General features: G+C 71.2%; 37 protein-coding genes. 9 read left to right on the top strand and 28 right to left on the bottom strand.

The genetic code is table 11. From position 1 onward, the window contains the following. Positions 1 to 131: 131 nt before the first annotated feature. Complete coding sequence (locus ACFVYA_RS19375; protein ID WP_285986097.1) at positions 132 to 707, bottom strand: papain-like cysteine protease family protein; 576 nt, start codon at positions 705 to 707, stop codon at positions 132 to 134. Between the two features lie 247 nt (positions 708 to 954). Here ACFVYA_RS19375 and ACFVYA_RS19370 point away from each other — a divergent pair, with 247 nt between their 5' ends. Then, positions 955 to 1,953, top strand: a complete 999-nt coding sequence (locus ACFVYA_RS19370) for a hypothetical protein (RefSeq protein WP_003085563.1) — start codon at positions 955 to 957, stop codon at positions 1,951 to 1,953. A 145-nt stretch (positions 1,954 to 2,098) separates the two neighbouring features. Here ACFVYA_RS19370 and ACFVYA_RS19365 read toward each other — a convergent pair whose 3' ends face one another. From ACFVYA_RS19365 to ahcY, 4 genes are all read right to left on the bottom strand, one after another. Further along, entirely contained in the window at positions 2,099 to 2,524 is a 426-nt protein-coding gene (locus ACFVYA_RS19365) for a YjdF family protein (RefSeq protein WP_387046617.1), read from the bottom strand. A gap of 222 nt (positions 2,525 to 2,746) precedes the next feature. Next, positions 2,747 to 3,193, bottom strand: coding sequence for a type II toxin-antitoxin system VapC family toxin (locus ACFVYA_RS19360; RefSeq protein WP_387046615.1), 447 nt, complete (start codon positions 3,191 to 3,193; stop codon positions 2,747 to 2,749). Continuing rightward, positions 3,190 to 3,477: a toxin-antitoxin system HicB family antitoxin gene (locus ACFVYA_RS19355; RefSeq protein ID WP_387046613.1), complete on the bottom strand. Its 288-nt coding sequence runs from the start codon at positions 3,475 to 3,477 to the stop codon at positions 3,190 to 3,192. The genes ACFVYA_RS19360 and ACFVYA_RS19355 overlap by 4 nt, the downstream gene beginning before the upstream one ends. A gap of 110 nt (positions 3,478 to 3,587) precedes the next feature. Then, positions 3,588 to 5,060, bottom strand: coding sequence for an adenosylhomocysteinase (ahcY, locus tag ACFVYA_RS19350; protein ID WP_285986101.1), 1,473 nt, complete (start codon positions 5,058 to 5,060; stop codon positions 3,588 to 3,590). A gap of 92 nt (positions 5,061 to 5,152) precedes the next feature. Between ahcY and ACFVYA_RS19345 the strand changes: the two genes are divergently transcribed. Further along, positions 5,153 to 7,423: a hypothetical protein gene (locus ACFVYA_RS19345; RefSeq protein WP_387046611.1), complete on the top strand. Its 2,271-nt coding sequence runs from the start codon at positions 5,153 to 5,155 to the stop codon at positions 7,421 to 7,423. Positions 7,424 to 7,474: 51 nt separating this feature from the next. Here ACFVYA_RS19345 and ACFVYA_RS19340 read toward each other — a convergent pair whose 3' ends face one another. The 3 genes from ACFVYA_RS19340 to ACFVYA_RS19330 form a co-directional block, all read right to left on the bottom strand. Continuing rightward, the gene (locus ACFVYA_RS19340) at positions 7,475 to 8,161 is read right to left on the bottom strand and encodes an LPXTG cell wall anchor domain-containing protein (RefSeq protein WP_387046609.1); all 687 of its coding nucleotides are present in this window, start codon (positions 8,159 to 8,161) and stop codon (positions 7,475 to 7,477) included. 268 nt (positions 8,162 to 8,429) lie between these two features. After that, positions 8,430 to 9,956, bottom strand: coding sequence for an amino acid permease (locus tag ACFVYA_RS19335; RefSeq protein WP_387046608.1), 1,527 nt, complete (start codon positions 9,954 to 9,956; stop codon positions 8,430 to 8,432). 92 nt (positions 9,957 to 10,048) lie between these two features. Beyond that, entirely contained in the window at positions 10,049 to 10,966 is a 918-nt protein-coding gene (locus tag ACFVYA_RS19330) for a cation diffusion facilitator family transporter (RefSeq protein WP_387046606.1), read from the bottom strand. Between the two features lie 153 nt (positions 10,967 to 11,119). Between ACFVYA_RS19330 and ACFVYA_RS19325 the strand changes: the two genes are divergently transcribed. Further along, positions 11,120 to 14,047, top strand: coding sequence for a BTAD domain-containing putative transcriptional regulator (locus ACFVYA_RS19325; RefSeq protein WP_387046604.1), 2,928 nt, complete (start codon positions 11,120 to 11,122; stop codon positions 14,045 to 14,047). An 824-nt stretch (positions 14,048 to 14,871) separates the two neighbouring features. On the opposite strand, the gene manA is transcribed toward ACFVYA_RS19325, so the two are convergent. The 5 genes from manA to ACFVYA_RS19300 form a co-directional block, all read right to left on the bottom strand. Next, positions 14,872 to 16,101, bottom strand: coding sequence for a mannose-6-phosphate isomerase, class I (manA, locus tag ACFVYA_RS19320; protein ID WP_387046621.1), 1,230 nt, complete (start codon positions 16,099 to 16,101; stop codon positions 14,872 to 14,874). Between the two features lie 54 nt (positions 16,102 to 16,155). Further along, positions 16,156 to 17,250: a hypothetical protein gene (locus ACFVYA_RS19315; RefSeq protein WP_387046602.1), complete on the bottom strand. Its 1,095-nt coding sequence runs from the start codon at positions 17,248 to 17,250 to the stop codon at positions 16,156 to 16,158. Next, positions 17,234 to 17,455, bottom strand: a complete 222-nt coding sequence (locus ACFVYA_RS19310; protein ID WP_387046601.1) for a Trm112 family protein — start codon at positions 17,453 to 17,455, stop codon at positions 17,234 to 17,236. The genes ACFVYA_RS19315 and ACFVYA_RS19310 overlap by 17 nt, the downstream gene beginning before the upstream one ends. Positions 17,456 to 17,538: 83 nt before the next feature. Then, entirely contained in the window at positions 17,539 to 18,894 is a 1,356-nt protein-coding gene (locus ACFVYA_RS19305) for a phosphomannomutase/phosphoglucomutase (protein ID WP_387046599.1), read from the bottom strand. 81 nt (positions 18,895 to 18,975) lie between these two features. Next, positions 18,976 to 19,332, bottom strand: coding sequence for a DUF3499 domain-containing protein (locus ACFVYA_RS19300; protein WP_285986112.1), 357 nt, complete (start codon positions 19,330 to 19,332; stop codon positions 18,976 to 18,978). A 77-nt stretch (positions 19,333 to 19,409) separates the two neighbouring features. Between ACFVYA_RS19300 and ACFVYA_RS19295 the strand changes: the two genes are divergently transcribed. Further along, positions 19,410 to 19,874, top strand: a complete 465-nt coding sequence (locus ACFVYA_RS19295) for a metallopeptidase family protein (protein ID WP_004559274.1) — start codon at positions 19,410 to 19,412, stop codon at positions 19,872 to 19,874. A gap of 415 nt (positions 19,875 to 20,289) precedes the next feature. Here ACFVYA_RS19295 and ACFVYA_RS19290 read toward each other — a convergent pair whose 3' ends face one another. Then, positions 20,290 to 23,577: a glycosyltransferase gene (locus tag ACFVYA_RS19290; protein WP_387046597.1), complete on the bottom strand. Its 3,288-nt coding sequence runs from the start codon at positions 23,575 to 23,577 to the stop codon at positions 20,290 to 20,292. A 132-nt stretch (positions 23,578 to 23,709) separates the two neighbouring features. Further along, on the bottom strand, positions 23,710 to 23,997 hold the full coding sequence (locus tag ACFVYA_RS19285) for a WhiB family transcriptional regulator (protein ID WP_161790928.1): 288 nt from the start codon (positions 23,995 to 23,997) through the stop codon (positions 23,710 to 23,712). A gap of 264 nt (positions 23,998 to 24,261) precedes the next feature. On the opposite strand from ACFVYA_RS19285, the gene ACFVYA_RS19280 reads away from it, so the two are divergent. Next, positions 24,262 to 25,023: a site-2 protease family protein gene (locus tag ACFVYA_RS19280; RefSeq protein ID WP_285993946.1), complete on the top strand. Its 762-nt coding sequence runs from the start codon at positions 24,262 to 24,264 to the stop codon at positions 25,021 to 25,023. 28 nt (positions 25,024 to 25,051) lie between these two features. Here ACFVYA_RS19280 and ACFVYA_RS19275 read toward each other — a convergent pair whose 3' ends face one another. Genes ACFVYA_RS19275 through mshB form a run of 3 tightly spaced genes read right to left on the bottom strand, consistent with a single transcriptional unit; the run spans position 25,052 to position 27,055 of the window. Further along, entirely contained in the window at positions 25,052 to 25,831 is a 780-nt protein-coding gene (locus ACFVYA_RS19275; RefSeq protein WP_387046594.1) for a hypothetical protein, read from the bottom strand. Next, the gene (locus ACFVYA_RS19270) at positions 25,824 to 26,216 is read right to left on the bottom strand and encodes a hypothetical protein (RefSeq protein ID WP_387046592.1); all 393 of its coding nucleotides are present in this window, start codon (positions 26,214 to 26,216) and stop codon (positions 25,824 to 25,826) included. The genes ACFVYA_RS19275 and ACFVYA_RS19270 overlap by 8 nt, the downstream gene beginning before the upstream one ends. Continuing rightward, complete coding sequence (gene mshB / locus ACFVYA_RS19265; protein WP_387046590.1) at positions 26,213 to 27,055, bottom strand: N-acetyl-1-D-myo-inositol-2-amino-2-deoxy-alpha-D-glucopyranoside deacetylase; 843 nt, start codon at positions 27,053 to 27,055, stop codon at positions 26,213 to 26,215. The genes ACFVYA_RS19270 and mshB overlap by 4 nt, the downstream gene beginning before the upstream one ends. Before the next feature lie 113 nt (positions 27,056 to 27,168). Between mshB and ACFVYA_RS19260 the strand changes: the two genes are divergently transcribed. Beyond that, complete coding sequence (locus ACFVYA_RS19260; RefSeq protein ID WP_387046587.1) at positions 27,169 to 28,950, top strand: ABC transporter ATP-binding protein; 1,782 nt, start codon at positions 27,169 to 27,171, stop codon at positions 28,948 to 28,950. 82 nt (positions 28,951 to 29,032) lie between these two features. Here the strand turns inward: ACFVYA_RS19260 and ACFVYA_RS19255 are convergent, their stop codons facing one another. From ACFVYA_RS19255 to typA, 6 genes are all read right to left on the bottom strand, one after another. Beyond that, positions 29,033 to 30,049: an ABC transporter permease gene (locus ACFVYA_RS19255; protein WP_387046585.1), complete on the bottom strand. Its 1,017-nt coding sequence runs from the start codon at positions 30,047 to 30,049 to the stop codon at positions 29,033 to 29,035. 80 nt (positions 30,050 to 30,129) lie between these two features. Continuing rightward, positions 30,130 to 31,059, bottom strand: coding sequence for an ABC transporter permease (locus ACFVYA_RS19250; protein ID WP_285986119.1), 930 nt, complete (start codon positions 31,057 to 31,059; stop codon positions 30,130 to 30,132). Next, positions 31,052 to 32,068 carry an ABC transporter permease gene (locus ACFVYA_RS19245; RefSeq protein ID WP_387046582.1) on the bottom strand — a complete coding sequence of 339 codons (1,017 nt, stop codon included), beginning with the start codon at positions 32,066 to 32,068 and terminating at the stop codon, positions 31,052 to 31,054. Before ACFVYA_RS19245 ends, ACFVYA_RS19250 begins: the two co-directional genes overlap by 8 nt. Before the next feature lie 186 nt (positions 32,069 to 32,254). Beyond that, positions 32,255 to 34,066: an ABC transporter family substrate-binding protein gene (locus ACFVYA_RS19240; protein ID WP_387046581.1), complete on the bottom strand. Its 1,812-nt coding sequence runs from the start codon at positions 34,064 to 34,066 to the stop codon at positions 32,255 to 32,257. 290 nt (positions 34,067 to 34,356) lie between these two features. After that, positions 34,357 to 36,093, bottom strand: a complete 1,737-nt coding sequence (locus ACFVYA_RS19235) for an ABC transporter family substrate-binding protein (RefSeq protein WP_387046580.1) — start codon at positions 36,091 to 36,093, stop codon at positions 34,357 to 34,359. Between the two features lie 380 nt (positions 36,094 to 36,473). Then, positions 36,474 to 38,399 (bottom strand): translational GTPase TypA, encoded by a 1,926-nt coding sequence (typA, locus tag ACFVYA_RS19230; RefSeq protein ID WP_387046579.1) that lies wholly within the window; start codon positions 38,397 to 38,399, stop codon positions 36,474 to 36,476. A 193-nt stretch (positions 38,400 to 38,592) separates the two neighbouring features. On the opposite strand from typA, the gene ACFVYA_RS19225 reads away from it, so the two are divergent. Continuing rightward, positions 38,593 to 38,742, top strand: coding sequence for a hypothetical protein (locus ACFVYA_RS19225; protein WP_167455137.1), 150 nt, complete (start codon positions 38,593 to 38,595; stop codon positions 38,740 to 38,742). Positions 38,743 to 38,745: 3 nt separating this feature from the next. Here the strand turns inward: ACFVYA_RS19225 and ACFVYA_RS19220 are convergent, their stop codons facing one another. Continuing rightward, positions 38,746 to 39,045 carry a YciI family protein gene (locus tag ACFVYA_RS19220; protein WP_086677642.1) on the bottom strand — a complete coding sequence of 100 codons (300 nt, stop codon included), beginning with the start codon at positions 39,043 to 39,045 and terminating at the stop codon, positions 38,746 to 38,748. 218 nt (positions 39,046 to 39,263) lie between these two features. On the opposite strand from ACFVYA_RS19220, the gene trpS reads away from it, so the two are divergent. Then, positions 39,264 to 40,331 carry a tryptophan--tRNA ligase gene (gene trpS, locus ACFVYA_RS19215; RefSeq protein ID WP_387046577.1) on the top strand — a complete coding sequence of 356 codons (1,068 nt, stop codon included), beginning with the start codon at positions 39,264 to 39,266 and terminating at the stop codon, positions 40,329 to 40,331. Positions 40,332 to 40,360: 29 nt separating this feature from the next. Here the strand turns inward: trpS and ACFVYA_RS19210 are convergent, their stop codons facing one another. Genes ACFVYA_RS19210 through ACFVYA_RS19200 form a run of 3 tightly spaced genes read right to left on the bottom strand, consistent with a single transcriptional unit; the run spans position 40,361 to position 42,815 of the window. After that, positions 40,361 to 40,768 (bottom strand): NUDIX domain-containing protein, encoded by a 408-nt coding sequence (locus tag ACFVYA_RS19210; protein WP_364012329.1) that lies wholly within the window; start codon positions 40,766 to 40,768, stop codon positions 40,361 to 40,363. Between the two features lie 11 nt (positions 40,769 to 40,779). After that, positions 40,780 to 42,102, bottom strand: a complete 1,323-nt coding sequence (locus tag ACFVYA_RS19205) for a sensor histidine kinase (RefSeq protein WP_387046574.1) — start codon at positions 42,100 to 42,102, stop codon at positions 40,780 to 40,782. Continuing rightward, on the bottom strand, positions 42,099 to 42,815 hold the full coding sequence (locus tag ACFVYA_RS19200; RefSeq protein WP_285986127.1) for a response regulator transcription factor: 717 nt from the start codon (positions 42,813 to 42,815) through the stop codon (positions 42,099 to 42,101). Before ACFVYA_RS19200 ends, ACFVYA_RS19205 begins: the two co-directional genes overlap by 4 nt. A gap of 148 nt (positions 42,816 to 42,963) precedes the next feature. On the opposite strand from ACFVYA_RS19200, the gene ACFVYA_RS19195 reads away from it, so the two are divergent. Further along, complete coding sequence (locus ACFVYA_RS19195; protein WP_285986128.1) at positions 42,964 to 44,061, top strand: sigma-E factor regulatory protein RseB domain-containing protein; 1,098 nt, start codon at positions 42,964 to 42,966, stop codon at positions 44,059 to 44,061. The last annotated feature ends 138 nt before the right edge of the window (positions 44,062 to 44,199 follow it).

The following is a 44,199-nucleotide window of genomic DNA, read 5'->3' as shown; positions in this document are numbered from 1 at the left end:
CCCGGCGGCCGCGTGGGGCGCGGGGGCGGCGGGGCGGCGGTCTTGGGGGGCGGGGGGCCCCGCGCCAGACACGGTGCCGTTCCACCCCCCCCCCGCGCCGGTCAGCACGGCGAGCACGAGCGCCCGCCTGCTCATCGGGCGATCCCCGTGAGCGTGTGCGTCCAGGTGAAGGACGAATTCTGCGTGTAGTAGCCGTAGGTCGACCAGTTGTAGCGCTTGGCGGGGCCGGGGTCGCCCCAGAAGACCCAGTCGCCGCGGGTGTCGTAGCCGTAGAGGACGTGCACGTGGCCGCCGCCCGAGTTCCAGCCGACCCGGGTCTCGACGGGCTGGTTGGCGGCGGTCTGCGTCCGGACGTCGGCGTAGGAGATGCGGCGGTCGAGGTAGCGGCCCGGCGAGCTGAAGCCGAGCCGGGCGAACGCGCGCTGCGGGTCGGCGAGGGTGCCGGGGAGGTTGGCGCAGTCCACGCCGGTTTCACCGTGGGCCAGCTGGCAGAACCGCGTCTGGCTGACGACCGCGCCGTGGTAGGCGGCGATGGTGTTGCCCGCGCCGGCCCAGCACCACTGGTTCTTCTGCTGGAGCTGCAGGACGATCCCGGTCCGGTAGGTCGACGGCACTCCGGGCGCGGCTCCGGCGGTGACCGGCGCGACCAGGCACAACAGCAGGCTCACGGCCAGTACGGCGTGGACCCGGCTCGACTTCACCAGCACAGACGGCCTCCTGCGGAGGAGTGGGCGAACCAGCGGTGGTCACAACGGTGAACAACGCGGTCACAAGGAGCAAGAACGCCATCCGGAGGAACGGACCGTTCCGGGGCACAGCCGGAACGCGGAACAGTCACCATAACGAGGCCAACCACCCTGAACGGGGGTCGGCGGGGGCACTCTACGCTGCTACCGTGAACGTTCCGCGGTGTTCACGCCCAGCGCACACACTGGTCGGGTGAAGGGACGAGCGGTGGCACAAGACGGGAACCTCCCACTGATCATCGATGGCGCCCGCACGACCCGGGCATCGGTCGCCGAACTGCCGAAAGAGCTGACCGAGGCACTCCGCACCGGCGAGTTCCACCACGCCCTCCGGCTGGCGATCGCCTACCGAGGCCTCTCGCTCGCCCGGTTGCGGGCCCACCTCGCGCTGCGCGGGGTCCAAATCGGACAGTCGACGCTGAGTTACTGGCAACGCGGGCTGCGTCAGCCCGAGGTGCCGAAGGCGCTGCCGGCGGTCCGGGCCCTGGAATCGGTCCTCCAGCTGCCGGCGGACGCCCTGGTGGTGCTGATCGGGCCGCGTCTGGTCCGCCGCGGCCACCAGCCGGCGGCGTCGTTCCACGACCTGCGTTCCGGCGACATGGGCTCGATCGTCGAAGACCTGCTGGCCGAGCTGGGCGCGTACCCGTCGTCGAACCACTACAACGCGGACCTGGAGCTGCTGTCGGTCCACGACACGATCACGTTCGACGCGGAGCACCGCCAGGTCAGCCTGCGCACGCGGCTGGTGACCAGGGCACGCCGCCACGGCCCGGACCGGTATTTGACGGTGTACAACGGCGACCCGGGCTGCCGCATCGACGACGTCGAGCTGATCACGGACGAGGGCTGCCGGGTGGGCCGGATGCGCCGCAACCCGGACGCGGACACGATGGCCACGGAGCTGCTGTTCGACCGCAAGCTGGCCGAGGGCGACATCCACGTGTTCTGCTTCGAGGTCCGCGACGACTCCGGATCGGCGTCACCGGGGTACTACCGGATGCTGCGCGACCGCTGCGCGAGTTATCTGGTCCAGCTGCGCTTCGACCGCAACGCGCTGCCGGCGCGGTGCACCCGCCAGGTCCGCGCACGGGACGACGCCCTGCCGGTGGTGGCGGAGGAACTGGCCTGCGACATGGGCGGGGTGAGCAGCGCGTTCTTCAGCGACGCGGGACCCGGGCTGGCCGGGGTCGCGGTGGAGTGGAACTGAACGCCGTGTCGACCGCCTGATCACGCGTGTCGACCCTGCGATCACGCGTGCCGACCGTCTGATCACGACCGACCGTGCGGGAACGGACGACACGCGTGACGGGGAGGTCGACACGCGTGATCGAAGGGTCGACACGGCTGCGTCGCTAGTGGCCGCGGTGTTTGGCGCGGGACTTTGCTTTCGCCAGGGAGCGACGGCGGGCGGCCTCGGTGGCCGCCCGGCGCTTGCGGGCCGCTTTGTTCTCCGCCGCTCGCTGGGTGACCGCGTCGCGCAGGGCGCGCTGGGCGGCCGTGCCGATGCCTTCGTCCTCCTGGGTCTTCTTCGCCAGCTTCGCGAGGCGCTTGGCGTTGAGCCGGGCGGTCGGCCGCTGCTCGGCGGGGGTGGGCGGGGCCGCGCGGGCTTCGTCGGCCAAGCGGGCGAAGTCGCGGCCGGCCGCGAACGCCGCCAGCTCGGCGTTGGTGGGCTCAGTGCCGAAGACGTGGCGCGCCGCCCGGACCAGGCCGGCTTCGTGGATTTCGTAGACGCCGACCCAGAACCGGCCGTCGTGGTACAGCGTGAACACCCCGTGCATCGGGAAACCTCCAGGCGTGACGGATCAGCCTGGCGTCACCGGTTTCCCATGACGGGACAACGAGCCCTGCGCGGACCGCCCGGACTACCTACCGGGCCGTGAGGTTCGTGAAGCCAAGAACGGCACCAGACTACGCGGGAGGGCCGCCGACGCCGATCTCGTTTCCCTCGGGGTCGCGGTAGATGATCTCGCGCACGCCGTTGCCGGCGAAGAGGTCGACGCTCACAACACTTCGAACCCGTTGGCCTTGGCGGCATCGGCCTGCCGCTCGTCGCGGGTGACGAAGGTGACCGGCCCACCGTCGGTCAGCTCGGCCGTGGAATGCATCGCGACCGCGATGTGGATCGCGTCGAGCGTGCGCACCGGGTAGTTCTCGGTGACCAGTCGGCGCGCGGCGGGAATCACCCGGCCCGGGTTGAACGGGATCAGCACCAGGTCCCCGTCCGGCGAGGCGAGGTGATCGAAGTGCGCCAGCACCGCCGCGGGATCGGGGATGCGGCCGATCCGCTTGGCGGCCGTCATCGCGCCCGCGAATTCGATGCGGGTGAAGTCGCTGCTCATGATCGGGTCAGCACCTTCGAGGAGCAGCTCGCGGAACTTGCCGTGCTCCGGCTCGTCCTGCAGATAAGCGGTGACCAGCGCACTGGTGTCGACGTACAGCACGGTCACCACTCCCCTCGGGTCCAGTCGAGCGCTTCGCTCACGGCAGTGCCCCACCCTCGGGACAGTTCTTCGATTTCATCGAGCGTCGGCACGTGAGCCGGTGGCTCCACGTGCACGATCTTGCCTTCGGCGATCAAGCGCCGCTTCCACTCCGCTCGGGTTTCCGTCTTTGCCACTACGCCCCTCAACGCTTCCGTGACCAGGTCGTTCATGCTGCGCCCCTCGGCTTCGGCCAGTGCCTTCAGCCGGGCGTGCAGCTCGTCGTCGATCCTCGTGATCAACTGTTTCACGACTCCATGATAACACGTCACCCATTCGTGCTATCATCGTCACCAGCGCAGAACAAAGGGCCGCCCCGAACACTTTCGGGGCGGCCCTGACCAGCTAAAACGCGAAAACCTCAGTACCGGTAGTGCTCCGGCTTGAACGGGCCTTCGACGTCCACGTCGATGTATTCCGCCTGCTCCTTGGTCAGCTTCGTCAGCTCACCGCCGAGCGCGTCGAGGTGGATCTTCGCGACCTTCTCGTCCAGCTTCTTCGGGAGGCGGAACACCTCGTTGTCGTACTCCTCGTGCTTGGTGAACAGCTCGATCTGCGCGATCACCTGGTTCGAGAAGCTGTTCGACATCACGAACGACGGGTGGCCGGTCGCGTTGCCCAGGTTGAGCAGCCGGCCCTCGGACAGCACGATGATCGTGTTGCCGTTCGGGAAGATCCACTCGTCGACCTGCGGCTTGATGTTGATCCGGCGGATGCCCGGGTAGCGCGCCAGGCCCGCCATGTCGAGCTCGTTGTCGAAGTGGCCGATGTTGCCCAGGATGGCCTGGTGCTTCATCTGCGCCATGTGCTCCACCAGCACGACGTCCTTGTTGCCGGTGGTGGTGATGATGATGTCGGCCTCGGGCAGCACGCTCTCGAGCTTGCGCACCGCGTAGCCGTCCATCGCCGCCTGCAGCGCGCAGATCGGGTCGATCTCGGTGACGATCACCCGCGCACCCTGGCCGCGCAGGGACTCCGCCGCGCCCTTGCCGACGTCGCCGTAGCCGCAGACCACCGCGACCTTGCCGCCGATCAGCACGTCGGTGCCGCGGTTGATGCCGTCGATCAGGGAGTGGCGGATGCCGTAGCGGTTGTCGAACTTCGACTTCGTCACCGCGTCGTTGACGTTGATCGCCGGGAACAGCAGCTCGCCCGCCGCCGCCAGCTGGTAGAGGCGCAGGACGCCGGTCGTGGTCTCCTCGGTGACGCCGCGGATGCCCGCGCCGATCTTCGTCCACTTGTCCTTGTCCGAAGCGACCGAGGCGCGCAACAGCTCGAGGAACACGCGGAACTCGTCCGAGGTGTTCTCGTCCGGGGTCGGCACGACGCCCGACTTCTCGTACTCGGTGCCCTTGTGCACCAGCATGGTGGCGTCACCGCCGTCGTCGAGGATCATGTTCGGGCCCTCGCCGTCCCAGGTGAGCATCCGCTCGGTGCACCACCAGTACTCCTCGAGCGACTCGCCCTTCCACGCGAAGACCGGGACACCCTGGGGCTCCTCGGGCGTGCCGTGCGGGCCGACGACGATCGCCGCGGCCGCGTGGTCCTGCGTCGAGAAGATGTTGCAGGACGCCCAGCGCACCTCGGCGCCCAGCGCCACCAGCGTCTCGATCAGCACCGCGGTCTGCACGGTCATGTGCAGCGAGCCGGAGACCCGCGCGCCGCGCAGCGGGTAGACCTCCGCGTATTCGCGCCGCAGCGCCATCAGTCCGGGCATCTCGTGCTCGGCGAGGCGGATCTCCTTGCGGCCGAACTCGGCGGCATCGAGATCGGCGACGGCGAACTCGATGCCGTTGCGGGTCTCGTGCCGCTTGGCAACGCTTTCGGGGGTCATAGTGGCGATTCCTCCAAGACTCGATGACACCCGAACACTACCGTTGTCCGCTCGAGTGTCCCTACTGCTGTTAGGAGGCCCTTACCGTGCCCATGCCCGGTCCGGACACCCGTGTCGTGGAAATCCGCGTCGCCGGGCTCGTGGGCACCAGCGGGGAAACGCTGCTCGACGCGGTTTCGACCGTCGACGTCGCCGGCGACGGGCTGGGCCGCGTGATCCGCCCGGCGGACCGGCTGCGCCGCCCGGCGCCCGGCCCGGTGCTGCCGGCGCTGGGCCGGTCGATCCCCCGGACGCTCGAGGGCTACCTCTGGCACGGCATGACCTCGGGCGGCGCCGCGAAGGCCACCTGGGCGCTGCTGTTCCCGTTCTCCCTGGCCAACGTCGCGTTCTGGATGCTGCCGCCGGTGCCGCCGGGCCGCCGCCTCGCGCGCGTCCTCGGCACCGTGTGCCGCGGGCTGCTGCGCGTCGGCGCCCTGCTGCTGACGATGCTGCTGATCGGCCAGCTCGCGGCGATCGCGCTCGACCTCTTCGCCGCGCAGTGCCTCGCGCCCGGCTCGGGCTGCCTGCCGGTGGTCCCCGACGTGCTGCGCACGGCGGGCGCCCGGATCGCCGTCGGCGTGCTGCCGCTGCTCGTCGTGATCTTCGTCCTGCACCGGATTTCCAGCGCGACCTGGGCGGTGCACGCCGACGGCGACCTCACCGGCGGCCCGCTGCGGATGCGCGCCGACCCGGAGACGCCGGCCCTGCGCTGCCTGCACACCGTCGCGGCGCTGGCCACGGTCGCGCTGCTGCTGCTCGGCGGGCCGTTCCGCGTACCGGGCGACAGCGTCGATCTCGTTGTCTGGATCATCACACTGGCCGTGGTGCTCGCCACCGTCGTCGCCGCCGCGATCGGCGTCGACACCGGCCGGTTCGCCCGGCCCGGCGTGCTCGCCTTCGCGACCCTGCTGGTCGTCGTGGCCGCGGTACGGCTCGGGCTTGCGAACGGGCCGGGCACCGGTCCGCTGCCCGGCACGAACGGCGTCGTCGAAGGCCTCGGCGCGGCCCTGGTCGCCGTCACGGTGCTGTTCGCCCTGTTCCTCGCCCCGGCGGCGCTGCTGGCCCGGCCCGGCTGGAAGCACAAGCCGCAGCGGCTGCGGCCGTGGATGGGCGGCTGGGCGGCCGCGCCGGTGCTCGCGCTGGGCGGCCTGCTCGGCGGCGGGTTCGGGGCCGGGCTCGCCGAAGCGCTCCGCCGGCTTTCCGGGGCGGAACACCTGAAGGTGCCCGACACGTACCTGCTGGTCACCGTCCTGTGGGGCGCGGGCCTGGCGCTGGCCGCGGTGCTCGGCGTGCTGGGTTTCGCGGTCGCCGTCCCGCTGCGGCGGCTGCGGCGGGGCATCCCCGAGATCGTCGAGCTGATGGAGCACGACGAACGGCAGGAGGCCAAGGCCGCGGCGGCCTGGGCGCGCTCGGCGTGGGAACGGCGGCACCTGCACCACCTGGCACTGGCGGTCGCGAGCGCGATGTCCGCCGGCGGCGCGGCCCTGCTGGTCCTGCGGTTCGGGTTCGGGCTGGTCCCCGGCTGGTTCGGCCCGCTGTCCGCGATCGGCGTGGTCGCGCTCGGCGCGCTGGCCGCGGGCCTGCTGCGCGTGGTCTACACGGCCGCGCGCACCCCGCAGCGCAGCCGCCACCTCGGGGCGCTGGCCGACCTGGTCTGCTTCTGGCCGCGGGCCGCGCACCCGACGGTCCCGCCCTGCTACGCGCTGAAGGTCGTCCCGGAACTGGCCGCGCGGGCCCGCGAGCACCTCACCGAACCCGGCACGCGCGTGGTGCTCTCCGGCTACAACCTCGGCAGCCTGCTGACGCTCATGGCCGCCGCCCGGCTGGCGGCCGAACTGCCGGAAGCGGACCTCGAGCGCGTCGGCGTGCTGACCGCCGGGTCGCCGTTGCAGTGGGGCTACCAGCGCGCTTTCCCGGCGCTGCTGCCGCAGGAAGCGCTGGAACGGCTGTTCACCGACCTGGACGGCCGCTGGCGGGCGCTGTGCCGCGGCACCGACATCTTCGGCGGCGGCGTGACGACCTGGCGGCACTCGGTCGCCGACCGGCGGCTGCACGGCGTCGGGTTCCTCCCGGACGGCGGCTGCGGCCCGGTGTCGGCGGCGGCCGACGCCAACGGCGTCCTGATCCTCGGCGGCGACCACTGGCTGCCGGACCCGCTGCGCGGCCCGACCGGGCGGCACCGCTGGGCGCCGGGGGTGCTCAAGCACCAGGACTACGTGGTCGACGCCGAGTGGGACCACGCCGTCGCGATGGCGGCCGGCCTCGGCAAGCCGTCCTGGGGCGAGCAGGGCTCGCTGTTCGGGGACTTTCCCCCGAAACGGTGAAGGCCCCTCGCGCGCGGAGCGAGGGGCCTTCGACCGTGGACTAGCTCAGCTTCACTCGGAAGCCTTGCGGCGGAACTTCAGCAGCGCGAGCAGACCGCCACCGGCGGCCAGCAGCAGCGCGCCGACCCAGATCAGCCAGCTGTTGTCGAAACCGGTGTTGGCCAGGCCGCCACCGGTGCCCGACTCGTTGCCCGCCGGGACGACGGCCGCGGCGGTCGAGCTGGTCGGCGAAACGGAGGTCTCCGAAGTCGCCGGGGTGCTCGGCTTGGTGGTGGCCGTCGTGGTGGGCGGCGTCGACGTCTTGGTGGCCGGCGTCGTGGCGGGCGCGGTCGGCTTGGTGGTCTTCGAGCCGCACAGGAACCACTTGTCGATCTTCGGCTGGCTGCCGTTGAAGTTGAACGGCGCGCGCAGGTCGTTCCACGGCGCGTTCTTGTCGAGCTTCTTGCCCGGCGTGTAGTCGTTGAAGCCGTCGTCGCCGCCGACGACGACGATGCGGGTGACCGTGACACCCTCGTTGACCGACTTGATGTTCAGCCGGGTGTTGTTCTTGGTCAGCTCGGAGACGACGTCCTTCTGGTCGAGGACCTGGCCGTCGGCACAGGGTGTCGGCTTGCCCGGCGTCGGGTGGGGACGGTTGTCGTCGCTGTAGCAGGCCAGGGCGGAACCGGCGGTCCCGATCAGGGCAGCAGTGGTGAGCGCCATGACCGCCACGGCGCCGCGGAAGGAACGTCTGCGCATGAGTTCTCCAGTACCGAACGGGGATGAACGGCAAAATCGGGGGACGCGGCACCACTGAACGTGGGAATCACGCGGCTGTAATTCACCCGTCAGTGGCACACGAAGGATCGAAAGGTATCGCACGTCACCCAGCCGCTTACAGGGGGTCCCCCTTTGCGCACGAATCGCAAGATCCTCTTGATCAAGCCGTAACCTCCCATTGCGCAACCAAATGCAAAAAGCCCCGCCGACCTGGGCGTCCAGGCGGGCGGGGCTTCTATTGCGCAAGTCAGGCTTCGGGCGCCTTCACGGGTTCGTCGATCCCGTCGGCCTGCCGCTTGCCGAGCAGCGAATGCCGGCGGCTGTACCCGAAGTAGAGCACCACGCCCAGCACCATCCAGGCGAAGAACCGCAGCCAGGTCAGCACGGTCAGGTTCAGCATCAGCCACAGGCAGGCGAGGATGGCCAGGATCGGGATGAGCGGCACCAGGGGCACCTTGAACGCGCGGGGCAGGTCCGGCCGCGTCCGGCGCAGGATCAGCACGCCCGCCGACACGAGCACGAACGCGAAGAGCGTGCCGACGTTGACCATTTCTTCGAGCTTGTCGGCCGGGAAGAACCCGGCCGCCAGCGCGACCAGGCCGCCGACGATGAGCGTCGCGCGCTTCGGCGTGCCGTGCTCGCCGGTCTTGGCCAGCCCGCGCGGCATCAGGCCGTCGCGGGACATCGCGAAGATGATCCGGACCTGGCCCAGCATGAGCACCATGACGACGGTGGTCAGGCCGGCCAGCGCGCCGAAGGAAATGATGTTGGCCGCCCAGTCGACGCCGTTGGCGGAGAACGCCGTGGCGAGGGTCTTGTGGCTGCCGTCGCCCGCCTTGGTGGCCAGGTCCTTGTAGGACGTCATGCCGACGACCACCAGCGACACCGCGACGTAGAGCACCGTGACGATGGCCAGCGAACCCATGATCCCGCGCGGCACGGCCTTCTGCGGGTTCTTCGTCTCCTCGGCGGTGGTCGCGACGATGTCGAAGCCGATGAACGCGAAGAACACCAGCGAGGCGCCGGCCAGCAGGCCGAAGACGCCGAACGAGCTGCTCGCGCCGCCCGCGATCAGCGAGAACAGCGACTGGTCGACGCCCGTCTGACCGGCTCCGCCCGTCTCGCCCGGCGGGATGTACGGCGTGTAGTTGGCGCCCTTGATGTAGAAGAACCCGAGGATGATCACGAACAGCACGACGGCGACCTTGATCCCGGTGATCACCATGGACACCCGCGACGACAGCTTGGTGCCGACGGCCAGCAGCGTCGTCAGGACCGCCACGACGAGCAGCGCGCCCCAGTCGACGGTCACGCTGCCGACGTCGAACGTCGTCTTGGTGCCTTTGCCGAAGAGGTAGCCGAGCACCGTCTCGAGGTACACCGACCAGCCCTTGGACACCGCCGCCGCACCGACGGCGAGCTCGAGGATCAGGTCCCAGCCGATGATCCACGCCATGAATTCGCCGAAGGTGGCGTAGGAGAACGTGTACGCGCTGCCCGCGACCGGCACGGTCGAGGCGAACTCCGCGTAGCACAGCGCCGCCAGCGCGCAGGCGATCGCCGCGAACACGAAGGCCAGCGACACCGACGGCCCGGCGTAGTCACCCGCGGTGCGCGCGGTCAGCGTGAAGATGCCGGCACCGATGACGACGGCGACACCGAAGACCGTGAGGTCCCAGGCGCTCAGGTTCCGCCGGAGCTTGGTGTCCGGCTCGTCGGTGTCCGCAATGGACTGTTCGATCGATTTAGTGCGCCACAATCCCGTTCCGGGCACCGTTGACCTCCTGCGGCTGGCCTGCATGTATCGCAGTAAGTCACCCTATCGGGTCAGGCCGGTGACGGCTCACCGAAAAGGCCGATCTTCGGCTAACGCGTGAGGCTGCGGTCCAGGTCCGGTTCGAGGTAGATGAGCTTGGCCACGGGCACCTTGGCGCGGACGCGGGCCTCGGCGTCGTCGATGGCCCTGGCCAGCTCGGCGGTGTCGAGGCCCGGCACCAGCGCCAGCTTCGCCGCGACGAGCAGCTCGTCCGGGCCCAGGTACTGGGTGCGGATGTGGATGACGCGCTCGACCTTCCCCGCGGCGAGCTCGTCGACGATCGTCGCGAGGACGCCCTCGTTGGCGCCTTCGCCGATGAGCAGGCTCTTCATCTCGATGATGAGGATGATCGCGATGACACCGAGCAGCGCGCCGATCGCGAGGGTGCCGACGCCGTCCCAGACCGGGTTGCCCGTGACGACCGACAGCCCGACGCCCAGCAGGGCGAAGACGAGACCGAGCAGCGCGCCGGCGTCCTCGAGCAGCACCACCGGCAGCTCGGGTTCCTTGGCCTGGCGGATGAAGCCCCACCAGGTCGCGTTGCCCTTGATCTTCTTCGACTCGCCGATGGCGGTGTAGAAGCTGTAGCCCTCCAGGGCGACCGCGACGACCAGGATGATCACGGCGACGATCGGCGATTCGAGCGGCTCCGGGTGGCCGATCTTGTGGATGCCTTCGTAGATCGCGAAAGCCGAGCCGAGCGTGAAGAGCATCAGCGCGACGATGAAGGAGTAGAAGTACCGGTCGCGGCCGTAGCCGAAGGGGTGCTCCTTGTCGGCTTCCCGCTTCGACGTCTTCTGGCCGAGCAGCAGCAGGCCCTGGTTGGTGGTGTCGGCCAGCGAGTGCACGGACTCGGCCAGCATCGACGACGACCCGGTGACGAGGAAGCCGACGAACTTCGCGGCCGCGATCCCGGCGTTGGCCCCGAGTGCCGCGAGGATCGCCTTGGTTCCGCCTCCAGCTGACACGACCGCTCCCCTGGTAGGTCCTGAAATGTCCGGGTGGAGCCTAATGGGAACGCGCGGCGGCGACCGTCCCGACCGGGTGAACCGCGGCCGCCGGTTCTGTCGTACCCCTTCGCTACCGTGGTTTTTCCTGCCGACCACACCCGGGAAGGTGACATGGCGCACTTCGCCGTGCTCGGTCCGCTCGCCGTCGAGAGCCCGCCGGGCCGGTGGGCGGTCCTGCGCGGTGAGCGGCAGCGCACGCTGCTGGCCGTGCTGCTGCTCAACGCCGGCCAGCACGTCCCCGTCGACGTGCTGGTCGAGGCGCTGTGGCCGGACGGGCCGCCCAAGTCGGCCACGTCCAACCTGCACACCTACCTCTCGCGGCTGCGCGAGCGGATCGAGGGCCTGCGGGTCGAGCACGGCCCGCCCGGCTACCGGCTGCACGTCGAACCGGAGGAGCTCGACCTGCTCGTCTTCCGGTCCGCCGTCGCCGAAGGGCGGCGGACCGGGGATCCGGTGGCCGCCGCGGGGCACTACCGGCGGGCGCTCGCGCTGTGGCGGGGGCCGGTGCTGGCCGGGCTGCACGTGCCGCGGCTCGACGCCGACGTCGCCCGGCTGGAGTCCGAACGCCTCGCCGTGTTCGAGGACTGCGTCGACGCGGAGCTGACCGCCGGGCGGCACGGCGAGCTGACCGGCGAGCTGCAGGCCGTGATCACCGAGCACCCGCTGCGTGAACGGCCGGCCGCGCAGCTGATGATCGCGCTGCACCGGGCCGGGCAGCAGGGCGGCGCGCTGGAGGTCTACCGGCGGCTGCGGACCACCCTGATCGAGGAGCTCGGCGTCGAGCCCGGCGCGGAGGCCCGGCGGGTGCACGCGGCCGTCCTGCGCGGCGAAGACCCGGTGCCGGGGCTGCCACCGGCGGTGTGGCCGGTCTGCCAGCTCCCGCCGGACATCGGGGACTTCACCGGCCGCGACGCCGAGCTGGCGGAGCTGACCGGCGTGCTCGGGGCAGGCAGCGGCGTCCCGGTCGCGGTGCTCAGCGGCGAGCCGGGCGCGGGCAAGAGCACCCTCGCCGTGCGCGCCGCGCACCGGCTGCGCCCGCGGTTCCCGGACGGCCAGCTGTACGTGCCGCTGGCGGGCCGTGAAATCGGGGAGGTGCTGGCCGACCTGCTGCGGGCGCTGGGTGTCCCCGGCCCGGCCGTGCCGGACGACGTGCGAGCGCGCGCGGCGGTGTTCCGCGGCCGGCTCACCGATCGGCGGGTGCTGGTGGTGCTCGACGACGCCGTCGACCCCGAGCACGTCCGCACGCTGCTGCCGGGCACACCGGGCTGCGCGGTGCTCGTGACGAGCCGCCGCCGGCTGAGCGGGCTCGCCGGCGCGCACCGGCTGGCCGTCGGTCCCCTGTCCGGCGCCGACGCCGCCGAACTGCTGCACCGGCTCGCGGGGGCGCGGGTGGCCCGGGAGCGCGCCGACGCCGAGCGGATCATCACCGCGTGCGCGCGGCTGCCGCTGGCGCTGCGGATCGCGGGCAGCCGGCTGGCCATCCGCCCGCACCTGCGGCTCGGCGAGCTGGCCGGCCGGCTGGAGGACGAGGTCCGGCGGCTCGACGAGCTGACGGTGAGCGATCTCGCCGTCCGGAGCAGCATCGCGCTGAGCTACGAAGGCCTGCGGCCGCCCGCGCGGCGCGCGTTCCGGCTGCTCGGCCGGTGCCGCCTCGCCGACCTGCCGGCCTGGGCGGTCGCCACCCTGGTGGACGACCCGGACGAAGCCGTCGAAGAGCTCGTCGAGGCGAGCCTGCTGGAGGCGCGCGGAGCGGACGGGACGGGCGAAGGCCGCTACCGGATGCACGACCTCGTCCGGCTGTACGCGGCGGAGCTCACCGATCCGGCGCCCGGCGAAGGCCTCCGGACGGTGCTGGCGGCCACGCTCGCGCTCGCCGACGCGGCGGCGGCCCGGCTGCCGCGCACGGTGCCGATGCCGTCCCCGGCCCACGAGCCGCCCGCGCAGCCGTTGCCGGACGAGCTGGTGGAGCGGCTGCTGGCACGTCCGGACGACTGGTTCGCCGCCGAGCGCGCGAACCTCCTGGCGCTCATCGGCACGCTGGGCGCGCGGGACGCCCTGCTGCTGCTCGACCGGCTCGGCGTCTACCTGTACCTGCACGGGCAGTACGCCGACATGCGCGCGGCGTACGAGACGGTCTTGGACGCGGGCCCGCCGCTGGCGACGGTCGCCGAGGCCACGCTGACGCTGTTGCGGCATGCGCGTGGCGAGTACGAGGAGGCCGCCGTCCGCTACCGCGCGTGCGCCAAGGAACTGGAGGCCCACGGCGACCGCCGCACCCACGCGTGGGTGTCGGCGAACCTGGCGCACTGCTTGATCGGCCTCGGCCGCGCGGAAGAGGCCCTGCAGACGGCGGCCCACGCCCGCGAACTGTTCACGGTGGACGGTGCGCCGGCCGAGCTCGGGTGGGTCCGGGCCGCGGAGTCGGCGGCCCTGGTGCGGCTCGGCCGCATCGACGACGCCCGGGACGTCGACCGGACGGCACTGGCGGCGGCCCGCTCGACGGGCGACGCCCGGGTGATCGGCGAGGCGTTGCACGGGTTCGCGTGGTCGTCGCTGCTGACGGGCGACGACGCGGGCGCGGTGGCGGCGATCGCGGAGTCGGTGGACCTGCTGCGCGGCACGATGGCACGCTCGGCACTGGCGAAGTCGTTGCGCACCCGCGGCGCGATCTCGGCGGCAACGGGCGCGCGTGCGGAGGCGACGGCGGCGTTCGGCGAGGCCCGCGAGCTGGCGCGGGAGCTGCACGAGCGGCCACGCGAGCTGTCATGCACCCGGGCCTTGGCGGCGGCGTGGATCGGCGAAGGCCGGGCGGCCCAGGCGATCCCGGTGCTCCGAGCCTGCCTCGAGGAGTGCCGCGAGATGGGCGGCAGAGCGGCAACGGGTTTGACGTGGCTGGTGCTGAAGCGCGCGTACGAAGCCACGGGAGAGTGGGCAGCGGCGGAGGCGGCGGAGGCCGAGGCCGCGGAGCTGCTCGACCCGCGCGACGCCAGCGCGGCTGTGCTTCGCCGGGCGCTGCTCGCCCTCACCGAGCCGGCTTGACGGGCCCCTGGGGCCCACCTGGCCTCCCCGGGTCACTACGCACCGACCGCCCGGCGCCCACCTGGCCTGCTGAGCCACTACGCCGCACCGAACCGGCCTGCCGCGTTGCTCCCTCACCCGGCCTGATCTGCCAGGCGCCAACCTCGCCGAGTTGACCTGCCGGGCAAGACGGGAGTGCTGCCCCTCACCGCACCACCCGCCTCGCCTCGGCCGGCGGGGTTGGCCCCCCGAGGTGGTGCCGCCCCCTCGCGGCACCACCTCACGCCCACGGACGCCGGGCGGATCCGACCGGCGCCACCCCCAGCGGACCCGGCGGCGCGCATCAGCGCACCAGGGTCCCCCTTGGTGTCGATCGTGGCGGATGCCGCCACACGGAACGCACACAGAAACCCGCGCCCGCGCGCACCCGGACAGTCGGCTCGCGCACCCGAACGGTCGGCCCACGTGCTCAGACGGTCGGCCTGCGGACCCAGGCAGTCGGTTCGCGCACCCAGACGGTCGGTTCGCGCACCTGGGCGCCGGTTTCCGGGCCACCCCACCAGGCACGCGGGCCGACCCGGCGGGCACGCAGGCCGCCCCTCCAAGCACCCGAGGCGACCCCGCGGGCACGCAGGCCGACCCTCGATGTACGCGAGCCGACCTGCTGGGTCCGTGGGCCGACCCTCGATGTACGCGAACCGACCTGCTGGGTCCGTGGGCCGACCCTCGATGTACGCGAACCGACCTGCAGGGTCCGTGGGCCGACCCCGTGGGTACGTGAGCCGACCAGGTACGCGAGCCGACCCTCCGGGTACGTGAGCTCGCGTCAGGCGGTCCGGCGCGTCTCAGTCCTCGCAGTTGCCTGCGGTCGCGCGGAAGAGCTGAGCCCGCTCCCCGCCCAGCGCCCGGACGCGAACCGGCGGGTCCGCCGCCGGCAACCACACCGACTGACCCCGCCTGAGCTCGACCTTCTCGCCGTCGTCCGCCGTCACCAGCAGGTCGCCCGCCGTGCACAGCAGGATCTGGGGGCCCACGCTGTCGACCGATATCTCGTCGTCCTGGCCCGCCGCCCACTCCACGCGGGACAGCTCGAACTCCGGGGCGTCCGTGCGGTACACCGCCATGCGCTCCCCGGTGTCCCCGCACTGGACCGGCATCTCGCCGCACGCGAAGTCCACCACGCGCAGCAGCTCCGGGACGTCCACGTGCTTCGGCGTCAACCCGCACCGCAGGATGTTGTCCGAGTTCGCCAGGATCTCCACGGCCGTGCCGTGCAGGTACAGGTGCAGGTTGCCGGCCGGCAGGTAGATCGCCTCGCCCGCGCGCAGCGTCAGGCGGTTCAGCAGCAACGCCGCCAGCACACCCGCGTCGCGCGGGTGGGCCTCACCGAGCTCCAGGATCGTCCGGCACTCGACCGCGAACTCGCCGTGCTCCTGGACGTGCCGGACGCACGCGTCCAGGACCTCCGGCAGCAGCCGGTCCAGCGACGACTGCGGCAGTGTGATCCACGTCGTGAACAGCGCCCGCAGCCCGGCCGGGTCCGGCTGGGCCTCCAGCAGCCCGGTGTAGTTGGCCAGCCCCGGCGTCTCGATCGCCTTCAGCAGCTTCATCGTGCGGTCGGGAGCACGGAACCCGGCCAGCGCGTGGAACTCCGTCAGCGCGCAGACCAGCTCCGGCTTCGCCGTCGGGTCCGGGTAGTTGCGGTTCGCCGCGTCACGCGGGATGCCCAGCTTCTCCTCGCGGGCGTGCCCCTCCGCGGCCTGGGCCGCCGACGGGTGCGCCTGCATCGACAGCGGCTCCTCGGCCGCGAGGATCTTCAACAGGAACGGGAGCCGCCCGCCCCACCGCTTCGCGCAGCGCTCGCCGAGCTGGGTCACCGGGTCGGCGTCCACCAGCTCGAGCAGGCTCCGCTCGGTCCCGTCGGGCCCGATGGCGTGCGACGGATCACCCGGGTGGGCGCCCATCCACAGCTCGGCCTCGGGGTGCGGCGCGGGTACCGGACGGCCCAGCAGCTCGGGGATCGCCGTCCGCGATCCCCAGGCGTAGGGCCGCACCGCGTTGCGCAGCAGCTCCACTGTCACCTCAACTCCACTCCTTCGGCACCGGCCGGGGCCGGTGCTAGGCGGGTCTCACGCCGTTGCGGGCGCGAAGCGGCCCGCGCCGCCGATGCTGCCCGCCGCCAGCCCGAGATAGACCGCCGCAAGTTCGAACCGCAGTGCCAGCACCGCGGCCCGCACGATTTCGTCGGCCTCGATCTCCTCGGCCGGCGCGATGACGTCCGCACCGGGCAGCAGATCCTCGGCCTGGAAGCGCGCCGCGTCCGTGGCCGGACCGGTGCGCACCGAGAGCAGCAGCAGCCGGGTGGGGATGTCACCAGAGGAATCGTCCGGATCGGCGAAGATGTCACGCTCCGCGCCACCTGATAGCGCCGCCCGCCGCAATGCGGGGCGCGCCAGGGCCTGACGATAGTCCTCGACGTCGCACACCGTGGCCGCGTGGGCCGCGAACGCGTGCGCAGCGTGTTCACCGACGGCGACCGCGACCGGGTCCAGCCCCCACAGCAGCGGCACGCGGTCGGCCACCCGCAGGGCGAGCGCCTTGGCCGGGTTCTCGAACGAATCCCGGGCCAGGTAGTCCTTCCCGGCTTCGAGGTCCAGCTGGTCGGCGAGCGACTGGACGTCGGACATCAGCAGGCCCAGCGCGTTCGCGGTGAGCAGCCCGGCGGCCAGGCCGCGTGGGAACGCCAGCTCCGCCGGCACCGGGATGCGCGGCGCCAGCAGCAGGCCCTTGCCCGCCACCGCGGCCGCCACCGGCCCTTCCGACGGCGCCGAAAGCACCACCGAAGCGCCGTAGCGGGCGGCGCGCTCCAGCGATGCGGCGAGTTCGCGGTCCTCGGGGTCGTCGGTGTGCGCGAACACGACGTCGAGCGCGCCGATCCAGCTCGGCACCACCTCGGCGACGACCACCGGGACCGGGCACGACGGCGCCAGCAGGGCGGCCAGCAGCCGCGTGAGCGTGCGGCTCACCCCCGGCCGGTCGATCAGCACGACGGCACGCGGACGGCCCATGTCGAGCCGCTCGGACAGCTCCAGCTCCGCGGCCAGCTCGGCGGCCGCCCGCACCTGGGCGCCGGCCATCGCGGCGGCCCGGAGCAACCCCGCGCTGTCGGCCTCGGCCAGCCGCGCGGGGTCGTCGAGCAACGTGTCGTCAAGCACTGTCGGCATCGGAGGTTCCGTTGTCACCGGGAATGGTGGCTTCGTCCAGGAGCAGCACCGGGATGCCGTCACGGACCGGGTACACCCGCCCACACTCGGTGCAGGTCAGTGCGTCGGCCTCGGGGTCGTCCGGTGCGCCCGGCCGGAGCGGGGCGTGATCGGGCGACGGGCACGCCAAGATCTCGAGGAGCTGGGCGTCGAGCGTGATGGCCATGGTTCCTCCATACCACGCGGGGGACTGTGGTGAAGAGCACTTCAGGACACAGTTCGGCCCCGGCGCGCGCTTCTTCGGACGGGTCAGTTGCGGATGATCGCGAGCACTTCGTCCACCAGCGCCTGCACGGCCTCGGCGTTCGCGGCCTCGACGTTCAGCCGGAGCAGCGGTTCGGTGTTCGACGGGCGCAGGTTGAACCAGGCGCCGCCCGGCAGCTGCACGGTGAGGCCGTCCAGCTCGTCGAGCTCGACGCCGGAGCGGGTGCCGAAGGCGTCCTTGACGGCCATCATCTTCGCGACCTGGTCGTCAACCGTGGAGTTGATCTCCCCCGAAGCCGCGTAGCGCGAGTACGCGCTGGTCAGCTCGGACAACGGGCCCGTCTGCTCACCGAGGGCGGCGAGGACGTGCAGCGCCGCCAGCATGCCGGTGTCGGCGCGCCAGAAGTCGCGGAAGTAGTAGTGCGCGGAGTGCTCGCCGCCGAAGATGGCGCCGGTGCGGGCCATCTCGGCCTTGATGAACGAGTGCCCGACGCGGGTGCGGACCGGCTTGCCGCCGTGCTCGGCGACGATCTCCGGGACGCCCTTGGACGTGATCAGGTTGTGGATGATCGTGCCGCCCGGGTCCTTGGCCAGCTCGCGGACGGCGACCAGCGCCGTGATCGCGCTCGGCGAAACCGGCTCGCCGCGCTCGTCGACGATGAAGCAGCGGTCGGCGTCGCCGTCGAAGGCCACGCCCGCGTCCGCGCCGACCTCGCGCACCTTCGCCTGCAGGTCGACGATGTTCGCCGGGTCCAGCGGGTTGGCCTCGTGGTTCGGGAAGGTGCCGTCGAGCTCGAAGTACATCGGGATGACGTCGATCGGGAGCCCGTCGAAGACGGTGGGGACGGTGTGCCCGCCCATGCCGTTGCCGGCGTCGACCACGATCTTCAGCGGCCGGCTGCCCGACAGGTCGACGAGGTTGCGCAGGTAGGCGGCGTAGTCGGCGAGGACGTCCCGCTCGCTCACCGTGCCGCGCTGGCCCTCGAACTCCGGCACGCCCTGCTCGACTGTGTCGCGGATCTCGGCCAGCCCGGTGTCCTGGCCGACCGGCGACGCGCCCGCGCGGCACAGCTTGATGCCGTTGTACTTGGCCGGGTTGTGGCTCGCGGTGAACATCGCGCCCGGCAGGTTCAGTGAACCCGAGGCGAAGTACAGCTGGTCGGTGCTGGCCAGCCCGATGCTCACCACGTCGAGGCCCTGCGAGGTGACGCCCTCGGCGAAGGCGGCCGCGAGCCCCGGCGAGGAGTCGCGCATGTCGTGGCCGATCACCACCGACGGCGCCTCCGGCTTGATGAGCAGGGCGAACGCGGCGCCGAAGTCGCGGACGAGGTCCGCGTCGAGCTGCTCGCCGACCACGCCGCGAATGTCGTAGGCCTTCACGATGCCCGAAAGGTCTGGCACGCCGTCTCCCCGCGATTAGTCGTCACTGGCGCCCGCTGCGCCGCGCGGAAAGCCTACCGGCGAGGTGAGTGGCTTACGCGTTCAGGCGCGACCGGGCAGGACCCGCAGGTGGCCGCGGCGCCCGGACGGGCCCTCCGGCTCCGGCGCGGGCGGCGCGGGTTTGCCGGGGCGGCCGGCCTCGCGCACGGCCTCGGCCAGCGCGGTCAGTTCGTCGGCCGACGGGTCCGGCGCGGCGAAGGCCCCTTCGTGCCGGACGACTTCCCAGCCCTTGGGGACGGTCAGCCGCAGCGCGTGGGCTTCGCAGAGGTCGTAGGAGTGCGGCTCGGAGGCGGTGGCCAGCGGGCCGACGACGGCGGTGGAGTCGCTGTACGCATACGTCAGCGTGGCCACAGCTGGCTCGAGACAGCCAGTACGCGAACACTTCCGTACGCTCCGCACAAAACGAAACGATAGCGCGTCGCCGCAAGGTCTCCAGCGCGACACGCGCTGAACCGCGGTCGCATAGACTTCCGGACGTGGCGACGGCTCGTGATTACCGACAGCGGCGGCGCTCGCGGCGGGACCGGCACGGCCGGGGCTTGCGCGGGACGCTGTATCCGGCGACCCTGCCCGCCGCCGCGAGCCGTGCGGAACGCTTCGACGCACTGGTGCTGGACGCACTGGAGCCGATCGAAGCCCGCTGGCGCCACGAGCTGACGAAGCTCGACGTGGCGGTCGACGACGTGCCGGAGGTCCGTGAGAACGGCCACTCCCCGGCGGACGGGGTACTGCACGACGGCGCGGTGCCGTTGTCGCGCCTGGTCCCGGCGGGCGTCGACCGCACGGGGCTGCCGACGCGGGCCCGGATCGTGCTGTACCGGCGGCCGCTGGAGGCGCGGGCGAAGGACCCGTCGGAGCTGGCGGAGCTGGTCCACGACGTGCTGGTGGAGCAGGTGGCGGGCTACCTGGGCGTGGAACCGGACGTCATCGAAGGCGAGTAGCTCCCGGCCGGGGCAGGGGGTCGCTGGCGAGTAGCCACGGCCGGGCTGAGGGGCCGCAGCGAACCGCCGGCCGGCAACGCAAGCCGACTAACGACGTCACCAGACCTCCCCTGCCGCGGCAGAACCCGTAGTAGAAGCCGCGGCAGAACCCCGCGGTGCCGCTCTACCGCGGTAAAAGACAAAAGGCTGTCCTCGCCGGACCGGCAGGCTCCGGGATGGCCACCCCTCGCCGCTGCCCCCTCGCTTTCTCGAGGTGGGCCGCGCGGTGGTCATCCCGCCGCCTGATCGAGGCCTATCACTTTGAGCCGGGCCCGCAAGCTTCCGCTGTCCCCTCACGCTGCGCTGTGGGTTGCGGGCCCGGCTCAAAGTGATTTGACGGCCTCAGGCGACGGGATGACCACCCCGCTCCTCCGATTTACAAGCTTTGGGCGCGCGAGGGGCTGGGTACCCGCCGGGCCGGGACCGCCGTCAGGAGCGTGAACAGCGCCGCCGCCAGCTGGGCCAGCAGCAGGAGGTTGTGTTCTGTGCCCGGGTACTCCACCGTCACCTCGGCGGACGCCGGTGGCACCGATACCGCCACCTGGTGACCCCACGCCGGCACGATCGGCACCGGCTTGCCTCCCACCGCCGCCTTCCAGCCCGGTTCCTGCTCCGCCGCCAGCACCAGCAGCCGGCCCGTCGGGCCGTCGGACACGCGGACCCGCACGTCCGGCAGGTCCGCCCGGACCGGCGCCACGCCCGGCGCGTTCCCCGGGGCGCCGCCGCCCGTGACCGCCGCTTTCGCCTGCTCCGGAGAGATCAAGATCACCTGGGCCGCCGGCGGCAACAAGCGGAGCACCCCGCGGCCGTCGGACATCGGGGCGGCCACCGAGAGCAGGTCCTTCGCCAGCGGTGGGTACGCCTGCGGGTCCACGCCGGGCGGGAGCACCACGAACTGGACGCCCGCGGCCGCGGCCGCCGCGAAGGAGCGCTGGACCGCCGCCGCGTCGCCCTGGCCCAGGTCGCGGCGCCAGGCCGCCAGGCGGGCCGGGGTGCCGGGCGTCGGAGCCAGCTCGTCGTCGCCGTAGTGCGGGAGGCGGCCGCCGATCTGGCGCGTCGCGTCCGGGGCCAGGTCGAGCACCGACCGGCCGGACGCCGTCAGCTCGGCCGCGACCTCCGGGGCGAGCGACGGCCGCTCGCCGGCCCGCAGCGGGCCCTGCGAGCCCACGACCAGCGCGCCGGTGGCCAGCGCCAGGAACACCGCCACGCCGGCCACCGCCATCACCTTCGGCAGCCAGGTCGCCGGGACGCCGGTCGTGCCGCCGCGCTGCCACGACCCGAGCACCACCCACAGCAGCCCGGCGCCGACGATCAGCAGCGGCACGCCCGCGTAGCCGTGTGACGGCGCGCCACCCTGCAACGGGGCCGCCGTGACCAGCCGCACCAGCACCAGCCCGCCCGCGCCCAGCGCCGCGAGCGCGAGCCCGCCGGCGGCGAGCTTCGTCGGCCGGACGACCACCGCCACCAGCGCCGCGGCGATCACCGCGACACCGATCGGCCAGGCGCCCGGCCCGCCGGGGTCGAGCCCGGCCAGATCGGTGCCGGAGACCACCGGAGCCGCACCGCCGAGCCCCTGCACGAGGAGTTCCGGATGCTTCAGCAGCACCGTCGGCCACGGGAGCAGCAGGGCCAGCGGCAGCAGCACCACGATCCCGACCGACGCGATCCGGCGTGCCAGCCCGGTCGGCGCGGGCAGCACGACGAACCCGATCAGCAGCCCGGCGAGCGCGAGCCCGTGCGCCAGCGGCGAAAACGCGCCGAGCAGCGCCACCCCGAACGCCGACAGCGCGGACACGTGCAGCCAGCGCGTGTCCGCGTGCACGAGCAACCCGGCGATGCCCGCGGCCACCAGCGGCAGCACCAGGTGCACGACGACGACGTCGAGCCGGCCCTGCGCCACGCCCGCGGTCGCGGCCGGCAAGAGCGCGTACGTCGCCGCGACGACCGCGCGGACCCAGCGGCGCACGCGAAGCCGCCGCGTCGCCGCGTACGCGCTCAACGCGGCCAGCGGGATGTCGCCGAGGAGCAGCACGGCGACCAGCGCGGCCGGGCCGCCGATCGGCGCGAACACCGCGCCGAGCGCGCCGAGCACCGGCAGGGTGGCCGACGCGGGCGCGCCGGTGCCGCCCGCGATCGCGTGCCACGGCGTCAGGTACGACGTCCAGAGCTCTCCCAGCCCGGCGACCGGGAGCAGCTTGCCGCCGAAGAGGTCGAGGCCGAGCCGGGCGCGGTTGACGAACAGCCCGAGCGCGGTCAGCACGACGAGCAGGACCACGGGCGGCGCGAAGATCGTGGCCGCCAGCACCCGGCGGCGGTTCACCTCGACGAAGACGAGTTCCGGTTCCGGCTCTTCGGCTTCGGGGGCGTCTTCGGCGGCCGGTGCCGGGGTTTCCGGCAGCGCGACGGCGACGAGCGTGCCCGGCCGGCGCAGCCCGGACCCGCGCGAGCTGATGCCGCGCAGCGCGCCCGCGGGCAGCGCGTCGGGGCCGACCGGACGGGTCTCGCGGGCGTCGAGCGCTTCCGGCGTCACCCACGCCGACTCGGTTTCGACCGTCTCGGGCACGCGGCCGAGCGCGACGTCGTTCTCGACACCGCGGCGCACCAGACCGACGACGCCGGCGCGGACGGCGTTGCGCAACCGCGTCCAACGTCCGGTGAAGAGCCCGCGAACCGTGCCCGGCCGCGGATTCCGCCGCCGGCGGGCGCGCGCGGCGCGCAATCCGCCGCGTCCACTGAGGAGGTACGCGACGGCGGCGAACTCGGCCCGCGCTTCCCCGGCGCGGCGCAGCAGGACGAAGGCCAGCGCGCGCAGGACCGCGAGCACCGGGAGCCGGATCATGCCGAGCCAGAAGGAAAACGGCGAGCAGTTCACCAGGAACACGCGCAGCCCGTGGGCGCGGTTCGCGGCGGTCAGCGGGCCGGGGAGCGCGTCCGCCGCCCGCCGGCCGGTGGTCACGGCGCGGGCGTGCCGCACCCGCGCGAGCGGCACGGACAGGACCACGCCACCGGCCGCGTTGGCGCGCCAGCCGAAGTCGAGATCCTCACGCAGCAACGGGAAACCGGGGTCGAAGCCGCCGAGGGAGTCCCAGGCGTCGCGGCGCACGAGCGAGCCGGCGCTGGGCACGGCGAGCACCGCCACCGGGTCCTCGCCGGTCGTGGCGACCTGCTGGCGGTGGCCGGAGGTGTCGGTGGACAGGCCGGCTTCGACGATCAGCCGCGGATCGGTCCAGTCGAGACCGAGCGAACCCAGCACGGTGGCCGACGGTTCCTTCGTGGCGACGTGCAGGAGCTGCTCGAGGCAGTCGGGGTCGGGCGCGCAGTCGTCGTGCAGCAGCCACAGCCAGGAACCGGGGTCGCCCCAGCGCTCGGTGGCGTGCCCGACGGCTTCGGCGACCGCGGCCGCGAAGCCGGTATCACTCGGCAGCGTGATGACCCCGGAGAGGACGGGGGAAGAATCCAGCCCGGGATCCTCGGCGGCTTCGGCGAGCAGCCGCGGGGTCGCGTCGGTGGAGCCGGTGTCCACGGCGAGAACGTGCCGGGGCCGGACGGTGCTGCGGCGCAACGCGGAAAGCGCCAGCGGCAGCCAGTTTTCGCCGTCGTGACAGACCACAATGGCCAGAACGGGCGCGGTGCGCGGGACGGGCGGCGCGGCGGTGCGGGGCAACGAACGCTCCAGATCAGGCGGCAGTCGGTGCGGCCACCCTACGGCCCCGACCCGTCACCCGATGGTGAACCCACGCCGAGCGCCCCGCACAGCGGAATCACCGGTGACGCCGGGCATCACCGGTGATTCGCACTAGACAGCACGCTTTTTGAGCTTGCGGCGCTCCCGCTCGGACAGACCGCCCCAGATGCCGAAGCGTTCGTCGTGGGCCAGTGCGTACTCGAGGCACTCGTCCTTGACCTCGCAGCCCAGGCAGATCCGCTTGGCTTCGCGGGTGGAACCGCCCTTCTCGGGGAAGAACGCCTCCGGGTCCGTCTGCGCGCACAGGGCGCGTTCCTGCCAATCCTGCTCTTCTTCCGTGGCATCGATGAGCTCGGTGAGATCTCCCAGAGCCTGCTCCGGGATCTCGCCCCAACTCATGACCTGCCCCCATTCCTTCCCATCGGCTTCCAACCGCACGTCCGCCTCCTCGCTCCCTAGCACTCCCCAGGCTGGCGGTGGTGAAACGACACTCGCCGTCCCCTCTCGGCGGCGAATGACATCACTGTGATTACACCCGTGTAGTGCGGTCAGGTCAAGCGGAGTAGCGAGTTCGGGGGACGTTCCGGCCCGATCGCGCAAGGGGACACGCCGGTAACTTCACACCGGGCATACGGAAGACTGGAGCACGTGCAGAAGTCAGCAGTGCGCCCCAGCCCGGTCTTCCTCGGCATCCTCGCGCTCACCGTCGCCGGTGGCGCCATGGCCGCGTTCGGTGACATCAACACCGTTTTCGTCCGCGACCGCGACCCGCTGCTCATCGCCGGCGTGGTGATCTTCGTCGCCGCCGGCTGGGTGGCGTCGCTGTCGCTGCACGAGTTCGGGCACGCGATGGTCGCCTACCGCGGCGGTGACTACAGCGTCGCCCACAAGGGTTACCTGACGCTGGACGTGCGCAAGTACACCGATCCCGTCCTGTCGATCATCCTGCCGCTGATCTTCCTCATCATCGGCGGCATCCCGCTGCCGGGCGGCGCGGTCTGGATCAACCGCGGGGCGCTGCGCTCGCGCGGGACGTCGTCGTGGGTGTCGCTGGCCGGGCCGCTGAGCAACCTCGCGGTCGGGGCGGCGCTGGCCCTGGTGGTCGCGCTGGTCCCGATGGCGGGCGGGCTCGTGATCGCGATGTCCTACCTGGCGCTGCTGCAGGTCGTGACGTTCCTGCTCAACATCCTCCCGATCCCGGGCCTCGACGGCTGGGGCGCGATCGAGCCGTACCTGCCCGCGCGGGCGCGCGAGCTCGGCGCGCGCGTCCGGCCGTGGGCGCCGATCATCCTGTTCGCGGTCCTGTGGTTCTTCCGCCCGGCGAACACCGCGCTGTGGGAAGGCTCCTACGCCATCTTCAACGCGTTCGGCGGGTACGTGGACGGCGCGAAGATCGGCTTCAGCGTCTTCCAGTTCTGGAACTGAGGTTTGGACCGGGCGCCGCCGGGGAAGATCAGGTGCGGCGCTCGGTCAGCCAGACGTGCGCGCGCTTCCACACGACCCGCAACCCCGACCGCTCGCCGAGATAGTCGCCCGCCGCACCGACGACCGGGAGCATGCCGAGCGCCCGGTGGAACAGGTTGCCGCGCGGGCGCTTCTCCAGTTCGCCCGTGATGGCGAGGAGTCCGCGGCCGAGCCGCCACAGCGTGCGGCCGGCCGCCTTGACCGTCGCCTTGCCGTGCTTCTTCTCCGACGCCCTCAGTTCCTCGGTCAGCTTCGCCGCTTCGTCCACCTCCGCGGCTTCGTCGTGCTCCGCGTGCTTGCCCGCCGCGAGATCCGGGTCGATCTCGCGCTCGAAGAGCACCGACGCGATGAGCCGGACCCGCGTGCCGACGTCGGTCACCCCGTACTCGCCCGCGATCGCGCACAGCAGCAGCCCCTGCGACGCCGCGCCCAGTGCGTCCTGCACCGGCAGGCGGTCGGCCAGCGCGCCACCCAGGCCGGGGATCGACGTCAGCAGCGCCGTGAACCGGCCGACGCGGTTCATCCACCAGCTCGACCGGTCGTACCCCGTCATCCGCGCCCACGCCGCCGTGCCCGGCACCTTCACCGACGTGACGCCGTGGATCAGCTTCGCCTTCAGCCCCGACTCGACCTCGGCCAGATCCTCCGAAGCACGCGCCTGCAGGCCGAACGGGTCGGACTCGCGCAACGCGTCCAGCATCGGCCCGCACGCCCGCACGAACGGCCGCAGCACCGCCACGACCTGCCGGTCGGAGATCGACTCACCCACGTCCCGCTCCCCTTCCCACCGCCCGGCGCGGCGCGCCGCCGAGCACCATCGCGCCCGGCAGCGCGCTCGCGCCGAGCAGCAGCAACGCCCGCCAGTCCTGGATCAGCACCAGGTCACCGCCCGGGCCCAGCAGGCCGACCCCGAACACGACGAGCACCCACAGCGCCAGGGGTACCCAGGAAAGCCCGGGGCGCACCAGCTTCGCCGTGGTCCACACCAGCCACGGCGTGGTGACGGCGCCCACGAGAACCGTCACCGGCACCGGGACCACCCCGATCCGCAGCGGCAGGAAGAACAGCTCCAGCAGCGCGAGCAGCACCGTGTCCACGGCGAGCAGCGCGAGCAGCAGTCCCCGGTCGAGCGTCAGCCGCTCCTCCACGGTCACAGCCCGCCGAACAGGTCGTGCCCGGCACCGTCGCCCGGGCCGTGGGCAAGCACGAAGCAGTCCTGCGCGAGGATCGGCTGGGCGATCTCGTTGGTCAGCGCGAAGTACGGCACCTCGCCGTCGACGACCGCGAGCTGCGTCGCGTGCGCGCGCAGTGCCGCCACCTTCGCGGGCAGGTACGCGGCGACGTCGAGCACCGTCGTGATCTCTTCGTCCGGCGTCGTGGGCAGTTCGCCGTCTTCCGGCACGTCGAACACCGGGTCGCGGTCACGCAGCGCGACCAGCCCGGCGCGCACCGCCTTCCGCGACGCCACCGTGTGGAACACCCGCTCCACCGAGCGCGCGCGGGGCGCCGCCGCCATCGTGATCTCGTGGGCCCGGATGTGGTCGGGGTGACCGTAGCCGCCGAAGGCGTCGTAGGTGACGACGACCTGGGGCTGGACCTCGTCGATGATCTCCGCCAGCTGTGCGGCCTGCTCGGCGGCGGACCCACCGGTGAACGCCCTCGGGTGCGACGCCGACGGCGTGCCCGCCATGCCGGAGTCGCGCCACCGGCCGAGGCCGCCCAGGTACCGGTGCCGCGACACGCCCAGCGCGGCGCACGCCGCCCTCAGCTCCGTGACGCGGTAGCCGCCCAGCTGGTCGGCGGCGTGGGCCCGCAGCCCGTCCAGTTCCCCGAGGCCGGGCATGACCTCGCCCTCTTCACCCAGCGTGCAGGTCACCACGGTCACCTCGGCGCCTTCGGCGGCGTATCGTGCGATCGTGGCGCCGGTGGTGATGCTCTCGTCGTCGGGATGGGCGTGGACGAGCAGCAGCCTTCGCGATACCGGGGAGATCACGGGTTGAGCGTAATTCCCGTGCTCCGACGTTCGTCGGGGACACCCTCGGTTATCCTCGCGCGAGTCGCGACCGCCGCGTCGCGATCGTCTGTACCCCCACGAAGGGCATCTTGGTGAGCACTGAAGCAACTTCGGCGGACGTCGCCGGCGTGTCCGGATCCGTTCTGTCGATCTCCGACCTGAGCGTGTCGTTCCAGACCGAGGACGGCGTCGTGGACGCCGTCAAGGGCATCGGTTTCGACGTGCAGCCCGGCGAGATCGTCGCCGTGGTCGGGGAGTCCGGGTCGGGCAAGTCCGTCACGTCGATGTCGGTGCTGGGCCTGCTGCCCAAGACCAGCCGGATCGCCGGTGAGCTGCGTCTCGGCGAGCGCAACCTGGCGGATCTCAAAGAGAAGGACATGCAGAAGATCCGCGGCAACCAGGTCGCGATGATCTTCCAGGAGCCGATGACGGCGCTGAACCCGGTCTACACAGTCGGCTGGCAGCTGCGCGAGGCCCTGCGTTCGCACCTCGACATCGCCAAGGACGCCGCCGACAAGCGCGCGGTCGAGCTCCTCGACATGGTCGGCATCCCGAACCCCGAGCAGCGGTTCAAGCAGTACCCGCACCAGCTCTCGGGCGGCCTGCGCCAGCGCGTCGTCATCGCCATGGCGATCGCCTGCGACCCGAAGGTCATCATCGCCGACGAGCCGACCACGGCGCTCGACGTCACGGTCCAGGCGGAGATCCTCGGCCTGCTGCGCAAGCTGCGGGACACCCTCGACACGGCGATCGTGCTGATCACCCACGACATGGGCGTCGTCGCCGACATGGCCGACCGCGTCATCGTGATGTACCAGGGCGAGATCGTCGAAGAGGCGCCGGTGCGCGAGCTGTTCGCGTCGCCGAAGGAGGACTACACCCGGCGGCTGCTCGCCGCGGTGCCGGTGCTCGGCCAGCGCCCCGAGGGCCGCCGGCTGCTCGACGACGCCGGCATCGCCGCCGACAGCACCGAGGCGGCCAAGATCGCCGAGGAGATCCGGCTGGCCGACGCCGAGCTGGAGGCCGTGATCGAGGAGGCCGCCCCGGCCCTCGAGATCAAGAACCTCGTGCTCGAGTACCCCGGCCGCCGCGGCCAGGCCAAGAACCGCGCGGTCGACGACGTCTCGATCACCATCGCCAAGGGCGAGATCGTCGGCCTGGTCGGCGAGTCCGGTTCGGGCAAGTCGACGGTCGGCCGCTGCGCCGTCGGCCTGCTGCGCGCGACCCAGGGCACGATCGCGATCGCGGGCAAGGACATCACGACGATGTCGGCGAAGGACCTCCGCCCGCTTCGCCGGTTCTTCTCGATCGTGTTCCAGGACCCGGCGTCGACGCTGGACCCGAAGATGACGATCGGCGAGTCCATCGCGGAGCCGATGGTGCTGCACAAGGTGCTCTCCGGCAAGGCGCTGTCGGCGCGGGTCCGCTCGCTGCTCGACAAGGTCGAGCTGGGCGGGCACTACATGAACCGCTACCCGCACGAGCTCTCGGGCGGCCAGCGCCAGCGCGTGGCGATCGCCCGGGCGCTGTCGCTCGACCCGGCGCTGCTCATCGCGGACGAGCCCACGTCGGCGCTGGACGTGTCGGTGCAGGCCCGCGTGCTGGACCTGTTCCTCGACCTGCAGCAGTCGCTGCAGTTCGCCTGCCTGTTCATCAGCCACGACCTGGCGGTGGTCGACCTGCTCGCCGACCGCGTCGCGGTGATGCAGCACGGCAAGCTGGTCGAGGTCGGCACCCGCGACCAGGTGCTGCACTCGCCCCAGCAGGACTACACGCGCCGTCTGCTGTCGGCGGCCCCGGTCGCGGACCCGATCCTGCAGGCCGAGCGCCGCGCGGCCTGGGAGGCCGGCAGGCTGGCCCCGGTGGCCGACTGACGTTTCCGACGCGAGGAAGGGCCCGTACCCGGCTGGGTGCGGGCCCTTCCGCGTTTCCGGGCCAGAGCTGGAGAGCCGGGCGTCAGCCGACGCGGATGCGGGGGTCGAGGATGCCGTACAGCAGGTCCGCGACCAAGTTCGCGATCACCACGCTCGCCGCGATCACCACCAGCCAGCCCATCAGCACCTGCGGGTCGTTCTTGTTGACCGCCTCCACCAGCAGCGTGCCCATGCCGTGCCAGTTGAACACCGTCTCGGTGATGATCGCGCCCGTCACCGTGGCGCCGAAGTTGACCGAGAACAGCGTCATCACCGGGATCAGCGCGTTGCGGAACGCGTGGCGCCAGATCACGCGGCTGTTCGACACGCCCTTGGCACGCGCCGTGCGGACGTAGTCGGCGCCCAGGACCTCCAGCATCGACGCCCGCTGGAACCGGCTGTACGCGGCGAACGTGATCGCCATGATCGACAGCGTCGGCAGCAGGAACGCGCCGACGTACTTCGCGAGCGCGTCGCCGACGCCGGTCGCCGAGAGGCTCTCCGGGCTCGTCGTGCGCAGCCACGGGTCGCCGAGGACGTCGGACAGGCCCAGGTCGCGGACCCAGATGTTGGCGCGGATCGCGTAGCCCTTGAGGACGATCGCCACGCAGAAGATGGGCATCGAGAACATCAGGAACGCCAGCGTCGTCGCCAGGTAGTCCCAGATCGAGTACTGCTTGACGGCGGCGAGAACCCCCACCAGCACGCCGAAGATCAGGGCCAGCACCGACGCCGTCAGCACCAGCTCCAGCGTCACCTTGAACGCGGCCATCACCTTCGGCTGGACCAGGGCGAACGCGTTGCCCTGCGCGATGGAGATGCCCCAGTCGCCGGTCAGGAAGTGCCCCAGCCAGCTGAAGTAGCGGGCGACGACGCCCTGGTCGAGGCCGAGCTTGTGCTCGGTCTCGGCGATCGCCGCGGCACTGATCCCCGGTTTGCTGCGGATCTCGCCGAGCGGGTCGCCGGTGTTGGCGACCATGATGAAGCACAGGAACGTGCCCACCAGCAGGACCGGGATGGAGATGACCAGCCGGCGGAGCACGTAAAGCACGAGATTCATCCGAAACCCCCAGGTCCGGCGATCCGCGCGTGAAACGCCACGCGGGGGTGACCGGTTCCGGTCACCCCCGCGTCGCGCGTTCAGGCCTTCATTCTCCGCTGGCGCGGGTCGAAGGCGTCGCGAAGACCGTCACCGATGAAGTTGATCGTCAGTGAAATCAACACGAGCACGATGAACGGCCCGAAGAACAGGGCCGGTCGCGTCTGCAGCTGGGCGTAGTTCTCCAGGATGACGCGGCCGAGCGAGGTGTCCGGAAGCTGGACACCCAGGCCGATGAACGACAGCGCGGCTTCCGCCAGCACGGCCTGCGCGACCGCGAGGGTCGCGTTGACCGTGATGCTGCCGACCATGTTCGGCACCAGGTGCTTGAAGATGATCCGGAACGTTCCGGCGCCCGACGCGCGAGCCGCGTCGACGAACTCGCGCTGGGACAGCGACATCGCCTCGGCGCGGGTGATCCGGGCGATCTGCATCCAGCCGAACGCCGCCAGCACCAGCGCGACGATGTACCAGGAGCCGCCGCCGAACACCTTGGCGAGGATGGCCGCCGCGGCGATCTGCGGGATGATCAGGAACAGGTCCGTCACCCGCGAGATCGCCGAGTCGGAGAACCCGCGCAGGTAGCCGGCGATCGCGCCGAAGACGACGCCGATCACGGTGGCCAGGATCGACACGGTGAGCGCGATGAGGAGCGAGTACTGCGTGCCGCGCAGCACCTGCGCCACCATGTCCTTGCCGACCTGCGTCGTGCCGAGCGGGAACTCGCCGCTGGGCTTGGCGAAGGAGGCGAACGAGCTGTCCTCGTAGTTGTGCTTCCAGAAGAGCGGCATCAGGATGCTGATCAGCACGATCAGGACGAGCACGGCCGTCGACGCCATCGCCAGCTTGTGGTGCAGGAACTTCCGCAGGACCAGCTTGCCCTGGCTGCGCGGCTCGGGCAGCGCTTCCGGGGGAAGCGTGCCTTCGGCGACAGCGGTTTCGCTTGCGAGAAGAGAGTTCAAGTCAGCCAACGCGAATCCTCGGGTCCAGGATGCCGTACATCAGGTCGGCGATCAGGTTGGCGACGATGACACTGCTGGCGATCACCACGAGCCAACCCATCATCACCTGAGTGTCGTTCTTCGTGACGGCTTCCACCAGCAATGTGCCCATACCGTGCCAGTTGAACACCGTCTCGGTGATGATCGCGCCGGCGAGGACCGAGCCGAAGTTGACCGAGAACAGCGTCGACACCGGGATCAGGGCGTTGCGGAACGCGTGCCGGAAGATGACCCGGCCGTTCGCGAGGCCCTTGGCGCGGGCGGTGCGCACGTAGTCCGAGTTCATCACCTCGAGCATCGAGGCGCGCTGGAACCGGCTGTACGCGGCGAAGCTGATCGCCATGATCGACAGGGTCGGCAGCAGGTACGCGCCGATGGTGCTGGTGATGAAGTCGCCGACGCCGTCGGTCTTCAGCTGCTCCGGGCTGGTCGTGCGCAGCCACGGGTTGCCGAGGACGTCGGAGAGGCCGAGGTCGCGGACCCAGCCGTTGATCTCGATCGCGTAGCGCTTCAGCACGATCGCGACGCAGAAGATCGGCATCGAGAAGAGCAGGAAGGCGAGGGTGGTCGCGAGGTAGTCGATGAGCGAGTACTGCTTCACCGCGGCGAGCACCCCGACGATGATGCCGATGATCAGCGCGAGGATCTCGGCGCCGACGACCAGCTTGAGGGTGACGCCGAAGGCGGCCAGCACCTTGGGTGCGACCGGCGCGAGGGCGTTGCCCTGGGCGATGGAGATGCCCCAGTTCCCGGTCAGGAAGTCACCGAGCCACGTGAAGTAGCGGGGCACGATGCCCTGGTCCAGCCCGAGCTTGGCGGCCGTGGCGGCCAGCGCTTCCTTGCTGATGGTCGGGTTCTGCCGCAGCTCGCCCAGCGGGTCGCCGGTGCCGGCGACCATGACGAAACACAAGAAAGTCCCGACCAGCAGGACGGGAATCGATATCGCCAGACGGCGAAGGATGTAGATCACCAGGTTCAACGAACTGCTCCTCATCCGGGCCTGGTCGTCAGAAGTGCGCTGGACCGCTACCCGGTTGTCTACCGTAGTGGCGGTAACCCTACGGTCAACAGCTACTTCCGGTGGGTACCGGGGCCCGGCTCGTGGCCGGGCCCCGGTACCTCCCAGGTCATCTGGAGCGAGGGGAAAGAAGAGTCGGGACGAGCCCTACTTCTTCTGCTCCCACTCGCCGACGTTCCACAGAACACCGTCGTACGACTGCATGTAGACGCGGTCGATGCCCTTGAACGCCCACATGCTCGGCGTCTGGAACAGCGGCAGGGTCGCGTAGTCGTCGGCGATGGCCTTGTCGGCTTCCTGGTACTTCTGCACCTTGACCTGCTCGTCGGTCGCCTTCACCGCAGCGTTGTAGGCGTCGTCGATCTTCGGGTCGCAGAGGTTCTGGTAGTTCTGCTCGCCACCCTTGTCCGGGCAGACGTAGATCGACTTCGACTCCGCCTTGAACGGCTGGGCCGACCAGCCGAACAGCGCGACGTCGTAGTCACCGGTCGAGACGCGGCCACCCTTGAGGAAGTTGGCGTCGGTCTCGTCCTTGACCTCGATGCCGGCCGCCTTGGCCTGCGAGATGATGATCTCGACGGTCTGGCTGCGGCGCGCGTTCTGGTTGTGCGTGATCTTGAACGAAGCGCGCTGGCCGCCCTTGGCGAAGATGCCGTCGGCACCCTTGGCCCAGCCGGCGTCGGTCAGCGTCTTGGCCGCCGCCTCGGCGCCCAGGCCCGCCTTGCTGCCGTACAGGTCGGTGTAACCGGGCTCACCCTGGAAGAACACGACGCTGTTCAGCGGCTCCGCGTCCGCCTGGACCTCCTTGAGCAGCTTGTCCGTGATCTCCTTGCGGTTGACCGACTCGAGGAACGCCTTGCGGAGGTCCTTGTCGGCGAACATGCGCTTGAAGTTCAGGTCGAGGTGCTCGTAGGTCAGCTGCGAGGCCGAACCGTAGGTCACGCCCTGCGCCGCGAGGCCCTTCATCGTCTGGGCCGCGGTGGCGTCCGGCTGGGTCGACGCGGCAACGTCGATCTCACCGTTCTGCAGCGCGGTCGCCATGGCCTTGGTGTCTTCCATGGCGCGGACGATGATCTTCGACGGGCCACCCTTGCCGCCCGCCCACAGCGGGTTCTTCTCCAGGGTGACGGCCTTCTGGTTGGCGTCGAACGCGGTGATCTTGTACGGGCCCGACGACGGCATGATGTCCGCCTTGAAGCCCTTCCACTCGTTCGACCAGAAGTCACCGGCGGCCTTGATCTGGGCCGGGTCGCCGGTCGGGGCCAGCTTGGTGATGTCCGCGATGCCGGTCTTGGCCTCGAGGATGTGCGCGGGCATGATCGCCGGCGAGTTGAACAGGCCCTTGTAGTCGAGGTAGGGCTCGCTGTAGTCGGTGACGAAGGTCAGCGGGTCCTTGCACTCGGCCTTGCTGATCAGCGAGTAGCCGGTGGTCGACGCCGAGTTGAACGGGTTCTTGCCGTCCGGGCCCTTGGCCAGGCCGCTCTGCGACAGCCACGCCAGGTACATGTCCTTGCAGTCGTACGCCTGACCATCCGACCACTTGATGTTCGGCTTGATCTTGTACGTGACCTGCTGCGGGTCCTTCTGCGTGACGTCCCACGAGTCGAAGACGTCGTTGTTCAGCAGGATCTTGTTGTTGCCGTCGAGCTTCAACGTACCGGAGAGCACCGCGGTCAGCACGTAGTTGTTGTACGAGCTGTTGGTGTCCGGGGTCTGGTTGTTGTACCCCGAGTACCCGTCGTCGATACCGACCGTGACCGTGCCGTCGTACCCCGGGGTGGCCGCGAGCTTGAACAGGTCACCGGTCTCAGCCTTGCCGGCAGCCATCGCCTTGACGTCGGTCGACGATCCGTTCTGGTCGGTGTTGCCCGAACCCGAATCGCCGCCGCTGCAGGCGCTCAGCAACAGCGAAGCGCCGGCGACGAGCGACAAAGCGGAGACAGCTTTGGATCTCCTCATGAAGTGTGCCCTCCTAGCACTGAGCCCTTGAATATCGGGACAAGGGCCCACACCGCTCCGGTTTGGATGGGCCGGAGCCTACGACACGCCAAGCGACACTCAACTGGCGCACTGCGGGTGCACGCTAGAAAGGAAAAGCACCGACAGTCACCAGTTCAGGGTCGATCGTGACCAAAGGGTGACTTCCAGTCGACATCCAGAAATACGACGGTTACCTCATGGATTCACAACGTCCCACTCGAAGGCGTTGGTGAAGATCACCCGGTAGTACTGAATGCGTAGCCAACCGATTACTTCGGGCCGCGAGTCCAGTTCACCGCCGACCCGAACGGGCCCACCATCGGGGGACCGGGCGTGACGCCGGAGATACCCGATCCGATCGCCAGGGTGTCAGCCAATTGGAACAGCGGAATCACCACGTTCTGGCGCCAAAGTTCAGGCTCAAGAGTGGTGAGCGCCTCGGTGACCGAGGTCGATCCGGACAGCGCCGCGTCGATCGACGGCTGCAGCGCCGGGTCGCAGAAGCCGGCCGCGTTGCCCGGGACGACGGGCTTGGTCTTGTCCACGCCCGAGGCCGTCTGCTCCGGGCGGCAGCCGAAGGTCGAGGCGAGGACCGACGCGGTGTCGCCGCCGACCGCCTGCGGGACGACGGCGATGTCGATCCCGACGTTGCCCGCCGAGTCGCCGGTCGACTGCTGGACCCCGCCCACGACCGGCATCGCCAGCAGGCCGCTGAACAGGTCGCGCGGCTGCGGCGTGATCGCGTTGACCTCGATGCCCTGCGCGGCGAGCTCGCTGGTGAGCTCCTTGGCGATCGTCGCGTACGGCTCCTGGGCAGCCGGGGAGGCGATGACCAGCGAGAGCGCCCGGCCGTTCTTGCGCCAGGTGCCCGCGGTCTTGGTGTAGCCGGCCGCCGTCAGCGACTGCTCGGCCTTGGCGACGTCGGGCGCGGTGGGCGGGCCGGGCGGGATGGTCGCCGCGTAGCCCTTCACCGACGGCGCGGTCACCTGGGCGTCGGCGTGGAGCGCCGACGACGGGCCGCCGTTGACGCCTTCGGTGATCAGCTTGGTGCGGTCGATCAGCGCGGCCACCCCGGCGCGCACCTGGGCGTCCTGCAGCGTCGCGCTGACCGGGCGCAGCAGCACGTCGGCCACGAGCGGGCGGGCCACGGTGTGCAGCCGCACGGCGGAACCGAGCTCGCCGAGCAGCTTGAGCTCGTCGCCGGTGGTCCGCGCCAGCGCGAACTGGTCGTTGCCGCTGCGCAGCGCGGCCAGCAGCGTGTTCTGGTCCGACCGGCGGAGCACGATCCGGTCGATCGCGGCGGGCTTCTCCCAGTAGCGCTCGTTGCGCTCGAGGATCACCTCGCCGCGGGCGGTGTCCAGGCTCTTGATCGAGAACGGGCCGGCGACCGCCGGGAAGTTCGACGCGAGCGCCCCGCGCCAGCCGTCGGGCGCGTCCTTGAGCAGGTGGGCAGGCAGCAGGTCGGAGAACAGCGTCTGCCAGCCGGGGTACGGCTTGGCGAAGGTGACCTCGACGCGCTTGCCGCCTTCGCGGGACTGCAGGTCGGTGATCTGCCGGTAGCCGGCGGGCCCGATCACGCCGGGCTGGTCGCGCAGCTGGGTGCGCAGGTAGTCGAAGTCCTCGGCGGCGATGGGCGCGCCGTCGGACCAGGAGGCGTCCGGCCGGATGTCGTAGGCCACCACGAACGGCTGCTGCGAGATCACCTCGGCGGACTTCATCAGGTTCTTGTCGAGCTGGGTGGTGCCGTCGTCCTTCTGGCGGAACACCGAGGGCAGCAGCAGCTGCGAGAGCGCGGAGGTCACCTGGGACGAGTCCGCGAGGTTGTGCGGGTTGTACCCGCCGAGCACGTCGTCGACGCCGACGACGATCTGCGACGGCGTCTTGCCGGTGGTGGACACGGGCGCGACCGACGACGACACGACCGGGGGTGGCGGGGTGTTGGAACAGGCGGTGAGCAGCACGGCCGCGAGTGCCAGTACCGGCACCGCCTTGCGATTCACCCGCACGCCCCGTTCCTCCCAGTTTCGCCCGATCGGGTCAGCCATGCTCCCACGACCCCCTTCGCCGCCGAAACCGAGATTCCCATACCCGGATCGGGCGGCGCCGCCGCCCCAAGGTGGGCGCTATCGGAGAAGACGCGCGGAACACCGTCCGGGTTCCCGGACCGTTCCGGAACGGCGGAACGAACACGGCCCGGACACGAAAACGGTTCACGTCGATGGCCGGCGCCAGGCGCTGAAACCGCCGCGAACCCTATAAAGATATAAGGAGAAGAACGGCGGAATTCATGACGCTGGGTCCGCCACCGGCCGACCCAGCGTAAGGGATCGGGCACGAAAAAACCTCCCGGTGACGCGCACCGGGAGGTTTTTCCGAAGCCGGGAGATCAGCCGTTGTCGCGGCTCTTGGCGCGCGAACGCTCCTTCGCGCGGGTGTTGACGTCCAGGGTGACCTTGCGGACGCGGACGACCGAGGGCGCGACCTCGACGCACTCGTCGACCGAGCAGAACTCGAGCGCCTCTTCCAGGCCCATCTTGCGCGGGCGGGCCAGGGTCTCCATCACGTCGGCGGAGGACTGACGCATGTTGGTCAGCTTCTTCTCCTTGGTGATGTTGATGTCGAGGTCCTCGAAGCGCGGGTTCTCGCCCACGACCATGCCCTCGTACACCTCGGCGCCCGGCTCGACGAAGAACGAGCCGCGGTCGGCCAGCTGGATCATCGCGTACGCGGTGACCGGCCCGGTGCGGTCGGCGACCAAGGAGCCGCTGTGCCGGGTGCGGATCTCCCCCGCCCACGGGAAGTAGCCCTCGAACACGTGGTTCGCGATGCCGGTGCCGCGGGTCTCGGTGAGGAAGTCGGTGCGGAAGCTGATCAGGCCGCGCGACGGGAGCACGTACTCCAGCTTGATCCGGCCGCTGCCGTTGCCGCTCATGTCCTCCATGCGGCCCTTGCGCGCCGCCAGGAGCTGGGTGATCGCGCCGAGGTGCTCTTCCGGCGAGTCGATGTAGAGGCGCTCGAACGGCTCGTGCAGCTTGCCGTCGATCGTGCGCAGGACCACCTGCGGCTTGCCGACGGTCAGCTCGAAGCCCTCGCGCCGCATCTGCTCGACGAGGATCGCCAGCGCGAGCTCGCCACGGCCCTGGACCTCCCAGGTGTCGGGGCGCTCGGTCGGCAGGACGCGGATCGAGACGTTGCCGATCAGCTCCTGGTCGAGGCGGGCCTTGACCAGGCGCGCGGTGACCTTGTCGCCGCCGTTGCGCCCGGCCAGCGGCGAGGTGTTGACGCCGATGGTCATCGAGATCGCGGGCTCGTCGACGGTGATCCGGGGCAGCGCCACCGGGCTGTCGGCGTCGGCGAGGGTGTCGCCGATGGTGATCTCCGGAATGCCCGCGATGGCGACGAGCTCGCCGGCGCTGGCTTCGGTCGCCGGGACACGGGTGAGCGCCTCGGTGACCAGCAGCTCGGAGATGCGCACGTTCTGCACCGTGCCGTCCTCGCGCATCCAGGCCACGGTCTGGCCCTTGCGCAGCTTGCCGGCGTGGATGCGGATCAGCGCGATGCGGCCGAGGAAGTTGGACGCGTCGAGGTTGGTGACCAGCGCCTGCAGCGGCGCGTCGAGGTCGGCGGCGGGCGGCGGCACGTGCCGGAGCAGCGTGTCGAACAGCGGGTCGAGGTTCTCGCTCTCGGGGATCTCACCGTCGGCGGGCTGCTCCAGGCTCGCCTTGCCGGCGCGCGCGGAGGCGTAGACCACCGGGAGGTCGAGGATCGCGTCGTGGTCGGCGTCCTCGATGTCGCTGGCCAGCTCGAGCAGCAGGTCGTGGGTCTCCTCGACGACCTCGGCGATCCGGGCGTCCGGGCGGTCGGTCTTGTTGACCAGCAGGATCACCGGCAGGCCCGCTTCGAGGGTCTTGCGCAGCACGAACCGGGTCTGCGGGAGCGGGCCCTCGGACGCGTCGACCAGCAGGACGACGCCGTCGACCATGGCCAGGCCGCGCTCGACCTCGCCGCCGAAGTCGGCGTGGCCGGGGGTGTCGATGACGTTGATCGTCACGGAGCCCTCGGGCGTCTGGCGGTGGATCGAGGTGTTCTTCGCGAGGATCGTGATGCCCTTTTCGCGCTCCAGCTCGCCCGAGTCCATCACGCGGTCGACGAGCTCGGCGCGCTCGGCGAAGGCGCCGGACTGGCGGAGCATCGCGTCCACCAGTGTGGTCTTGCCGTGGTCGACGTGGGCTACGATCGCGACATTGCGCAGGTCGGGCCGGGTCTTACCGGTCGGCCGGCCGGTTTCGACGGTAGCGCTGGCTGCGGGCACGCGAGAACTCCTGAACTTCAAGGGTTGGATGGCCGCGCAAGCCGTTCAGGCATCCGTGACCGGCTCTGGTCACACGCGGACCTCACCCAGGATACCTGCCACCCCATTGTGAGCGGCCCCACGCCCCCCTGTCGGTTAGGCTGGCCTAACGTGGAAACCCGGTGAGGGTCGCCGATCCGGAAGGTGCGTGCGCATGGGCAAGAAGCCGAAAGACCCGCGGAAGGTCGTGCGCAAGCTGATGAAGGCCGGCAAGGTCAAGAAGAAGTGCTGCCGGTCGAAGCCGCGCTGCAAGAAGTGCCCGGTATTGGCTCTGAAGAAGGCGAAGCTGGATCTGGCCGCCTGAGTGCTAGTGGGGGACGGCCTCGTTGAGCAGCCGGAGCTCCGGCGCGGTCTTCGTCGGGGAGAACTCGATGACCTCGTACTGCGCGAGGTGTTTCACGCAGAACGGGTCGGACGCCAGGATGGCGTCGAGCTTCCCCCGGGACATCGGCCGCGTGATGATCACGCCGCCGGTGCGCGGGTTCCGCCGCCCGGAAGCCAGGAAGTGGCCGTGTTCGTACTGCTTGTTCAGCCACTCGGCGTGGTCCGGGAGCGCGTAGTCGATTTCCTCGATCGGGGCCGTGTAGTTCAGCAGGACGACATACATGGTTATGACCGTAACTCCGCTCGCGCGCTTGCGCGTCCGGACGATGCGAAGTGGTGACGGAGCGGGCTATAGTCGGCGGCGTGCACGCGCAGACCTCCAGCTGGTGGCCGCCCTCGGCGGCCTGCTGACCCTGCGCTGAACCAGCCAGTGGCCGCCCCGGACGGGCGGCCTTTTTCGTGCCTTCTCCGGGGTGGCCCCCGCCTCGGAAGGAACCCACGATGAGCAAGCTGTCCGGCATCACGCCCTCCGGTCACGTCCACCTCGGCAACCACCTCGGGGCGGTCCGCCGCTGGGCTCGCGAAGGCGGCGCGGACGACCTGTACTTCGTCGCCGACCTGCACGGCATGACGACGCCGCACAACCCGGCGAAACTCCGCTCCCTGGCGCGCGAGCAGCTGGCCGTGCTGATCGCCGCCGGCATCGATCCCGAGCGGGTGTTCGTCCAGTCCGACCTGGCCCGCGAACTGGGCGCGCTGACCTGGGTCCTGGAGTGCACCTGCAACTACGGCGAAGCCGCGCGGATGATCCAGTTCAAAGAAAAATCAGCGGCGCGCAGCGCCTCGGTTGAGGGCGGTGGCGGGGGCATGGATGGAAAGTCCAAAGGGCAGGCCGGGGTGCGGCTGTCGCTGCTGACCTACCCGGCGCTGATGGCCGCCGACATCCTGCTGCAGGGCGCGGACGAGGTGCCGGTGGGCGAGGACCAGCGGCAGCACGTGGAGCTGACGCGGACCCTGGCGAAGCGGTTCAACGGCACCTACGGCGAGGTGTTCACCATCCCGCGCGCGGTGCTGCCGCCGGCCGGCGCGCGGGTGAAGGACCTGGCCGACCCGACGCGCAAGATGTCGAAGTCGGCCCGGGACGCGGTGGGCGTGGTGTTCGTGCTCGACGAGCCCGACCAGATCCGCCGCAAGATCCGCCGCGCGGTCACCGACGGCGGTTCGGTGCCGGTGCACGCCCCGGAGACGCGGCCGGGGATGGCGAACCTCCTGGAGATCCTCGCCGCCTGCCGTGGCGGGTCACCGGCCGACCTGGCGGACGAGTTCTCCTCGTACGGAGCGGTGAAGGACGCCGTCGCCGACGCGGTGATCGAAGAGCTGCGACCGCTGCGCTCGCGGGCGGTGGCGCTGCTCGACGACGTCGCCGAGCTGGATCGCGTGCGGAAGGCGGGCGCGGAGCGGGCTCGCGAACGCGGCTCGCACCGGCTCGACGCGGCGCTGCGGATGATCGGCGCTGCTGCGTCGATCGGTGACCAGTCCGGCCACAGCCACGGCCGCGTGACTTCGTAGCAACGGTCACGTGCCGAGCGCGAGGCGGCCTACTTTTGGCCGGACTGGTCACTGAGCAGCGCGCGGAAGGCCGGCAGCAGGATCCGGTCGGCGGGCAGCCAGTCGACGTCGTCGAGGTCGTCGGGCCCGAGCCAGCGCACGGCTCGGTGCTCGACGGCCCGCGGCTCTTCCCCGGGCGAAACGAGCTTCGCGGCGTAGATGCGGAGAACCCGGCCACCGGGCAGCGGGATGTCCTCCCCGACCCGGCGGCCGACCTCGACGACGACGTCGAGCTCCTCGCTGCATTCTCGGGCCAGCGCGAAGGCCTCGGACTCCCCTTCCTCGACCCGGCCGCCGGGCAGTTCCCACTGCCCCGCGTGCTTCGGCGGCCAGGCCCGCTGCTGGGCCAGCAGCTTGCCGTCCCGCACCAGGGCGGCTCCCACGATCACAGCGTTCACAGTCCCGGAACTTACCCGGAAGCCCCGCCACCGGCCGTGCGCCAGACGACCACGAACCGCGCGCCGCCGTCCGGGGATTCGCCCACCTGGACGCGGCCGCCGCGGCGGCGGACCGTCTCCGCCACCATCGCCAGGCCCAGTCCCGTGCCGCCCGAGGACCGGGCCCGGTCGTCCGCGATGCGGTAAAACCGGTCGAACACCTTTTCGCGGTGCTCCGGCGCGATGCCCGGGCCGTCGTCGTCCACCACCACCCGCACCGATGACCGCGACGCCAGCACCGACACCACGATCTGCCCGCGCGCGTAGCGGCACGCGTTGCGCAGCAGGTTGTCCAGCACCAGCTCCACCTCCGCGTGCGCGGCCGACGCCCACGCCTGGGCGACCGCCGTGCTCACCCGGGTCTCCGGGACGCCCGCCGGGAGCCGGGCCACCGCCGCGCGGACCTCGCTCACCAGCTCGACCGGCGAAGCGGGCGGCACCTCCCCCGCGTCCGAGCGGGCCAGCGACAGCAGCCCGTCCAGCAGCGACGACAGCCGCTCGGCCTCGGTCAAGATGTCCGACAGCGTCTCCTGCGCCAGCTCCGGATCGGGGTTGGTGACGGCGACCTCGGCCTGCACCCGGATCGAGGCGACCGGCGAGCGCAGCTCGTGCGCGGCATCTCCGGTGAAGCGCCGGAGCCGGTCGCTGGCCTGTTCCTGCCGTTCCAGCAGCGCGTTGAACTCCTCCGCCAGCGCGCGCAGCTCGTCGTGCGAGTCCGGCAGCGCCAGCCGCGCCCCCGGCGGCAGCGACCGCACGGAACCCCGCATGCGCGCGACCGGCCGCAGCGACAGGCGCACCACCAGCCACGTCGCGAAGCCCGCCACCAGCGCGCCGACCACCGCGACGACCACCAGCCACACGCCGCCGTAGTGCACCGCGGCGGCGAACCCGACCAGGCCGGCTCCCGCGACGACCAGCCGCTGCGCCCCGTCCGGCGCGCTGACGACCGTGCCCAGGTACCGCGCGCCGTCGCGCTGGACCGGCTGACCGGCCTTGAGCGTGGAGACGTCCGCGGGCGTCAGGCCGGTCGGGGTGCCGCCGTCCACCGGCGTGCCCGCGATGTCGAGCACCCGCAGCGTCACCGGGGCGGAACCGGACAGCGGACGGCCCGCGCTCACCTCGGCGCCCGCCGGGCCCAGCGCTCCGGAAAGCTCCCGGTCGACCGAGCCGATGAGCCGCGGCGAGAGGTTCGACGCGGCCAGCGCCGCGAGCCCGAGCAGGCAGACCAGGGTGATCGTCGCGGCCAGCACGGTGATCCGGGCCTGCAGGGTCCGGCCCCGCCACCAGGGGATCACGGGGTGATGACCTCGTCGAGCTGCGCGTCGGACGCCAGGTAGCCGTGCCCCCGCACGGTCCGCAGCAGCGCGCCGGCCCCGACCGCGTCGAGCTTGCGGCGCACGTACCCGACGTAGACCTCGACGAGGTTGCGGGTCACCGCCTGCTCCTCGCCCCAGACCGCGCGCAGCAGCTCGTCCTTCGTGACGACCGTGCCCGCCCGCCCGACGAGGACCTCCAGCAGCGCGAACTCCCGCGGGCTCAGCCCGACTTCTTCGTCGTGCCAGTGCACCTGCCGCAGCCCGCGGTCGACGGCCAGCGCGCCGAGCCGCAGCGTGCCGCGGCCGGCCTCCGGCCCGGCCCGGCGCAGCACCGCCCGGACCTGCGCGACCAGCACCACGAACGAGAACGGCTTGACGAGGTAGCCGTCGGCACCGAGGTCGAGGCCGTCGGCCTGGTCGACCTCGCCGTCCTTGGCCGAGACGAGCAGCACCGGCGTGGTCACACCGTCCTTGCGCAGCCGCTCCAGCACGCGGTAGCCGGACAGGCCCGGCAGCATGATGTCGAGCAGGACGACGTCGAACGAGCCCGTGCTCGCCAGCTGCAGGCCGGTGGGCCCGTCCGCGGCGGTGACCACGTCCATGCCCTCCGCGCGCAGCCCGCGCTGCAGCGCCTTCCGCACGCCCGGTTCGTCGTCGACCACCAGCACCCGAGGTTTCACGATTCTCATCATGGCCGGTTTGCGCAGGTCGTGCGTCGGTTCTCAGCGCGATCTCAGCCTGGGAGGGAGAACCTTCAGGGGTATCTCAGCCTCGAGAGGGAAGCGTCGTGGCCAGGGAGCCGGGCACACTCGAGTCCGGGAACACCACAGGGAGAGACGCATGAAACCGAAGACGAAGGGCATCACCGCCGCGGTCCTCGGCACCGCGCTCGGTGCCGGTGGCCTCGCGTTCGTCGCGATGCCGGCCAGCGCCGACGACAAGCCGGCGCTGCCGCAGGTCAGCGCCGAAGACCTGGTCCAGTCGGTGGCCAAGGCGAAGCCGGGCGCGTTCGACGGCACGCTGAAGGTGAGCAACGACCTGGGCCTGCCCGCGCTGGGGAACGCCGTGCCGGGCGCGTCGGCGCTGAACATGGACTCGGCGCACATCTTCACCGACGGTGCCGGCAAGAGCCGGCTGGCCGTCACGCAGGGCGCGAGCCAGCAGACCGTCGTCCACGACGGCACCACCGTCTGGGACTACAGCTCCAAGACGAACACCGCGACCAAGGTGACCATCCCGGCCGACGTGGCCCAGCAGAAGGGCGCGGGCAGCGAGAAGACGGCTGACCCGCTGACGGCTTCGACGGAACTGCTCGCGAAGGTCCGCGAGAGCAGCACGGTGTCGGTCGACGGCACCGCGAGCGTCGCCGGCCGCCCGGCCTACGAGCTGGTCCTGACGCCGAAGCCGACCGAGCGGACGCTGCTGCGCGAGATCCGCGTGGCGGTCGACTCCCAGACGCGGATGCCGCTGCGGGTGGCGGTGCTGAGCAACGGCACGGCGACGCCGGCGCTCGAGGTGGCGTTCACCGAGATCGAGTTCACCCAGCAGCCGGCCGACCTCTTCACCTTCACCCCGCCGAAGGGCGCCAAGGTGCAGGAGAAGACGCCGACGATCGACCAGCAGCACAAGGACCTCGCCGAGCAGGCGAAGCAGGACGTCAAGGTCGTCGGCGACGGCTGGGACACCGTCGTCACCGGCAAGGTCCCGGCCGACGCGCTGAACGCGGCGCCGAAGCAGCAGTCCGGTCGTGAAGGACGCGGCGGCAACGCGGACCCGAAGGCGCTGCTCGAGCGGTTCGCGAAGAAGGTCAACGGCGCGTGGGGCAGCGGCTACCTCGTCACCACGAAGGTCGGCAGCGCGGTGCTGACCGACGACGGCCGGTTCGCCGCCGGTGCGGTGCCGGAGCAGGTCCTGTACGAAGCGCTGGGTCAGAAGTGACCAGCACGACTGTGGAGTCCGGCGCCGTGGTGGCATACGAGTGCCCCCCCCCCGGGGTCCCCCGCGCCGCCCGGGCCCCGGGCCACCCCCAGGGCTACAGCATCACCGACCCGGTCAAACACACACAACAACACAACA

This window comes from Amycolatopsis sp. NPDC058278 (assembly GCF_042881395.1).
In the GTDB taxonomy this organism is placed as follows: Bacteria; Actinomycetota; Actinomycetes; order Mycobacteriales; family Pseudonocardiaceae; genus Amycolatopsis.
The sequence above is the reverse complement of the archived record's forward strand: the minus strand, read 5'-3'. Positions and strand labels throughout refer to the sequence as shown.

What these genes read in the sequence shown, in the direction of transcription:
- ACFVYA_RS19365 (WP_387046617.1), bottom strand. Translation starts at nt 2,524, where the DNA reads ATGCACGGGGTGTTCACGCTGTACCACGACGGCCGGTTCTGGGTCGGC.
- ahcY (WP_285986101.1), bottom strand. Translation starts at nt 5,060, where the DNA reads ATGACCCCCGAAAGCGTTGCCAAGCGGCACGAGACCCGCAACGGCATC.
- ACFVYA_RS19345 (WP_387046611.1), top strand. Translation starts at nt 5,153, where the DNA reads ATGCCCGGTCCGGACACCCGTGTCGTGGAAATCCGCGTCGCCGGGCTC.
- ACFVYA_RS19340 (WP_387046609.1), bottom strand. Translation starts at nt 8,161, where the DNA reads ATGCGCAGACGTTCCTTCCGCGGCGCCGTGGCGGTCATGGCGCTCACC.
- ACFVYA_RS19325 (WP_387046604.1), top strand. Translation starts at nt 11,120, where the DNA reads ATGGCGCACTTCGCCGTGCTCGGTCCGCTCGCCGTCGAGAGCCCGCCG.
- ACFVYA_RS19315 (WP_387046602.1), bottom strand. Translation starts at nt 17,250, where the DNA reads ATGCCGACAGTGCTTGACGACACGTTGCTCGACGACCCCGCGCGGCTG.
- ACFVYA_RS19310 (WP_387046601.1), bottom strand. Translation starts at nt 17,455, where the DNA reads ATGGCCATCACGCTCGACGCCCAGCTCCTCGAGATCTTGGCGTGCCCG.
- ACFVYA_RS19285 (WP_161790928.1), bottom strand. Translation starts at nt 23,997, where the DNA reads ATGAGTTGGGGCGAGATCCCGGAGCAGGCTCTGGGAGATCTCACCGAG.
- ACFVYA_RS19255 (WP_387046585.1), bottom strand. Translation starts at nt 30,049, where the DNA reads ATGAATCTCGTGCTTTACGTGCTCCGCCGGCTGGTCATCTCCATCCCG.
- ACFVYA_RS19240 (WP_387046581.1), bottom strand. Translation starts at nt 34,066, where the DNA reads ATGAGGAGATCCAAAGCTGTCTCCGCTTTGTCGCTCGTCGCCGGCGCT.
- ACFVYA_RS19225 (WP_167455137.1), top strand. Translation starts at nt 38,593, where the DNA reads ATGGGCAAGAAGCCGAAAGACCCGCGGAAGGTCGTGCGCAAGCTGATG.
- ACFVYA_RS19220 (WP_086677642.1), bottom strand. Translation starts at nt 39,045, where the DNA reads ATGTATGTCGTCCTGCTGAACTACACGGCCCCGATCGAGGAAATCGAC.
- trpS (WP_387046577.1), top strand. Translation starts at nt 39,264, where the DNA reads ATGAGCAAGCTGTCCGGCATCACGCCCTCCGGTCACGTCCACCTCGGC.
- ACFVYA_RS19200 (WP_285986127.1), bottom strand. Translation starts at nt 42,815, where the DNA reads ATGATGAGAATCGTGAAACCTCGGGTGCTGGTGGTCGACGACGAACCG.
- ACFVYA_RS19195 (WP_285986128.1), top strand. Translation starts at nt 42,964, where the DNA reads ATGAAACCGAAGACGAAGGGCATCACCGCCGCGGTCCTCGGCACCGCG.